This is a genomic window from Streptomyces sp. NPDC048600 (genome assembly GCF_055587025.1).
This window is the reverse complement of sequence record NZ_JBVJGZ010000007.1, coordinates 128,863-184,416: the sequence shown is the minus strand read 5'-3', so window position 1 is coordinate 184,416 and position 55,554 is coordinate 128,863. Positions and strand designations below refer to the sequence as shown.

At 70.3% G+C, this 55,554-nt stretch carries 50 protein-coding genes and 10 pseudogenes; 31 read left to right on the top strand and 29 right to left on the bottom strand.

Annotation, left to right across the window (positions count from 1 at the left end):
* Positions 1-607: 607 nt before the first annotated feature.
* Positions 608-970, top strand: coding sequence for an ArsR/SmtB family transcription factor (locus ACZ6SQ_RS12440; protein ID WP_469559992.1), 363 nt, complete (start codon positions 608-610; stop codon positions 968-970).
* The gene (locus ACZ6SQ_RS12435) at positions 967-1,467 is read left to right on the top strand and encodes a GNAT family N-acetyltransferase (RefSeq protein WP_469559989.1); all 501 of its coding nucleotides are present in this window, start codon (positions 967-969) and stop codon (positions 1,465-1,467) included. The genes ACZ6SQ_RS12440 and ACZ6SQ_RS12435 overlap by 4 nt, the downstream gene beginning before the upstream one ends.
* A 6-nt stretch (positions 1,468-1,473) precedes the next feature.
* On the opposite strand, the gene ACZ6SQ_RS12430 is transcribed toward ACZ6SQ_RS12435, so the two are convergent.
* The 4 genes and pseudogenes from ACZ6SQ_RS12430 to ACZ6SQ_RS12415 form a co-directional block, all read right to left on the bottom strand.
* Positions 1,474-2,016, bottom strand: a complete 543-nt coding sequence (locus ACZ6SQ_RS12430; protein ID WP_469559986.1) for a DinB family protein — start codon at positions 2,014-2,016, stop codon at positions 1,474-1,476.
* Positions 2,017-2,111: 95 nt separating this feature from the next.
* Positions 2,112-3,171, bottom strand: a pseudogene (locus tag ACZ6SQ_RS12425) (ArsO family NAD(P)H-dependent flavin-containing monooxygenase).
* A complete protein-coding gene (locus ACZ6SQ_RS12420) occupies positions 3,168-3,938 on the bottom strand; it encodes an aquaporin (RefSeq protein ID WP_469559984.1) in 771 nt (256 codons plus the stop codon). The pseudogene ACZ6SQ_RS12425 and the gene ACZ6SQ_RS12420 overlap by 4 nt, the downstream one beginning before the upstream one ends.
* A gap of 34 nt (positions 3,939-3,972) precedes the next feature.
* Complete coding sequence (locus ACZ6SQ_RS12415) at positions 3,973-4,281, bottom strand: ArsR/SmtB family transcription factor (protein WP_469559981.1); 309 nt, start codon at positions 4,279-4,281, stop codon at positions 3,973-3,975.
* Between the two features lie 109 nt (positions 4,282-4,390).
* On the opposite strand from ACZ6SQ_RS12415, the gene ACZ6SQ_RS12410 reads away from it, so the two are divergent.
* Complete coding sequence (locus ACZ6SQ_RS12410) at positions 4,391-4,807, top strand: arsenate reductase ArsC (RefSeq protein WP_469559979.1); 417 nt, start codon at positions 4,391-4,393, stop codon at positions 4,805-4,807.
* Positions 4,804-5,789 (top strand): annotated as a pseudogene (trxB, locus tag ACZ6SQ_RS12405) (thioredoxin-disulfide reductase). The gene ACZ6SQ_RS12410 and the pseudogene trxB overlap by 4 nt, the downstream one beginning before the upstream one ends.
* Before the next feature lie 126 nt (positions 5,790-5,915).
* Here the strand turns inward: trxB and ACZ6SQ_RS12400 are convergent.
* Positions 5,916-6,917 (bottom strand): helix-turn-helix transcriptional regulator, encoded by a 1,002-nt coding sequence (locus ACZ6SQ_RS12400; protein ID WP_469559976.1) that lies wholly within the window; start codon positions 6,915-6,917, stop codon positions 5,916-5,918.
* 197 nt (positions 6,918-7,114) lie between these two features.
* Here ACZ6SQ_RS12400 and ACZ6SQ_RS12395 point away from each other — a divergent pair, with 197 nt between their 5' ends.
* Positions 7,115-7,537, top strand: coding sequence for a VOC family protein (locus ACZ6SQ_RS12395; protein WP_469559974.1), 423 nt, complete (start codon positions 7,115-7,117; stop codon positions 7,535-7,537).
* A gap of 252 nt (positions 7,538-7,789) precedes the next feature.
* Here ACZ6SQ_RS12395 and ACZ6SQ_RS12390 read toward each other — a convergent pair whose 3' ends face one another.
* Both ACZ6SQ_RS12390 and ACZ6SQ_RS12385 read right to left on the bottom strand, forming a co-directional pair.
* Positions 7,790-7,999, bottom strand: a complete 210-nt coding sequence (locus tag ACZ6SQ_RS12390) for a helix-turn-helix domain-containing protein (protein WP_469559971.1) — start codon at positions 7,997-7,999, stop codon at positions 7,790-7,792.
* Between the two features lie 153 nt (positions 8,000-8,152).
* Positions 8,153-8,491, bottom strand: coding sequence for a multicopper oxidase domain-containing protein (locus ACZ6SQ_RS12385; RefSeq protein ID WP_469559968.1), 339 nt, complete (start codon positions 8,489-8,491; stop codon positions 8,153-8,155).
* A 153-nt stretch (positions 8,492-8,644) separates the two neighbouring features.
* Here ACZ6SQ_RS12385 and ACZ6SQ_RS12380 point away from each other — a divergent pair.
* Positions 8,645-8,869 (top strand): annotated as a pseudogene (locus ACZ6SQ_RS12380) (hypothetical protein); the annotation flags it as partial.
* Positions 8,870-9,042: 173 nt separating this feature from the next.
* Here ACZ6SQ_RS12380 and ACZ6SQ_RS12375 read toward each other — a convergent pair.
* The gene (locus ACZ6SQ_RS12375; RefSeq protein ID WP_469559965.1) at positions 9,043-9,204 is read right to left on the bottom strand and encodes a hypothetical protein; all 162 of its coding nucleotides are present in this window, start codon (positions 9,202-9,204) and stop codon (positions 9,043-9,045) included.
* A gap of 67 nt (positions 9,205-9,271) precedes the next feature.
* Between ACZ6SQ_RS12375 and ACZ6SQ_RS12370 the strand changes: the two are divergent.
* Positions 9,272-9,484 (top strand): annotated as a pseudogene (locus ACZ6SQ_RS12370) (hypothetical protein); the annotation flags it as partial.
* Between the two features lie 134 nt (positions 9,485-9,618).
* On the top strand, positions 9,619-10,404 hold the full coding sequence (locus ACZ6SQ_RS12365) for a sulfite exporter TauE/SafE family protein (protein WP_469559962.1): 786 nt from the start codon (positions 9,619-9,621) through the stop codon (positions 10,402-10,404).
* An 892-nt stretch (positions 10,405-11,296) separates the two neighbouring features.
* On the opposite strand, the gene ACZ6SQ_RS12360 is transcribed toward ACZ6SQ_RS12365, so the two are convergent.
* Positions 11,297-11,677 (bottom strand): hypothetical protein, encoded by a 381-nt coding sequence (locus tag ACZ6SQ_RS12360; RefSeq protein WP_469559959.1) that lies wholly within the window; start codon positions 11,675-11,677, stop codon positions 11,297-11,299.
* The gene (locus tag ACZ6SQ_RS12355; protein ID WP_469559956.1) at positions 11,674-12,261 is read right to left on the bottom strand and encodes a TetR/AcrR family transcriptional regulator; all 588 of its coding nucleotides are present in this window, start codon (positions 12,259-12,261) and stop codon (positions 11,674-11,676) included. The genes ACZ6SQ_RS12360 and ACZ6SQ_RS12355 overlap by 4 nt, the downstream gene beginning before the upstream one ends.
* Before the next feature lie 783 nt (positions 12,262-13,044).
* Here ACZ6SQ_RS12355 and ACZ6SQ_RS12350 point away from each other — a divergent pair.
* Positions 13,045-14,277, top strand: a complete 1,233-nt coding sequence (locus tag ACZ6SQ_RS12350) for a cytochrome P450 family protein (protein ID WP_469559954.1) — start codon at positions 13,045-13,047, stop codon at positions 14,275-14,277.
* 301 nt (positions 14,278-14,578) lie between these two features.
* Here ACZ6SQ_RS12350 and ACZ6SQ_RS12345 read toward each other — a convergent pair.
* Positions 14,579-14,811 (bottom strand): annotated as a pseudogene (locus ACZ6SQ_RS12345) (trypsin-like serine protease); the annotation flags it as partial.
* A gap of 379 nt (positions 14,812-15,190) precedes the next feature.
* Between ACZ6SQ_RS12345 and ACZ6SQ_RS12340 the strand changes: the two are divergent.
* Together ACZ6SQ_RS12340 and ACZ6SQ_RS12335 are read left to right on the top strand one after the other, a co-directional pair.
* Positions 15,191-15,637 carry a GNAT family N-acetyltransferase gene (locus tag ACZ6SQ_RS12340; RefSeq protein WP_469559952.1) on the top strand — a complete coding sequence of 149 codons (447 nt, stop codon included), beginning with the start codon at positions 15,191-15,193 and terminating at the stop codon, positions 15,635-15,637.
* Positions 15,638-15,797: 160 nt separating this feature from the next.
* Positions 15,798-17,069 (top strand): MFS transporter, encoded by a 1,272-nt coding sequence (locus ACZ6SQ_RS12335; protein WP_469559949.1) that lies wholly within the window; start codon positions 15,798-15,800, stop codon positions 17,067-17,069.
* A gap of 260 nt (positions 17,070-17,329) precedes the next feature.
* On the opposite strand, the pseudogene ACZ6SQ_RS12330 reads toward ACZ6SQ_RS12335, so the two are convergent.
* Positions 17,330-17,476, bottom strand: a pseudogene (locus ACZ6SQ_RS12330) (IS256 family transposase); the annotation flags it as partial.
* A 339-nt stretch (positions 17,477-17,815) separates the two neighbouring features.
* Entirely contained in the window at positions 17,816-18,712 is an 897-nt protein-coding gene (locus tag ACZ6SQ_RS12325) for a DUF2867 domain-containing protein (RefSeq protein ID WP_469559946.1), read from the bottom strand.
* Between the two features lie 53 nt (positions 18,713-18,765).
* Between ACZ6SQ_RS12325 and ACZ6SQ_RS12320 the strand changes: the two genes are divergently transcribed.
* Complete coding sequence (locus ACZ6SQ_RS12320) at positions 18,766-19,350, top strand: TetR/AcrR family transcriptional regulator (RefSeq protein WP_469559944.1); 585 nt, start codon at positions 18,766-18,768, stop codon at positions 19,348-19,350.
* A 455-nt stretch (positions 19,351-19,805) separates the two neighbouring features.
* On the top strand, positions 19,806-20,144 hold the full coding sequence (locus ACZ6SQ_RS12315) for a hypothetical protein (protein WP_469559941.1): 339 nt from the start codon (positions 19,806-19,808) through the stop codon (positions 20,142-20,144).
* 197 nt (positions 20,145-20,341) lie between these two features.
* Here ACZ6SQ_RS12315 and ACZ6SQ_RS12310 read toward each other — a convergent pair.
* Positions 20,342-20,677, bottom strand: a pseudogene (locus ACZ6SQ_RS12310) (Scr1 family TA system antitoxin-like transcriptional regulator); the annotation flags it as partial.
* Positions 20,650-21,381, bottom strand: coding sequence for a sensor histidine kinase (locus tag ACZ6SQ_RS12305; protein ID WP_469559939.1), 732 nt, complete (start codon positions 21,379-21,381; stop codon positions 20,650-20,652). The gene ACZ6SQ_RS12305 and the pseudogene ACZ6SQ_RS12310, both read right to left, overlap by 28 nt.
* A gap of 306 nt (positions 21,382-21,687) precedes the next feature.
* Here ACZ6SQ_RS12305 and ACZ6SQ_RS12300 point away from each other — a divergent pair.
* The 4 genes and pseudogenes from ACZ6SQ_RS12300 to ACZ6SQ_RS12285 form a co-directional block, all read left to right on the top strand.
* A pseudogene (locus ACZ6SQ_RS12300) lies at positions 21,688-21,789 on the top strand (DNA-binding response regulator); the annotation flags it as partial.
* Between the two features lie 167 nt (positions 21,790-21,956).
* Positions 21,957-22,451, top strand: a complete 495-nt coding sequence (locus ACZ6SQ_RS12295; protein WP_469559935.1) for a hypothetical protein — start codon at positions 21,957-21,959, stop codon at positions 22,449-22,451.
* 55 nt (positions 22,452-22,506) lie between these two features.
* Positions 22,507-23,940 (top strand): flotillin family protein, encoded by a 1,434-nt coding sequence (locus ACZ6SQ_RS12290; protein WP_469559932.1) that lies wholly within the window; start codon positions 22,507-22,509, stop codon positions 23,938-23,940.
* 221 nt (positions 23,941-24,161) lie between these two features.
* Complete coding sequence (locus tag ACZ6SQ_RS12285; RefSeq protein ID WP_469559929.1) at positions 24,162-24,581, top strand: bile acid:sodium symporter family protein; 420 nt, start codon at positions 24,162-24,164, stop codon at positions 24,579-24,581.
* Positions 24,582-24,638: 57 nt separating this feature from the next.
* Here the strand turns inward: ACZ6SQ_RS12285 and ACZ6SQ_RS12280 are convergent, their stop codons facing one another.
* Positions 24,639-24,860 (bottom strand): hypothetical protein, encoded by a 222-nt coding sequence (locus tag ACZ6SQ_RS12280; protein WP_469559926.1) that lies wholly within the window; start codon positions 24,858-24,860, stop codon positions 24,639-24,641.
* 221 nt (positions 24,861-25,081) lie between these two features.
* On the bottom strand, positions 25,082-25,867 hold the full coding sequence (locus ACZ6SQ_RS12275) for a hypothetical protein (RefSeq protein WP_469559923.1): 786 nt from the start codon (positions 25,865-25,867) through the stop codon (positions 25,082-25,084).
* A gap of 251 nt (positions 25,868-26,118) precedes the next feature.
* Between ACZ6SQ_RS12275 and ACZ6SQ_RS12270 the strand changes: the two genes are divergently transcribed.
* Entirely contained in the window at positions 26,119-26,841 is a 723-nt protein-coding gene (locus tag ACZ6SQ_RS12270) for a DsbA family protein (RefSeq protein ID WP_469559921.1), read from the top strand.
* A 185-nt stretch (positions 26,842-27,026) separates the two neighbouring features.
* On the opposite strand, the gene ACZ6SQ_RS12265 is transcribed toward ACZ6SQ_RS12270, so the two are convergent.
* The 3 genes from ACZ6SQ_RS12265 to ACZ6SQ_RS12255 all read right to left on the bottom strand — a co-directional run bounded on the left by ACZ6SQ_RS12265 (position 27,027) and on the right by ACZ6SQ_RS12255 (position 29,359).
* A complete protein-coding gene (locus ACZ6SQ_RS12265) occupies positions 27,027-27,665 on the bottom strand; it encodes a hypothetical protein (RefSeq protein ID WP_469559918.1) in 639 nt (212 codons plus the stop codon).
* Positions 27,666-28,178: 513 nt separating this feature from the next.
* The gene (locus ACZ6SQ_RS12260) at positions 28,179-28,970 is read right to left on the bottom strand and encodes a transcriptional regulator TrmB (protein ID WP_469559914.1); all 792 of its coding nucleotides are present in this window, start codon (positions 28,968-28,970) and stop codon (positions 28,179-28,181) included.
* Positions 28,874-29,359, bottom strand: a complete 486-nt coding sequence (locus tag ACZ6SQ_RS12255; protein WP_469559911.1) for a hypothetical protein — start codon at positions 29,357-29,359, stop codon at positions 28,874-28,876. The genes ACZ6SQ_RS12260 and ACZ6SQ_RS12255 overlap by 97 nt, the downstream gene beginning before the upstream one ends.
* 110 nt (positions 29,360-29,469) lie before the next feature.
* Between ACZ6SQ_RS12255 and ACZ6SQ_RS12250 the strand changes: the two genes are divergently transcribed.
* The 4 genes from ACZ6SQ_RS12250 to ACZ6SQ_RS12235 all read left to right on the top strand — a co-directional run bounded on the left by ACZ6SQ_RS12250 (position 29,470) and on the right by ACZ6SQ_RS12235 (position 35,792).
* Positions 29,470-29,913 (top strand): hypothetical protein, encoded by a 444-nt coding sequence (locus tag ACZ6SQ_RS12250; RefSeq protein WP_469559908.1) that lies wholly within the window; start codon positions 29,470-29,472, stop codon positions 29,911-29,913.
* Between the two features lie 891 nt (positions 29,914-30,804).
* On the top strand, positions 30,805-32,826 hold the full coding sequence (locus tag ACZ6SQ_RS12245; protein ID WP_469559905.1) for an outer membrane protein assembly factor BamB family protein: 2,022 nt from the start codon (positions 30,805-30,807) through the stop codon (positions 32,824-32,826).
* A 240-nt stretch (positions 32,827-33,066) separates the two neighbouring features.
* Entirely contained in the window at positions 33,067-34,674 is a 1,608-nt protein-coding gene (locus ACZ6SQ_RS12240) for a glycosyltransferase family 2 protein (protein WP_469559902.1), read from the top strand.
* Positions 34,671-35,792: a glycoside hydrolase family 26 protein gene (locus tag ACZ6SQ_RS12235; protein WP_469559900.1), complete on the top strand. Its 1,122-nt coding sequence runs from the start codon at positions 34,671-34,673 to the stop codon at positions 35,790-35,792. The genes ACZ6SQ_RS12240 and ACZ6SQ_RS12235 overlap by 4 nt, the downstream gene beginning before the upstream one ends.
* A gap of 104 nt (positions 35,793-35,896) precedes the next feature.
* On the opposite strand, the pseudogene ACZ6SQ_RS12230 reads toward ACZ6SQ_RS12235, so the two are convergent.
* A pseudogene (locus ACZ6SQ_RS12230) lies at positions 35,897-36,224 on the bottom strand (response regulator transcription factor); the annotation flags it as partial.
* 74 nt (positions 36,225-36,298) lie between these two features.
* On the opposite strand from ACZ6SQ_RS12230, the gene ACZ6SQ_RS12225 reads away from it, so the two are divergent.
* Together ACZ6SQ_RS12225 and ACZ6SQ_RS12220 are read left to right on the top strand one after the other, a co-directional pair.
* Positions 36,299-36,640, top strand: a complete 342-nt coding sequence (locus ACZ6SQ_RS12225) for a hypothetical protein (RefSeq protein ID WP_469559899.1) — start codon at positions 36,299-36,301, stop codon at positions 36,638-36,640.
* A gap of 260 nt (positions 36,641-36,900) precedes the next feature.
* Complete coding sequence (locus tag ACZ6SQ_RS12220; protein WP_469559897.1) at positions 36,901-38,622, top strand: lamin tail domain-containing protein; 1,722 nt, start codon at positions 36,901-36,903, stop codon at positions 38,620-38,622.
* Between the two features lie 532 nt (positions 38,623-39,154).
* Here ACZ6SQ_RS12220 and ACZ6SQ_RS12215 read toward each other — a convergent pair.
* From ACZ6SQ_RS12215 to ACZ6SQ_RS12180, 8 genes are all read right to left on the bottom strand, one after another.
* Entirely contained in the window at positions 39,155-39,550 is a 396-nt protein-coding gene (locus tag ACZ6SQ_RS12215; protein WP_469559895.1) for a hypothetical protein, read from the bottom strand.
* Between the two features lie 579 nt (positions 39,551-40,129).
* Positions 40,130-41,551 carry an aminobutyraldehyde dehydrogenase gene (locus ACZ6SQ_RS12210; RefSeq protein ID WP_469559893.1) on the bottom strand — a complete coding sequence of 474 codons (1,422 nt, stop codon included), beginning with the start codon at positions 41,549-41,551 and terminating at the stop codon, positions 40,130-40,132.
* Positions 41,544-42,863 carry a flavin monoamine oxidase family protein gene (locus ACZ6SQ_RS12205; RefSeq protein WP_469559890.1) on the bottom strand — a complete coding sequence of 440 codons (1,320 nt, stop codon included), beginning with the start codon at positions 42,861-42,863 and terminating at the stop codon, positions 41,544-41,546. The genes ACZ6SQ_RS12210 and ACZ6SQ_RS12205 overlap by 8 nt, the downstream gene beginning before the upstream one ends.
* A gap of 27 nt (positions 42,864-42,890) precedes the next feature.
* Positions 42,891-43,961 carry an ABC transporter ATP-binding protein gene (locus ACZ6SQ_RS12200; RefSeq protein ID WP_469559886.1) on the bottom strand — a complete coding sequence of 357 codons (1,071 nt, stop codon included), beginning with the start codon at positions 43,959-43,961 and terminating at the stop codon, positions 42,891-42,893.
* 5 nt (positions 43,962-43,966) lie between these two features.
* On the bottom strand, positions 43,967-44,845 hold the full coding sequence (locus tag ACZ6SQ_RS12195) for an ABC transporter permease (RefSeq protein ID WP_469559883.1): 879 nt from the start codon (positions 44,843-44,845) through the stop codon (positions 43,967-43,969).
* Positions 44,842-45,735 carry an ABC transporter permease gene (locus ACZ6SQ_RS12190; protein WP_469559880.1) on the bottom strand — a complete coding sequence of 298 codons (894 nt, stop codon included), beginning with the start codon at positions 45,733-45,735 and terminating at the stop codon, positions 44,842-44,844. Before ACZ6SQ_RS12190 ends, ACZ6SQ_RS12195 begins: the two co-directional genes overlap by 4 nt.
* Positions 45,736-45,738: 3 nt before the next feature.
* Positions 45,739-46,863, bottom strand: a complete 1,125-nt coding sequence (locus ACZ6SQ_RS12185) for a polyamine ABC transporter substrate-binding protein (RefSeq protein WP_469559877.1) — start codon at positions 46,861-46,863, stop codon at positions 45,739-45,741.
* A gap of 187 nt (positions 46,864-47,050) precedes the next feature.
* A complete protein-coding gene (locus ACZ6SQ_RS12180) occupies positions 47,051-48,232 on the bottom strand; it encodes an aromatic ring-hydroxylating oxygenase subunit alpha (protein WP_469559875.1) in 1,182 nt (393 codons plus the stop codon).
* A gap of 453 nt (positions 48,233-48,685) precedes the next feature.
* Here ACZ6SQ_RS12180 and ACZ6SQ_RS12175 point away from each other — a divergent pair, with 453 nt between their 5' ends.
* The 7 genes and pseudogenes from ACZ6SQ_RS12175 to ACZ6SQ_RS12145 form a co-directional block, all read left to right on the top strand.
* Positions 48,686-49,111, top strand: coding sequence for a hypothetical protein (locus ACZ6SQ_RS12175; protein WP_469559872.1), 426 nt, complete (start codon positions 48,686-48,688; stop codon positions 49,109-49,111).
* Positions 49,112-49,116: 5 nt separating this feature from the next.
* A complete protein-coding gene (locus ACZ6SQ_RS12170) occupies positions 49,117-50,343 on the top strand; it encodes an NADH-ubiquinone oxidoreductase-F iron-sulfur binding region domain-containing protein (RefSeq protein ID WP_469560253.1) in 1,227 nt (408 codons plus the stop codon).
* A gap of 217 nt (positions 50,344-50,560) precedes the next feature.
* A complete protein-coding gene (locus ACZ6SQ_RS12165) occupies positions 50,561-50,752 on the top strand; it encodes a ferredoxin (protein ID WP_469559870.1) in 192 nt (63 codons plus the stop codon).
* Between the two features lies 1 nt (position 50,753).
* Positions 50,754-52,808 (top strand): acetate--CoA ligase family protein, encoded by a 2,055-nt coding sequence (locus ACZ6SQ_RS12160; RefSeq protein ID WP_469559867.1) that lies wholly within the window; start codon positions 50,754-50,756, stop codon positions 52,806-52,808.
* Positions 52,809-52,948: 140 nt separating this feature from the next.
* Positions 52,949-54,121, top strand: a complete 1,173-nt coding sequence (locus tag ACZ6SQ_RS12155; protein ID WP_469559864.1) for an acyl-CoA dehydrogenase family protein — start codon at positions 52,949-52,951, stop codon at positions 54,119-54,121.
* Between the two features lie 37 nt (positions 54,122-54,158).
* Positions 54,159-55,331, top strand: a complete 1,173-nt coding sequence (locus ACZ6SQ_RS12150; protein ID WP_469559861.1) for an acyl-CoA dehydrogenase family protein — start codon at positions 54,159-54,161, stop codon at positions 55,329-55,331.
* Positions 55,332-55,367: 36 nt separating this feature from the next.
* A pseudogene (locus ACZ6SQ_RS12145) lies at positions 55,368-55,554 on the top strand (3-hydroxyacyl-CoA dehydrogenase NAD-binding domain-containing protein); the annotation flags it as partial.

Genomic DNA, 55,554 nt, shown 5'->3' with positions numbered 1-55,554 from the left:
CGGCCGGTACCCCCACCGCAACGAGGTGAATTCCGCGGCGCAGGTGGCCGCCGAGCTCGCGAACGTCGCGCGGGTGAGCCTTGCCGGCTGCGGCCCGGTGCGCTGGTTGCCGCAGAAGCCGCTCGGGCGGGATCTGCCCATCTGGCCCACCGTGACCGGCTTGGACACGGCCCCGTTCGGCCGGCTCCAGCGCCGCCCGGCCACGATGGCGGCGATCGACGACGGCCGCTGCCGAGCCGCCCTCGCCTCAGGCCGGCCGGACCATCGCCCGATATTCACTCGCATCGCCGGCCCCACGGCCACCTGGGCCGACGGCGCCAGGGAGGACATAGCCGCGATCATCCTGGCCACCGGCTACGCGCCGGACCTCGGCTGCCTCGCTCCGCTCGGCGCCCTCGACGAGAGGGGCCGGCCGAGGCACCGCGACGGTGCTTCGCTCGCCCATCCCCTGCCTCGCCCATGTCGGGCTGGAACGGCAGCGAAGCCTGTCGTCCGCATCCCTGCGCGGAGTCGGCCGCGATGCACGGCGGGCCGCCCGGCGACCGGCTCACGCCCTCGGCCGCCCGCAGCCCTAGGCGACTGATTCGACATGTGTCAACATAGACGTATGTCGAACGTGAAGGCGCTGCCACTGCTGGAGACCGCCGTCGAGCCCTGCTGCCCGCCGCTGAACGAGCGGCCGCTGACGGCGGAGGAGGCCGAGCGGACCGCGGTCATGTTCAAGGCGCTGGGCGATCCGGTCCGGCTGAGGCTCTTCTCGGCCGTCGCCTCACACGAGGGCGGCGAGGCGTGCGTCTGCGACATCTCCGACGTCGGCGTCTCGCAGCCCACGGTCTCCCACCACCTGAAGAAGCTGAAGGATGCCGGGCTGCTCTCCTCCGAGCGCCGCGGGACATGGGTGTACTACCGCGTCGAGCCGGCGGTCCTGGCAGCCATGGGGCAGCTCCTGACCAGGGCCGCTGCCGCGTGAGCGCCTCCACGCTCGTGGTGCCGCTGACCGTCGACCACGCGGACGAGGTCGTCGCGATCTACCAGGCCGGGATCGAGGAGGGCAACGCCACCTTCGAGACCACCGCCCCGACCTGGGCGGAGTTCGACGCGGCCAAGCTGCCCGAGCACCGCTTCGCCGCCGTCGACGAGACCGGGCGCGTGCTCGGCTGGGTCGCCGCCACCAAGGTCTCCGACCGCTGCGCGTACGCCGGTGTCGTCGAGCACTCTGTCTACGTGCACCCCGACGCCCGGGGCCGCGGCATCGCCTCCACGCTGCTGAAGGCCCTGATCGACTCGACCGAGGGGGCCGGCATCTGGACCCTCCAGTCCGGCGTCTTCCCTGAGAACGCCGCCAGCCTCGCCGTCCATGAACGGGCCGGCTTCCGGATCATCGGCACCCGCGAGCGCATCGGCCGCCACCACGGCCGCTGGCGCGACACCGTCCTGATCGAGCGCCGCAGCCCGCACATCGACTGACCGACCTCACCCGCTCGGACCGAGGGTGAGCTGGTCGTGGTGGAAGTCGAAGTGCCGGGTCGGGTACCGGTAGAGGTCCGCGAGGGTCATGAAGTCCTGGAAGAACGGGTCCCACCGGACCGGACAGTGCATCCCCCGCGCCAGATCACGCTCGGACTCCTTCGTGAGCCGCCGCTCCAGCGAAGCGGTGATCCGGTCGAACGCGGCCCCCGTGCTGCGGGGCCCGAACAGCTTCACCGCGCCGCACGGCCCGAGATAGTTGATCACGTCGAAGGGCCGCGTTCCCGCGTCGAGCAGCCGGGCGAACGCCTTGCTCGCGCTCCTGGGCAGGCGGCTGAAGCCACGCGCGAGCCCCAGCAGGACGCGGGTGACGAGGTAGCCGAAGAACATGTGCCACAGCAGCTGCCTGTTGGTCCATCGCGTGCCGGCGGTCGGGCGGGCAAGGGTGGCAGGCGTGGCCCCGTCCAGGAGCGCGTGGAACGTCCGGCGGGCCCTGTCGTAGTCGGCGAGGACGGCCTGCCGGTCCAGCGCTGAACGACCGTGTGCCATCACGCCGCTCCCGTCGCGAGCCACTGTGCCTGGGTCTGGATGATTCCCGCCGGGGCGCCGCGGAACCCGGGCGGGTTCTCGTACGCTGCGCGGGTTCACACCGCTGCGAGCAGTCCGGCGATCTCCCGGGCCGCTTCCCGCGCGGGGCGGCCGACGCCGATGAGGGTGGCGGAGGCGGGGCCCGTCCAGTCGCCGTAGCCGAGGAGGTGCAGGCGCGGCTCGCAGGCGGCCGTGTTCCTTGTGTGGGGACGTGGCCGTGGGTCCCGCGCAGGGCGAGCGGGGCCAGGTGGCCGAGGGCAGGGCGGAAGCCGGTGCACCAGATGATGGCGTCCGCGTCGGCACTGCCGCCGTCGGCCCAGACGACGCCGGTCGGGGCGAGGCGGGTGAACATCGTCTGGGCCTTGAGGCGGCCTGCGTCGCGGGCTTCGCGTACGGGCGGGACGGTGAAGATGCCGCCGAGCGAGGCGACACCTGCGCTGTCGGTGCGGTCTTCGTCGAGGGCGCGGCGGTGGGCGGTCGCCGCGTCGAACAGGGCCCGGCCGTCGATGTCGTCGGCCAGATGGCGCGGTTCGCGGAGGGTGACCCGGGTGAGGTCGGTGTCGTAGGCGAGGTCGGCGGCGATCTGCGCGGCGGAGTTCCCGCCGCCCATGACGATCACGCGCTGTCCGGTGAAATCGGCGGGGCTCCGGTACTCGACGGTGTGCAGCTGCCCTTCCTCGAACTGCGCGCGGCCGGGGAGGGCGGGGACGAACGGGCGCGACCAGGTTCCGGTGGCACTGACCACCGCGCGGGACCGCCACGTCCCGGCACTCGTCTCCACCCGCAGAAGGCGCCGTTCCTGTGGACCGCTGCGACGCGCACCGGCCGTACGACAGGCAGCTCGTGCCGCTGCTCGTAGTCGGTGAGGTGGTCGACGACGCGCTCCGCTCCCGGGTACGTCGCACCCGGTTGCGGCGGCATGAGCAGGCCGGGCAGCGAGGAGTACGCAGCAGGTGAGAACAGGCGCAGGGATTCCCACGTGTGCTGCCACGCACCGCCGGGGGCGGCGTCGCGGTCGAGGATCACGAAGTCCAGGCCGAGGCGGCGCAGGTGGTAACCGGCGGCGAGCCCGCTCTGGCCGCCGCCGATCGCCACCACGTCCGCAGCATGCGTTATACGGTGTCCGGCTTACCGCGCATGAAGATGACCGCGACCAGCGCCAGGCCCGCGACCGCGCCGATCAGCTGCATCGCCACGAACGCGGGCACGGAGGCCGGCGCGATGCCCGCGAACGTGTCGGTGAAGGCGCGTCCGATCGTCACCGCCGGGTTCGCGAAGGAGGTGGACGACGTGAACCAGTAGGCCGCGCCGATGTACGAGGCGACCGCGACGGGCGCGAACCGGAGCCGGTCGGTACGGGCCAGGCCGAAGATCAGCAGGATCAGGCCGGTCGTGGCCACCACCTCGCCGAGGAGCAGGTTCCCGGCGGAGCGGTCGTGCGTGGACCACTTCACCAGGGGCTCGCCGAACATCGCATCCGCCAGGACCGCACCAGCGATCGCACCGGCGATCTGCGAGGGGACGTACACCGCCAGCTCGCGCCCGGTCACGCCCGCGCCGCCGCGGCGGGCGGTCCACCACTCGGCCAGGGTGACGGCCGGGTTGAAGTGGGCTCCCGACACCGGACCGAGCAGGGCGATCAGCACACCGAGACCGAAGACCGTGGCCGTGGAGTTGGCGAGCAGTTGCAGCGCGACGTCGTCGGTGAGCTGGGTCGCCTGGATGCCGGAGCCGACGACGACGGCCACCAGAGCGGCGGTGCCGACGAGCTCGGCGGCCGCGCGGGCGACCAGGGGGGTGCGGGGCGGGGTGGCGCCGGGCGCGGGCTGCGGCGACGGGTCGGTGGCTATGGCGTCGCTCGCAGCGGGCTCGGTGGCGGTCACGGGCAGGGGCTCCTCGGGCAGGTGAGGCGAGTGGCTACGGGCAGGCTCTCTTGGAGTCGGCGCCGGCGCGGGCCGTGGCCGCCAGGGCGGCGAACTGTCCGGCGAGTGTTTCGATGACGTCCGGCTTGAGCCTGTAGTAGGTGAACCGGCCGCAGGGCTCCGTCTCCACGACACCGGCCTCGCGCAGCACCTTCAGGTGGTTGGAGAGGTTGGTCTGCTTGGCGCCGGTCTCCTCCACGAGGTGGGTGGTGCACAGCGTCTCGCGAGCGAGCAGGGTCACGATCTGGAGGCGCAGGGGGTCACCCAGAGCCCGGATCAGATCAGTATCGACTGACGTCAGCATGGACTGATACTGTCACATCACCCGGGGCTGGTACCAGCCCGGGCTGACCTCTTTTAGCGCGCGGTCGGCGGTTTTCACAGCGACTGCGCCGTCCCCCGAGGATGAACCGATGACCGCTCCGCTCGCCTCCGTGCTCTTCGTCTGCGTCCACAACGCCGGCCGCTCCCAGATGGCCGCCGGATTCCTGCGCCACCTCGCCGGGGACCGCGTCGAGGTCCGCTCCGCCGGCTCGATCCCGGGCGATCAGGTCAATCCCTCCGCGGTGGAGGCCATGGCCGAGCTCGGCATCGACATCGCCGACCAGAAGCCGAAGGTCCTCACCACCGAGGCCGTCCAGGCGTCCGACTACGTCATCACCATGGGCTGCGGCGACGCCTGCCCGATCTTCCCCGGCAAGAAGTACCTCGACTGGGCCCTGGAAGACCCGGCCGGCAAGGGCGTCGAGGCCGTCCGACCCATCCGAGACCAGATCAAGACCCGCATCGAGGCCCTGATCGCCGAGATCGCCGCGCAGCAGGAGGCGTGACCGGCCCGACCGCCGCCACCGGCGACGGCGTCCGCGACATCATCGTCACAGGCTCCGGCCCCGCCGGATACACCGCCGCCCTCTACACCACCCGCGCCCGGCTGGAGCCCTGCTCTTCGGCAGCTCGATCTTCGTCGGCGGGGCGCTGACCACGACGACCGAGGTGGAGAACTTCCCCGGCCTGCCGCAGGGGATCGACGGCCCCGACCTGATGGACAACATGCGGGCGCAGGCAGGGCGCCTCGGCGCCGAGATGATCGACGACGACATCGTCTCCATCGACCTCACGGGCGACATCAAGGAAGTCACCGACTCCGCCGGCACCGTCCACCGCGCCAAGGCCGTGATCATCGCGACCGGCTCCAGATACCGCAAGCTCGAACTGTCTCGCGAGGAGGAGCTGTCCGGCCGGGGCGTGTCGTGGTGCGCGACCTGGGACGGCTCCTTCTTCCGTGACCGCGACATCGTCGTGGTCGGCGGCGGCGACACCGCCATGGAGGAAGCCACCTTCCTCACCCGCTTCGCCCGCTCGGTGACCGTCGTCCACCACCGCTCCACCCTGCGCGCCTCCAAGGTCATGCAGAACCGTGCCTTCGCCGACGGCAAGATCACCTTCGCCTTCGTCAGCGAGATCGCCGAGATCAAGAAGGCGAACGGCATCTCGCCGGCGTCGTCCTGCGCGACACCATCACCGGCAAGACCCGCGACCTCGACGCCACCGGCCTGTTCACCGCCATCGGCCACGACCCGCGCACCGTGCTCTTCACCGGCCAGATCGACCTCGACGACGAGGGCTACATCAAGGTCGCGTCACCCTCCACGCGGACCAACATCCCCCGGGGTCTTCGCCGTCGGCGACATCGTCGACCACGCCTACCGCCAGGCCATCACCGCGCCAGGCGCCGGCGCCGCAGCGGCCCTCGACGCCGAGCGCTACCTTGCCGCGGTCCACGACGAACACGCCCTCGCCGTCTCCTCCTGAGCGCCGACGCCGCGTGCGATCCGCCGACTTCGGAGACCTGATGTCAGCGGACCGGAGGCTTCTTCGGCGCGGGTGGCCAGGTCCAGATCCACACCGGCACGAGGCAGTGGGTGTGTCTCAGACGCTTCAGCGTGTACCGGGCTCGGCAGCAGCCGCATAACGGCGAGCCAGGCGCGCGAAGGCGTCCTTGAGCTGCGTCGGTCCGACGACCTCGAAGTCGGCGTCGAATCCTCCGATGGTGGCGGCCAGGCTGGGCCAGGACCACGAGCCGAGGACGAGGCGGCAGCGGTTGGGGCCGAGTTCCTCGACGACTCCGTCCCGGGTGTACGGGAGGACGGCGGCGGCGGGAACCTCAAGGATCACCTCGCCGAGGCAGGGCCAGTCGCCGACGCCTTCGGAGCCGCGGAATCTGCCGGCGACGAAAGCGGCCACGTCGCCTCCGGGTAGCTCCCGTGGGGTGAATCGGGGCCCGGTAGGGATGCGTGGGGTGATCCGGTCCGCGCGGAAGATGCGCCAGTCGTCGCGGTCGAGGTCCCATGCGACGAGGTACCAGCGTCCGCCCCAGGTGACGAGATGGTGGGGTTGCACCCGGCGCGGAGGAGGTTCGGTCGGGTCGCTGTCGGTTCCTGGTGGTGAGGTGGGACGGCGGTAGTCGAAGCGCAGCACTTCACGGGCGTGGACGGCGGCGCCGAGGGCCGTGAGCACGTCACTGTCGGCCTGGCGGGGCGGCCGCATCGCGGGCCGCTCGATGGCGGTGACCTGCAGGATGTCAATGCGTCGGCGGAGCCGTGCGGGCATGACCTGCCGGACGGTGTTCAGCGCCCGGGCCGCGGCTTCCTCGATACCGGCACCGGCGGTGGTGGCGATACGGAGTGCGACGGCAAGGGCCACGGCCTGATCGTCGTCGAACAGCAAGGGCGGCAGTTCCGTGCCGGCGTCGAGCCGGTACCCGCCGTCAGGACCCTTGGCCGCCACGATGGGGTAGCCGAGCTCCCGTAGGCGGTCGACGTCGCGGCGCACGGTTCGAGGGCTGACGTCCAGCCGTTCGGCCAGCAGTGCTCCCGGCCAGTCGCGGCGGGCCTGAAGCAGCGAGAGCAACGAGAGCAGGCGCAATGAGGTCTTCGGCATGACTTCATGCTGCCGCAGGTAGCGGACACCACCTGGCCGCTACTCATGTGATCGTCGTCTTGGGCCCGGCAGGGAATGCGGCAATACCTCAACACTGTGACGCCATAGCCACGAGCGTGCTTCCCGTCGCTGTCCGAAGGTCCGTGTCGCGGCGCTTCACAGCGCCAGAACCATCAGGCGAAGTCTAGGAGCCAAGCATGTCCGTCAAGTCCGTAACGCATCTCAACTTCCGCGGCGAGGCCCGCGCCGCGCTCGAGTTCTACCGGTCCGTGTTCGGCGGGGACATCGTCGTCGTCACGTACGAGGACGCTGGAAACGTGCACGATCCCGACACGGCGGATCAGGTGATGTGGGGTCAGGTGGCCGGGACCAACGGCTTCCACGTCATGGCCTACGACGTGCCCTCACAGATGCCGTGGGAACGGGGGGAGAACTCCTTCTTCGTGTCTCTCCGAGGCGAGACCGTCGACGAAGTGACCGCGTACTGGGAGAAGCTCTCGGTCGGAGCCACCGTCGTGCAGCCGCTGGCGCCTGCCCAGTGGGCTCCGCTCTACGGGATGCTCAAGGACCGATTCGGCATCACCTGGGTCGTGGACGTCGCGACCGAGTACAGCGGCTGAGCAACGGCGTGGGGGGAGGGTGTCACATGAGCCCTCCCCGGCACCCGAACGACCCGGTGCCCGCTGCCCGCTGCCCGCTGCCCGCTGCCCGCTGCCCGCTGCCCGCTGCCGACTCTCCACCTTGGATAGGCACGATCATTCATGAGAACTCGGCCACGGGAACGGGCCGGTAACGGTGGCGGCCCTCGGGCCGTCCGCCGAGCCTTCGACGCTGGAGCACTACCTCGAAGGCCGTTCTCGACACCCGAGCACTCAATCGCGCGACACTTGCACGGCAGTTGCAGCTCGACTGTAGACGGCCATGTCGCGGCTTGTCATGGCCGCCGTCAGCACGCAGAGCCGGTGGGCCCGGCCTCCGTTGCGGGCGATCTCCCGGGAGACGGTCGAAGGTGACCGGCCCAGCCGCCTGGCCAACTGCCGACCAGATTCCCGGCGGCGATAACGCGGGACATCTCTTCGCACTCGCTGCCGTACAGATGCCGCTCTGGTCGCTGCTGCGGGGCAATTCGGACGCCGCCGCGCTGCCGAAGGAACCGACGAGCGTTCTGCATCGGCGCTCCGAGCGCCCGCTCGCTCAAGCCGAACGATTGCCCCTCGCGCCGACGTCCCCAGATCTCATCCTGCTGGGCCGTCGGCGTCGAAGACGACGGACAACTTCTTCTTGGGCAGCACGATGGCGGTGTCCTTGCGGGGGCCGCTACTTCCCAGCTGGTAGGTGTGGCCGTGCAGGTGCATCGGGTGCCACATCTCCGTGGTGTTGACGAAGTCGAGCCTGACCCGCTGCCCCTCCTCCACTGTGAGCGGATTCGCGGCCGGGTCGGCCATGTCGAAGGCCTTGCCGTTGAAGGCCCAGTTGTACTTGCCCATGCCGCCGGTCAGCTCGACGCGGTGCACCCCGTCCACCTCCCTGGACGGCAGACGGACGTCGCCGTCCGCGCGCAACTGGGAAGCCATCAGGATCCTGGGACCGAGGCAGGGATACCGCAGCCGATGCGCTTCGGCGCCCGCGCCCTGCTCGCTGCCCCATGAGTGTGACGCCCCGAGGCTTGCACACCGCAGGGACCATGGCCAGCAGCAGCACGACCAGAGCGACGCCAGGCAGCACAGGCCGGTGCCGTCAGGGATGACATCCGGCCCGCCGAACTCACACACTGCTGCCTCAGCGCCCTGGCGGCGGCACGAACGCTGCCGTCCGAAGCCGCCGTGCGACGGCTGGTCACGGTCACCCTGGCCGGCGTACGCCCCTCACAGCACCGGCCGCCGCCGACGCATCAACTGTCGCCTGCCGTGGACCATTTGATGCCAGCTGGAGTTGAGCACCGTTCGACCTGACCCGACCTCCGCGTTCGTTGCCGACACCGTCGTTGACGCCGCCCGCTGCCGCCACGTTCCGCTTCGTACGGCTGCGCAACGGCCTCAACCCGCACAGGCCGCCGCCCTTCACCGCTCGACCGCCCACGCGAAGGATCACCGCAGCCGCGAAGGGGACCAGGACTCCTCGGAGATCAAGACTTCTTCGCCGGGGGTTGCCGGCGGGCCCCAGCGTCGGCCTCGGGCACCGGTGTGCCCGGCGGCGTGAAAGCTGCGAGCGCCGTGGCGGTGATGTGGTGGGCGGCGTGCTCGGAGGTCAGGCGGCCGGCGCGGATCTCCTCCGCCGCGCTGTGCATGACCGCATGCAGCACGTTGACCATCCGGGCGATCGGCAGGTCCGTACGGAAGACCCCCCTCGGCGCGGCCGAGGAACGCCGGGCCCCCGTCACCGCCTACGTCTCCCTGATCGCCGACGGCCCGGCCCGCTTCCTGTACAAGAAGTTCGGCTTCACCGACACCGCCGCCCACGACTCGATCGGCATGTACCGCGTCATCGGCAGACCCGTCAGGCCAGCCGACCCCAGGCACAGCTCCAGACGAAGCCGGCCCCATGACCGCGGCTCCCACCAGGCCTGACCGTCCCGTGACAGCGACGGCCGAGCGAGGGCACCGGACCCCGCCTGGCCGATCGTGAACATCTCGTTGCAGGTCAGCTCACTGTCCACAGACGCGTTGATACTGGCCGGGCGAACAACTGGCAGGGGGCGACAGTGGACTGGACGGTGCCAGGAGGGCTGGTCGCCGGGCTACTGATCGCGACCGTGACCGCACCGGTCGGCGTGTCCGGCGCAGTGTTCCTCCTCCCCGTCCAGCTGAGCGTCTTCGGCGTACCCAATCCAGCCGTCACTCCAACCAACCTGCTGTTCAACGTCGTTGCAGGACCCGGCGCCCTGTGGCGCTACCGCCACGACGGCTCCCTGCGCGGCAGCCTCGCCCGACGCCTGGTGCTGGGCACGCTGCCCGGCGTCGTCCTGGGGGCCGCCCTCCGCGTCTTCGCCCTCCCCGGCCCCGACGTCTTCCGCCTCCTCATCGCCGCCCTGCTGCTCCCTCTCGGCCTGTGGCTGTGCCTGCGCACCCTCGCCCCGTCCCGTCACCGGCCGCTGCCGGCCGACAAGTTGACTCCCCGCGCCCTGACCGGCCTCGCCCTGGCGGTCGGCGTGGTCGGCGGCCTCTACGGCATCGGCGGCGGCTCCCTCCTCGGCCCGATCCTCGTCGGCCGCGGCCTGCCCGTCGCCCGTGTCGCCCCCGCCGCGCTCGCTGCCACCTTCACCACCTCCCTCGTCGGCGCCGCAACCTACGCCCTGCTCTCCCTCGTCAGCCCCGGAGACGTCGCCCCCGACTGGCGGCTCGGACTCGCCTGCGGCACCGGCGGCCTGATCGGCGGCTACCTCGGCGCCCGTCTCCAGCCCCGCCTGCCCGAACGCGCCCTACGCCTCCTCCTCGGCACCCTCGCCACTGCCCTCGGCACCGTGTACGCAGCCCAGACCCTGACCTGAGCGCGCGGTCACAGACCATGAACGAGCGTCCCCCCAAGGTGAGTTCGCTACGGAGAACGAACAGCGAGAAACACTGCCCAAAGCGCCGGGACCTACATGCTGCGGGGACTCCTGCTTCCCGCCGGCATTCCGTTCCAGCCCGACGACAGCATGTCCAAGGCCCAGTTCGGAGCGGGCACATGAAGGGGGCGGAGGACCTCCGCCCAGCAGTGGGATCCCGCCCCAGTCCACCGATCTCTCACAGATCAGGCGGAACCCGATGTCAAGCGACACACGCAGCGCGAAGCAGCGTCAGGGCGCTACACCGGGAAGCCGCCCCGCGCATCCGCCCCGGCCAGGACGTCGAACCTGGAACGGCGCGGCCCCCGGCCGCGAGGTGCGGCCGGGACCGGCACCCTGAAATACGGACCTGCTCGCTGGCGTGCTGTCGGGCGCGCCCCACGAACAAGCCGCGCGCGCAGTCGCAAGCACCCGACAACCGCCTCCGGCCCCCGGAACTGCGGCCCGTACGCCGGTAGCTCGACGCCGCCTGCGACCCGCGCTGAAGAAGCCGTCCAAAACCAGTCGCACCCCGCCTCCTGGCCTGTGGAGCCCGTCGTAGCCAGCGGGTCCAGTCGGTGGCCGTCCCGCGGATCGTGGCGGGGCGTTGCGGCATAGGACGCGGACGAGTTCGTGCCGCGGACACACGGCGGGGAGGGCGGGCCTCCGCTGGCCTGCCGTGGCCTGTGCTCCGACCGGTGGCTGGCCCGGTTGCCGGTCTGCGTAAGTCAACTTTTGGAGCCCACCCGAAGGCCGGACGAGTCCGCGCACGTCGGGCCGGTACGCAAGGCGCTTGAGCCGGTTACCTACGAATGCTTCGAGTCGGTCGGGGCCGTGTCTCTCCGGGTTGTCGCTACGCGGCACCCGCCGCTGTCAGCACCGCGACCGGCAGGAGCAATATCCACTGCGGCAGCCGCAGTAGTGGCTTCGGCCAGTCGACCGACAACGTGACGACCAGGAAGGCGACGGTGTACGCGGCGAAGTGCGCGGCCACGAACCACGCCATCGGGCCGGTAGCTGACGTGTCGTCCGAGAGCGCGAGGTAGACCAGGGCGGCTGCGGAGAGCACCAGGTCGACCGTGACCATGTGCCATACGGCGTGAAGGACGCGTCGGGGTTCGTCTGCGAGTGCGCAGGACAGCAGCGGGCGGACCACGTCCCGGTGTCCGGCGGCCATGTGTACCGCGGCCACTCCGGACGCGGTGATACCCGCTGCGAGAAGCCAGCCGTTCATCGGACCTCAATTCCGTTGGCTATGACAGCAGCCAGCCGGCCGGCCAGCTGAGGGTCGGGGCGTTCCCCGACCAGGCCGACGTGGAAGAACACCGCCCCGGCCAGCGTGTCCAGGACCAGATCCACGGGCGTGTCGGCCGCGATCTCTGCGCGCGTCACGGCGCGCTCGAAGACGATGAGCAGCCGCTCCTTCGACGGGGCCAGGAAGTCGCTGCGGATGCGTGCCTGCAGCACCGGATCCGCGGCGAAGTCGGCGAGCAGTCCCGGGAGCGCCGCTGCCGCGGCAGGCGCGTGGAACTCGTCGATCAGGCCCTGCAGCAGTGCGGTCAGGTCCCCGGCCAGCGCTCCGGTATCGGGGACCGGAACGTGGTCGGTGGTGGTGAACACGGCCTCGAAGACCAGCTCCGGCTTGCCCCGCCAGCGCCGGTAGACGGTGTCCTTGCCGACCCCGGCACGGGCCGCCACCGCCCCGATCGATGTCGCGGCGTAGCCGACCTCGATCACCAGCTCTGTGGCCGCGCTGAGGATCGCCTGATGCGAGCGGGGGTCCCTGGGGCGACCCCTGGAGGACGGAACGGAACTCATACAACTTACGATACGGGTCGACCCGTTTGGTAATCAACTCCCCGGGTCTGCGTGCCGGAGGACATCACCGCTGCAATGTATGCACACACGCCCTGCGGCGCGTCGCAGACTGCCTGCGGCGGCCGGAGGGCAACCGACCGGTCCGGCAGCGCGGGCGATCCCCGTCCGAGACTGCCGCCCGATGCCGTGGCCAGCGTGCAAGGGCACCCCAACGCCGCACAGGATTGGGACCGTTGCCGGGTCGGTCCCCGTGCCGGAAGGACAGCCTCACATCTCCGCACTGGTCGTCCGCCACAGTCCACAACAACCGGCCCTGTGCGTTCTTCACGGACGACAACGGCATCCGCTGGTCGCTGGACAGGTACGGGAAGCCGGAGAAGGCGCCCACCGACGGCTTGTCATGACGTGTCGACGACATGTCATGCTGGGCAGCTCATCCTTGAGGCGGCGCGAATGCCGATACGCGGACGCCGAGCGGATGCCACCCGCCGCGTCGGAGCCAAAAGCCCAGGGCCCTGTCTCGACTCGCTCAGCGTCGTCCGGGCCGGAGTGCCGCCTGGACAACTCCACGCCCTGGGACGCGCGGCAGCACAGGTGGCATACGACAGGTGCCTCGCTTCCCACGCGTTTCTCGACAGCCGCTTGCGCAGGCGCGGTTGCCCCGAAAGCATGGCAGACCCCTGGCCCACCAAGCCGTCGCCCACGACACCGTCCCCGGCTCCTGCCACCCCTCCATGGCCGCCCCACCCGTCACCTTCCCCACCAGCCGAAAGGCACCTCAACATGCCCGAACAGCACATTCTCGTCCTCGATCCGGCCAGCTCCGCCCCGGACGACGAACACCAGGCCTTACGCGAGCGCGGCCCCGCGACGCCGGTCGACATCCTCGGCGTGCGCGCCTGGTCCGTCTCCCACCCAGCCCTCCTCAAGCAGCTCCTGACCAGCAAGGACGTCTCCAAGGACGGCCGGGCCCACTGGCCGGCCTTCACCGAGACCGTCGCCACCTGGCCGCTGGCCCTGTGGATCGCGGTGGAGAACATGTTCACCGCCTACGGCAAGGACCACAGCCGCCTGCGCCGCATGGTGGCCCCGGCCCTATCAGCCCGCCGCACCGAAGCCCTTCAAGCGGACATCGAGGCTCTCGTCAGCGCCCTCCTCGACGAACTCGACGCCCGTCCTGCTGGCGACACGGTCGACCTGCGCGAGCATTTCGCCTACCCGCTACCGATCGCCGTCATCGGCAAACTCATGGGCGTCCCCGCCGACCGACGCACCGAGTTGCGCACTGTGGTGGACAACGTGTTCGCCACCCACCTCACCGCTGATGAACAAGCCGCCAACACCGCCGCCCTCTACGGCCTGCTGGACGCCCTGATCCAGATCAAGCGGGCCGAGCCTGGCGAGGACATGACCTCGACACTGATCGCCGCCCGCGACGACGAAGGAGACGGCTCCGCCCTCAGCGACGCCGAACTGCGCGACACGCTGCTGCTGATGATCAGCGCCGGTTACGAGACCACTGTCAACATCATCGACCAGGCCATCACCACGCTGCTGTCCGACCCGCAGCAGCTCGCACACGTCCGGGACGGCCGATGCACCTGGCAGGATGTGGTCGAGGAGACCCTGCGCCACGAGCCCGCAATCAAGCACCTTCCCCTGCGCTACGCCCGAGCTGACATCCCGCTCCCCGACGGGCAGACCATCCGGGCCGGAGACGCCATCCTCGTCTCCTACGCCGCCGCCAACCGCCACCCCGACTGGCACGATGACGCCGGCCACTTCGACGCCACCCGCCCCAGCAAGGAACACCTCGCCTTCGGCCACGGCGTCCATTACTGCCTCGGCGCCCCGCTCGCCCGACTCGAAGTCGCCACCGCCCTGCGCCTGCTCTTCGAGCGCTTTCCCGGCATCGAACTCGCCACCAGCCAAGACGAGTTGAGGAAGCTGCCGAGTCTGATCAGCAACGGGCACACGACCGTCCCCGTGCGCCTGCGCCCGGCTCCGGTCCACTGACCGAACCCTACGAGAGACTCCATCATGAACGCCCCGCCGCAAGACCACGCCCCACACCTCCCGCACAGCGCCTCGCCCACCACGTCGTAGACGGCCTGAGCCTGCGAGAACGCAACCGCCAGGCGGTCGGGACAACCAACAACTTTCGCTCCACCCTGCGCAGCCACGGCAGGACATCCCCGACACAATCGGACTGGCAGGGGCCAGCCTTTCAGGGGCCGACGATCGAAAACGAGCCCGGCGCGGTGCGGCGCCGGGCCGTTGAGTGCCGTGACGGCGTACGGCGTGCTGGCACGGAATGTCAGAGCAAGACGGCCGCGCAGGCGATCGCCGAGGCGAACGCCGACACCTCGGAGCAGACGCCCGGGGCGTTGGGCCGGGCGCATCAATGCCCCAGCTCGCGATGACGACCTGGATCCACGCGTTGCTCGCATCGCGCCCGAACATCGGACCGCCAGAGACACCCTGGCAGGTGTCGACACCGCCAGCGGCGTACCCGGCACAGATCTCGTCGCCGGCGACAAGTCCGCTGTAGTAATCAACCCCCGGTCGGCGGGCCGAAGGACATCCTCGCTGCAGCGCATGCACACGCTCCACGAGGCGCGTCGCAGACTGCCTGCGGCAGCCAGAGGCAACCTACCCGCCCCGGCAAGACGGGCGATCCCGCCCGGAACTGCCGCGCGATGCTGTGACCATCCTGCACAGGAACCTCAACGCCGCACAGGACTCGAACCGTTGCCGGGTCGGACCCTCGACCGGAAGGACGACCAGTGGCCTGCGCCCGGCGGGTATGCCGCCGCCCCGCGCATCGCAAGGAGGGCACCACGCCCCGTCGACCAAATTGGCAAGCACCAACCGCCCCTGCGCTGCCAGGATGCGCCTCATGGACGGTGCGAACCTCAGCATGCTTCACATGGACCGCGCGAACCCGTCGGACTGGGCCGCACTGGCGGAGATCGATTCCGTCGCGGCAGCAGGCGACAGCGCACGACGGGACAGCATCCAGCGCTGGTGCGAACAGGGCACGGTCCTCATGGTCCGGGACCCGACCGGACCGCTGGGTTACAGCGTGCTGGAGTACACCTTCTTCGAACAGGGCTTCGTCACCATGCTGATGGTCGCCCCCGGCGCCCGCCGACGAGGGGTGGGCACCCATCTCCTCACAGCGGCCGAGACCGCATGCACCACCCAGAAGCTGTTCACCTCGACGAACGTCTCCAACCACCCGATGCAGCTGCTGCTGCAACGCGTCGGCTGGCGCCCGGTCGGCCTGCTCCACGGCCTTGACGAGGCAGACCCCGAACTCTTTCATCTCTGCCCAGGCACCCGGCTCCGCAACGTCACGAACCCCGGAGGCTGAACAACCGGCCCCGAGCGACCCGGCCGCACACTCGACCCGGATTGTCTTCGCCAACCGCGCCAGGCATGGCCGAGGACGCGGTGCCCGCGCCGGGCCCAGGCCGATCGACGGCGAAGTCCCGACACCAGGACCACCGAAGTCTCCAGGGGGAGCCCGCAGTATGACCGGCACGACGGAGGCCCTTGGCGGGCCGGCAGCAGTCGACGATGCAGCGCGAAGTGTCACGCGCCCGTTCTACGTGTACGCCGTGCTCGCCAACTCGCTGTTCCAGCGTGGCGTGTTCGTCCTCTTCCTTCTGCAGCAAGGCTTCTCCGCCGGGCAGGTGGCCCTCCTTCAGACACTGCTCTACCTGGTCAGCGGCCTCGCGGAGTTGCCGACGGGAGTCATCGCCGACCGGATCGGCAGGCGCGCGAGCATCGTGATGGGCCAGGTGCTGATCGCCGGTTGCCTGCTCGGTCAGGTGATGTCCTCCCACTACTGGGCGTTCCTGGCGCTGTTCATCGGCCAGGGCGTGGGCATGGCATGTGTGTCCGGTTCGGACACCGCCCTGCTGTACGACCTGCTCGTGCGCCGTGGCGCAACGGCCGGCTACGTCAGGATCAAGTCCCGGTTCACCATGCTCGGGACGCTCACCTCGGGAGTCGCCATCGTCGTCGGTGGCCAACTCCAGCAGTTCTCCTGGCCGATCGCCTACGCCGGTTCGGCATCTTGCCTCCTCCTGGCCGTGGTGGTGCTGATCTCACGGGTGCCCGAGATCCGCGGCGCGGACGCGGTGGACGAACAGGACGCAGCCGTGAAGGAGCACGGCGACGCAACAGCATGGCGGGCGATGCTCCGCCTCGCCACGCCGGCGCTCGTGACGCTCGTCGTGGTGTCCGCGCTGATGCACGCGACGTTGACGCCGTACATCATTTTCACGCAGAAGACCCTCTCCGATCAGGGAGCGGGCACCGCACTGGTCGGCGCGGTCATATCGGCGGGATTCTTCGCCGGCGGCCTCACAGCGCTGCTGTCGGACCGCGCGGACCGGCGCATCGGGTACCGGATCGTCGTCCCCGTGTCCCTCCTGACGCTCGCCGCGGCGCTCGGCCTCAGCGGCCTCGGCCTTGTCTGGGTCACCATCGCCGCGTTCCTGGCCCTGGTCGGAATTCCCGAGATCACCGCCGTGCTCGTGGACAACGTGTTCAACGAAGCCGTTCCATCACGCCACCGGGCGAGCCTGCTGTCGATGATCGCCTTCGTGGAATCGGCACTCATCGGCACCGGCTACCTCGTCCTCGGCACGCTCATGGACAACCTGGGCTCCAGTACGGGCATGGCCGCGTACGCCGCAGTCCCCTTGCTCGCATGCCTGCTGTGGCTCCCGGTGCTCCTTCGGGGGGCACGGGTGACGACCGAGACCGAGCAGCCCGCCAGCCAGAGGGCATCCTGAAACAGAGCATCCCGGGCAACACCCCTGCCCGGCGGCGGGGCGTTGCCCGTGCCATCGAGCGGGACCGCGACGACGCGGCCCGAGCCACCACCGCGTCGGATCCGTCATCCGAAGCGAAGATCAACGCCCTCGGTCTATGCACACACGCACGGCTGAAAGCCGCTGGGGCGTCTAGCAGTTGTCAAGTCCTGTGGATCGGTGGTGCGCTTCAGCCTTCCTCGGGCTTCTGATCGTCTGCTTCGAGGAGGCGGCGGATCGCCATCCCGTTCAACGGCCAACTCGGCTATGGGGCTGTTGACTTCGGCTTGCAGCAGGGTGGCAAGCATCCGCCGGGCGCCCTCGTGGGGGATCTCGTCGATCAGGAAGCCGTTTGGCGTGGAGCCGTCAGCATTGACCAGCGTGAGCACGGGCCTGCCTTCCCTGCTGACGCGCCAACGTCGGCCTCCTCGATGACCAGCACAGAATCATTTGGCAAGGCATGCCCTTCACGTTGCGGCCGGTTCGTCGAAGCGGTGTCCGTCGGTGCTCTCGTTGTGAGGCTGTGCCGTGAGTTCGGCGGGCAGGAGGGCGGGCTCGTCGGGTTCCTGACCCGATCGGGTCACGGCGGGCCTCGGCCGGCCGGCGCCAGGGCGGGGGGGTCGTGGTTCTCATCCGCACAGCGCTTTCCGCAGGCCCACCGTCCGGTGGGGACACGACGGCCACCGGGGCGACGCCGTCTCGCCCCAGCGTCTGGTCGGGCAGGTGCGTCAGCCCGTGGCACGCGCATTGCGCTCCCCGGCGGGCGGGGCCGCGAACGCGATGCGGCGGTGGGCCCGGCGCAGCGCCCGGCGGGCCAGGTACGGGTGGAAGGTACGTGCCAAGGCGAAGTAGAGCCTGCCGCCTGTGTGGTGCAGCCGTACGGCGGTAGCCAGAGTCACGGAGTCTTCGTCGACGAGGACCGAGGCTCGGAAGTCCAGGTGGGAGGCGTCCTCTCCGAGCATGAGCTCGTGGTCCCCGGCGCCCCGCTCGGTGAAGGGCAGGACGTGCCGCCAGGCCTGCGGGTCGCGGGGCATGCCGGGGGTGAGCGGCATGCGCCAGGCGTCGGTGAAGTCGGGCCGTTCGACGGCGGCGCGGAGCAGCCGCGCGTTCGCCGGTACGGGCACCCCGGTCGGCCGGAGCCACAGGAGCCGGTTGACCAGCAGGGCGCGTCGTGGGCGGCGGGCCGGCGGGTGAGGCAGTGAGCCGAGAGCGACCCTCTCGGCGTTGTCGAACATCTCCTCGACCATTGTGTCGTGCACCAGTTCGATCGCCAGTTTGAAGATGGTGAACTTGGCCGCGCTCGTGGTGACTTCGAGGATGTGGGATATCCGGCAGCGGTCGGGGCCGAGGGGTTCGATGTCGAAGCGGTGGTATCCGGTGCCGAGGCCGTCCCCGGTCGTGTCGAAGCGGACGGACCGTCCGGGCTCGTAGCGGGTGACCTTGTAGCGGATCCGGCCGTGGCCGCCGTCGGCGCCGACACCGAGGGGGCGGTCGAGGACCATGGCGGGCCAGACAGGGGTGGGGAACAGGGGGTCGTCCGACGTGGCGAGCCGGTCGAGGAGGGCTCCGACGGTCTCGGCCGGGGCCTCGATGATCCGCTCGTGAACGTTGCGCAGCGTGCGCATACCGCACCTCCATACGGGAGCGTATGTTCTACCGTACGGTAGCGTATGGAGCCATGCGCGATCAGCCGGACCCCTCGAAGCGCCCCGCCCGTAAGCGCCTCACCGCCGACGACTGGGCGGACGCCGCCCTCGCCGCACTCTCCGAACGCGGCCTCGGGGCGGTCGCCGTGGAAACACTGGCGGCCCGTCTGGGCACCACCAAGGGCAGCTTCTACTGGCACTTCACCAACCGGGACGCACTCGTCGCGGCCTCCCTCGCCCGCTGGGAGGAACTCTCCACCGAGCGGATCATCCAGGCCATGGAGGCGACCGAGCCGGATCCCGCCGACCGGCTCCGGGCGCTTCTGAGCGGAGCCATCGCCACGGCCACCACGGACGCCCTGGAAGTGCGGCTGCTCGCCGCCGCCGACCACGCCGACGTCGCGGCAGCCCTCGCCCGCGTGACCGAACGCCGGGTCGGCTACCTCGCCCGCCTCTTCGAACTGCTCGGCTTCTCGCCGCCCGAGGCCCGTCGGCGCGGCCTCCTCGCCTACACCAGCTACGTGGGCCACGCCCAGCTCGCTCATGCCGTCCCGGGTTCCGTACCGGCGGACACCGGGTACCTGGCAACCGTGATGAGCGCTCTCCTCAGACGCTGACCGGCGGCAACCGTCCTTCGGAAGCAGGTGACGACTGCCGTCCTACACACCGCGCGGCCGACGGCGGGGCAATCCCGGGTCCTTGCAGATCAGGTTGACGTCCTGGAATCGGAGCCGCCGCTGCCGCGGGTTCCCCGGTCAGAGATCAAGGACGGCCCGGAGTGCGTTGTCGACGAGTTCTTGCTGGTCGGAGCCGATGCTGCCGAGCCGTGTCCCCGCCTCGAACCGGGATGCCGAAAGTCCGGCACATCCGCTCCCTAGCCCTCGCTCGGGCCAGCGGGCCGTGTTCCGCCCTCGTCTCACACAGGTCCTAGGCGCGGCGTACGGCTCCCCCCTCCCCTCCCCCATCAGAAATTGTGACGTGCGACACACGGGGGGGAGGGAGCTGTGGCACCTAGACCAGCAACGAGCGGCCACCGCACCAGCAGTGACCGAACGTCAGAGGAAGGAACACCATGAACAACAGCCCCGCCCCCGGCCAGGACCACCGCCACACCACCCCCTCCCCCGCCGCCACCGGCACGGGCAGCCCGCACGCGCCCCACACCGGCCACGCCCCGCAGGCCATACCCCACCCCCAGAGCCCGACAGGCCCTCACCCACCCCAAACCCCCGCCACCACCGCACTGCTCGGCCTGCGCAGCGCCATCATCCTCATGCTCGGCACCCTGGTCGGCACCGGAGCAGGCATCCTCACCCACCTCGCCCAGCCCGGCGCCCCCACCGCAGTCCTCACCGGCGGCGCCGCCTTCGCCGGCGCGGTGCTGTTCTTCCACACCATCATCGCCACCTGAACCACAACCCGGCCGCGGCACCCCCACCGGGCGCCGCGGCCGGGCGTCGACTGCGCTCCCATCGCATCGCCGCCGCCGTGAACAGGCGGCCAGGTGCACGCCCATGAGGAAGCCAGCCGCAAGAGCCCGGGCCTGGCGTCGGCCGATGCCGACCCACTTGGGCCGTCTCATACGACCCGAGACGTCCCGGCCGGTACTCACCCCTGCGGGCGAACGCCCCGCCGGGCGCAGCTGATCAGATTCTGGGCGTCGGCGCCGTACACCGCCGACTCGCTCAGCGTCCGCCACACCCGCTGGCAGTGGTGATGGAGTCGGCTTCGTCGAGCCGTACCTCCGTGCCAGTCGTCCGCCACGACGAGCCGCTCGTCCAGGATCCAGAACCCGTTTACGGCTGGGATCTTCAGCGATGCACCAAGGGGAGCGATGCCGCCGAGCTCGACTGTGTCCACGCCGATGGTGTCGGCGAGGCGGTCGAGCCGGGCCGCGAGCACGGTCGGGGAACAGATCAGCGCGTGCAGCGCCGCTTCCCAGACGTGTCACGCAAACCGCGTCCGTCGTCCTGGGTCTGCGGTTCCACCACGCCGGGGTTCATAGTTCGCAGTTCAACGTCCACGTGGTCGGCCTGCGCGTGGCGGGCTGCGTCGGACAAGGCTTCCTGAGCCACCCGATAGATGGCCAGCCCGGCCTCTCGAGTGAGTACCTCGGCCTCTCGAGTGAGTACGGGGTGGGCGTGGTCGATGTGGTCGCGACGGTGAAGCCTGCACCGGTGAAGTCGGACGCGATCGCGCGGAGTGCGCTGGAAAGGCCGAGGTCTTCGAGGACTCCTGGACGCAGCCGGTGAGCGATGCGCCGTAGTTCGTCCCAGGCTCTCCCGGGTCGTCCCCTGCGCGCCGCGCAGATCGCCCAGCAGTTGCGGGGGCGCATGGTCGGCCAACCAGTTCGGTTGGAGGAGGACGGCTGTCAGCGCTTGGTCGACCTCGTCATGCGGCGGCTCCCGGGCGAGATTCCGGCGCTCGGCCTCCTGCGCCGCAACCACCCGCGTACTGCTGGTGGCGCGCTCGTTCTCCAGGCGATCGAGCATCGCGTTGAACGTACCTACGAGCTGCACCATTTCGCCCGGGCCGACCGCCTCGGCCCGAAGACCAGGCGCAAGGAGGTCCGCCTGCGCCACCGTGTGCAACAGACGGGTCGGCGGGGCGAGCGCGTAGCGCAGGACGAGCACGTTGGCCAGCAACATGGCCAGAACTCCGACCGCCACCACGCAGGCTTCCTTGAGCCTCGACGCCCTCCGCCTCGCCGCCTGGCTGGGCGACGTCTTGAGGCATGTGGTCGCCCCGGACAGCGGCTGAACCTTCCGGCCGTCAGGGCAGGATGCCCCTCGGCAACGTGCGAGAAGGATGGATGCCAGCGGGTATGGAAAGGTCCACTGTGGATGATCCCAACTCGCTCTGATCACAGCGCAGTTCCACCACTGCCTCGACCGTATGCGGGAAGGGCAGCACCTGCCGCCAGGTCATCACCCACCGCGAGGCAGAGCCCGTAAACTCGTCAACGCCGCCGCGCCCACCTGCTCCGGAATCTCAGTCTCAAGGACCGTCTGGAGCTCACCTGCTACGCCATCCGCATCGGACTCATCGAACCCTGAAACCACACGGCCAGCCCCCGGTCCACAGACATGAGCAGCGGATCCGCTTGCCAGGACGGCATTGAACGGGCGTGAACATTGCCGAAGTCCGGCAGTGAACTGGTGTGCGGTTCGGTGCGAGGATGCCGCGGACGACGAAGGCAACACGGTGTCCGAGGGGCGGGGACATGATCTGGTTTCTGGGTCTCGGCATCGTCGGCCTGGTGCTGCTGCTCCTGTCCTTGGTCCTCGACGGGCTGCTGGAGGGGACTCTTGACGGACTGGACGGGTTTCTGTCGTTGCCGGTGGTGGCGGGGTTCGTTTCGGCTCTCGGCTTCACTGGGGCGATCGTGCTCAACAGCACCCGTACGGGGGCGGGGGTCGCCACCGGTGCGGGCGCGGTCGCGGGAGGCGTCGTGGGATGGGTGACCTGGCGGTTCAGCCGAGTGCTCATGCTTGACGCCGCCGTGCCCGCCCCGCGGGGCTCGGACCTGACCGGGACGTCTGGATCGGTGGTCACGGCGATTCCTGACGGTGGCTACGGCGAAGTGCTGCTGCACCTTGCCGGGCAGCCCGTGAAGTACGCGGCGAAGTCGGACTCGCCCGTCGCTCGCGGCACCGAGGTGTGGGTGGAGTCCGTGCTCTCGCCGACGTCCGTCGTGGTGCGTCCGGTCGAGCGCTGACCCGCACGTCGCCAGTTCTTGTCTTTCCTCGGTTTCCATCGAAGGGGGTCTCGTCATGAGCCCTGTCCTCGCCGCAGTTGCGGGCATCGTCGTTCTTCTCGTGCTGCTGGGCCTCGTCGTCGTCACCCGTTACAAGGTCGCCGGTCCCAGCGAGGCATTCATCATCACCGGTCGGCGCGGCAAGAAGACGACCGACCCGGCGACCGGCCGGGAATACACCGACAACAGCGGCCAGAAGGTCGTGGTCGGCGGCGGCGTCTTCGTCGTGCCGTTCGTGGAGCAGAAGTTCACTCTCGACCTGTCCAGCCGGCACATCCCCGTCGCAGTCCGGGGAGCGGTCACGCTGCGCGGGGTCAAGGCCAACCTCGAAGGGGTCGCGATCGTCAAGGTCGGCGGCACCGAGGACTCCATCCGGGCCGCGGCCCAGCGGTTCCTGATGCAGCAGAACGGCATCGTCGGCTTCACGCAGGAAGTGCTGTCCGGCGCCCTGCGGTCGATCGTCGGCCGGATGTCGGTGGAGGACATCATCCGCGACAGGGCCGCGTTCGCCGGCCAGGTCGCCGAAGAAGCGGAGGCGAGCCTGTCCGGGCAGGGCCTGGTGCTCGACGCCTTCCAGATCCAGGACATCACCACCGAAGGCTCCTATCTGGAGGACCTGGGCCGGCCCGAGGCCGCGCGGGCCAAGCAGGAGGCCGACATCGCCGAAGCCGTCGCCCGGCGCGCCGCCGAGCAGGCCCGGCTCAAGGCGGAGGAGGAGATCGCGGTCGCGCAGCGGACGCTGTATCTGAAGCAGGCCGAGATCAAGGCACAGACCGACGAGGCGGCGGCGCAGGCGAACGCCGCGGGTCCGCTCGCCGAGGCCGCCCGCCAGCAGGACATCCTCACCGAGCAGGAGAAGGTCGCCGCCCGCCAGGCCGCCCTGACCGACCGCCAGCTCGACACTCAGGTCCGCAAGCCCGCCGACGCCGCCCGCTACCAGGCCGAGCAAGAGGCAGAGGCTCGCCGCATCGCCCTGGTCAAGGAGGCCGAGGCCGCCGCCGAGCGGGCCCGGTTGACCGGTGAGGGTGAGAAGGCGCAGCGCGCAGCGCTCGCCGAGGCCGTCCGTATCGAGGGCGAGGCGCAGGCCGCCGCCATCGGTGCCAAGGGTGCGGCGGAGGCCGAGGCCATGCTGAAGAAGGCCGACGCGTTCGGACAGTACGGCGATGCCGCAGTCCTCCAGATGCTCGTCGAGGTACTCCCGCAGGTCGTCGGCAAGGCCGCCGAACCGCTCGCCGCGGTCGACAAGATGACGGTCATCTCCACCGACGGCGCGAGCCAACTCACCCGAACCGTGACCGACAACGTCACCCAGGGCATGGAGCTGCTCACCTCCGCCACCGGCGTGGACCTCTCCCAGCTTCTCCGCGGCATCACGCAGAGGAAGCCGACAGAGCCCCAGACCGGCCCGGCTCCGACAGCGCCGAGCACACCGGTCGAGATCACCGGCTGAGAGGCCGTCCGACGGGGAACTGCTGTGGCCCACTCGGCGCCGAAACCAGACAGTGTGTCCTGACGGGCGGGTGTGAGGCGGTAGAAGCGGAACTGGTCCCGTTCAGTGCGGGCCCTTGCACTCGACGACCACGGTGAGGGATCCGTCTGCGGGTGAGACCCGTAATCGGCCTCGCCGTTCGCCGTCGTTCGGAGGCGTTCGCGCGGCGCATGGACCGTCCGGTGCGACAGCTGTCGATCGTCGTCCTCGTCGCCGTCATCATTGGCGCGCTGGTGGCCGAACGGAACAACATCGTCGACTACCTCCTGGACGTCGGGCCGGCAGCGCTCGCCTTCTGCATATCGAGTCTCACCATCGGGTATCTCGCGCCCCGCCTGGTCAGGCTCGACAAGCGGCAGTCCATCGCCTGCTCGATGGAGATCGGCATACACAACAGTGCCGTCGCCATGACCCTGGCAATCAGTGTGCTCGGCAGCGTCGGCCTGGCGGTGCCCGCCGCCGTCTATGGTGTGCTCATGTACCCCGTCGCGGCACTCGCAGGGGTGTTGATGACCCGGGGGACCCGGGCCGTCGAGGAACCACTCCGGTGGCCTGAACTGGGCGTAGCAGGTGGAGGGGGATCTTGCAGTCGTGGTCGCTGAGGACCCGGCAGATCGGCTCGACGCCGCCGAAGCGGCCCTTGTACTCGTCCAAGAACGCTACGAGCGTGTGTGTGGCGGGTCGAGCTCGGCCGCGAAGAAGGACGCCGCAGCCTTCAGGATCTCGTTGGCCCGCCTGAGCTCGGCGTTCTCCTTCTTCAGCGCCTTCATCGCCGCGGACTCCTCCGTGGTCGGCCCCGGACTCTGCCTGGAGTCGATCTCGTCCCGCCCGACCCAGTTCCACAGCTTCTCAGCCGAACCGATGCCTAGCTTCTGCGCCACCGGCCTTGTACGTCGCCGACTCGGTCGGGTGCTCAGCGCGGACCTCGGCGACCAAACGGATCGCTCGTTTGCGCACCTCATCTGTGAACGAGGAAGGTCGTGCCATGACTCGATACCTTTCATGGAATCGAGTCTCCACCGAATCCGGAACGGTTCAGTCCTGAGGGCGTCGGTGACGATCAACGCTTCCAGGCAGTCACGGCCGTGCCGACGCCCGGTGCTCACCGTGCCTGGCGCGCGGCGGAGCGCTCCAGGGCCCACAGCCGTCGTGCCAGGCTGCCGAGCGGGGCTCGGCGTGCCTCGGCGAGTTCGGGCGGGCTGACAATGCCGGCGTCCTCCAGCCGGTCCAGGGCGGTGCTGAGGTCGGCATGTATCGCCGCGCGGTCGTGTTCGTCGAGGTCGGCCACGCGGGCGGTGAACTCCTCGAAGGGCGGCCGCGCCACGGTGGGGACGCCGCGTCCGGCCGCCTTTCGGGCTGTGCGCACGCTCACCACGCAGGAGACGGTCACGGCGATCTGGACCGCGCACAGGCTCCACAGCCACCAGGACTGCTCGGCCAAGGACGCGGCCGCGAAGATGCCGGCCGAGATCATGGCGAAGCATGCCTCGAAGCCGGCGAGCAGCGTCTCCCGCGCCGTGACCCTCGGCCCGCCGGTCCGGGTCCGCTGCCGCTCGAGGACGCGCAGCAGCACGTGGGCGACCGAGATCAGCCCGATGACGCCGTACAGGCCGGCGGCATCGTCCGCGTCCTTCACCGCGAAGACCGTCAGCACCGGCAGAGCCAGCGGCGCAAAGAGGACTGCGAGCCACGCCGCGTCCCGCGTATGGTCCCACCCGGTCCCGACCCGGTCGAGATCGGCGCCCGCCGCCACCGCCGCCTCGTACACCTCGGGCACGCGGCCGAACGCACTCGCCTCCAGATCACTCCACCGAAGAGGAACGATCACACCGTTCACCACCGCCTCGGCATACGCGGCAGCCGTGGACGAAGATCCTGTGGTGGACATCAGCCGGTGTTCTCCCTGGTCACTCACCCGCCACATCGACGGCCTGCGGAACATAACAGCAGCCCCACCCGCCGACAACACCCACCACCCCGGCACCGAACGCAGTGCTTCTGCTCGGCCGTCCGATGTTTTCGCCGTGAGGGTGCTGTCGTGCGGGGGCGAGGTTGGTGAAACACGTTTCCGCGGTACGGCACGTGTGTTCTAGTCTCTCGCTGACTCAGGGGAGGCATGGGGTGGGGAACAGACGTGGGGTGGCTGCCGTCGCAGCGATTGCGCTCGTGCTGGGAGTGTCGCTCACGGGCTGCGGCGAACGGAGAGTGCCCTACGCCGGCCCGGAGGAGATACCGGAGAAGCTGGCGGCCGACGGCACGACCATCGTGGTCGGGGACGAGTCGGCCCCCGTGACGGTCCATCTGTACGAGGATCCCCGCTGCCCCTACTGCGAGGACTTCGAAACCACCGGTGGCGCAGCGCAGTTGCGGGAGGCGACCCTGCGGAAGCACGCGGTGGCCGAGTACACGCTGGCTTCCTTCCTCGACGACCGAGTGGGCGGCAGCGGCTCCAAGAGAGCGGTCAACGCGCTGCGGGCCGCGCTGGCGGCGGGCAAGTTCGCTGAGTACCACGAGGTGCTGTACGCCCACCAGCCCGAGGAGGATATCGACGGCTTCACCGACGCCTACCTGCTCGAACTGGCCGGCAAGGTCGACGGACTGCGCAGCCCGGCCTTCGACTCCGCGGTCAAGAGCACGAAGTACCGTGCCTTCGTGACCGCCTCCCAGAGGGCCTACCAGCGCGCCGGAGGCACGAAGGAGCCCGAGGGACCGGGCACGCCCACCGCGGTCATCAACGACGTTCGTCTTCCGCTCGAGTTCACGGCCCTGATATACGACGGTGACGCCTTCGGCCGCCTGCTGGAAGGGATCCGGGACGAGCCCGACGACTGGCAGGACTACGAGTGGCCCGAAGTCGCCTGAGAAGCACGGGGGCACCTCGAAGGGTTGACTGCCGACCGTCCGCGGAAGCTGCTGTACGCGTCGAGACGGCTCACAGGGCCTGGAACGGCTTCGCGTCGGCCCATTCCCAGTACCGATCCCCCTGGAGCTGCACACCCGCCCGGATCACCTGCTCGACGTCCTCGAGCGTGCCGCCGGGTAGCCGATCAGTTCGAGAACATCCGCAGAACCGCTGCCGTCTCACTGCTGTAGTCGTCGCATGCATTCAGCACTTCACGCCATGCCTCAGGAACCGGCAAACTCTCCCCCAGAGACCGAACCAGCACGACTTCATGACACCAACCTTCGACTTCAAGGTTCCTGGTGGCGAAGAATCCTAGGTCGTAGGCGCGGAGGCGATCTCCAACATTCTCGAGGTAGTGATCACGAAGCGGTTCCCCTTGTATCTCCAAGAGCGTTCCGTCAACGCATTGGTCGAGATAGTCAGCCTGCTCACGTGCCAGGATGATGATTCGGTCCGTCTGAACCTCATTCATCTCGCCCAGGGCTTCGGCCAGCAGAGTCCATCCGCCTATTGCCTCCAGCTGGAAGCTCTCCGCCACTCCGGGCTCAAGCTCCGACTCGAACAACGGCGCACGTCTCACTTCATCCAAGGCTTGCTGGAGTACGACGTCGGATTCACCGTCCAGCCGCTCTGCGGCACTGCGTAGCAGGGCGTCGAGAGTCGTCCGGTCGATTCCCCAGTCCTGGGGCATAGAAATCGTCAACAGGGGCGCTTGAAGCCGATGCAGGGCCAGATAGGCCGCCTGGTGCCGCTGAGCACGACCCATTCGTTGGATCTGCACTGTCAATGCGTCGTCAGAACGCCAGTCCAATGAACTACCCCGCAATCCCTACCGATACCCCATAGATGCCAGCCCCTGCGAGTCGCGGGCCCCCGGGGGGACGTCATGGCAGATCCCCCGCAGCAGGCGAGACCTTCGCCCTCCAAGCCTGCCAGTGGTGCGTGTTCAGCTCGAACAGATCCACTCCACGATGAGTGAGCAAGCCGTCACGCGCCCGCACCGCCTCGCGCCTTCACCCGGTGGCTCACCAGCGCACACCAAGAGACCCTCGTCGACAGGCACCGATCCGCATATCTCCGAATATCTCCGACAGAGACAAGCTGAGATTTACACTCCCCGACCGGGGTGGTTGGGGTTACTGACGGACTGCTGGGAAGCAGTCGCCGAAGGTGAGTGATCGATCGGAATGCCGATGCGACCGATTCACCCCGGGCCGAGATCGCCATCAGTGTTCACACCCTGTCCGCCCATTCTCGGACTGCGGGTCGCCCATTCGGTCCGCCCCGGTCGTGTTCACAGGGGCTCCACCCAACCGTTTCGAACGGCGTGGGCGCCCAACTGTATGCGGGTCCAGACTCCGGCCATGTCCATCAGGTGACGCAGACGCCGGTGCAGCGTCCGCGGTGACAGACCGAGTTGGGTCGCCGCCGTGAGGTCCGTGAGGCCGGCCAGGAGCAGCCCGAGGATCTGCCGGTCGAGCTCGGTCGGGCCTTGCGGACCGACCTCGACGGCGGCTCTGGCTTCACCACAAGTGCCCGACAGCTCGAGCGGGTGAGCTGAGCGCCAGACCGTCTCGAACAGCGCGTCCAGCGCGTCCAGAAGGCCACTGCTGTGCAGCAGCACGGCACCGGGCTCTCCCGCCGCTGTGACCGCGAGCGGGACCAGGCCTAGGTCGGCGTCGGCCAGCACGAGCTTCATCGGCAGGTGGTCGGCCACACGCAGCTGCACCCCGTTGCGCAGGGAGTCGATCGCGTCGTGGACGATCCCCGGCTCTGCCAGCACAGCGCGGTCCAGTACGGCCCGGAACTGCACTCCGCGCCCGATCGCCTTGGGTTCGGCCGTGTTCTCGTCGGGGGGCAGGGCCACGAACGGGGCGGTGATGAACGAGCGGACCTGTGTCCTTGCCGCATGCTGCACCTGGAGAAAGCGATGACGGATGGCGTCGACGCCCGTGACGACCTCGATCAGATCGGTGATGCTACTGCCGGTCATCGCGGCCCGGTGTTCCTCGGCGAAGGACACCAGCGCCTGCTCGGCCGTACGCAGTTGGTCCCGGCGCTGGCAGATGAGAGCGCCGAGTGCCATGGCCGGCGGCGCGGCGGTGAACCGCGCATCCGCCGTTTTGCTCGCCAGCCCCCGTTCTTGACGCTGTATCCGCTGTCCGTCTGCGCGCTCGCGCGGACCGAGAGGAAGCCACCGCGCTTCCTGGCCGTCCTGAACGCACCCGTCCAGGCGCCTTGGGCGCCCTTGGTCAGGGCTACCTTCTGCCAGGTGATGCCGTCGTCGTAGGAGACGTCCAGCGTCACAGTGGTGACGGTGCCCGGCACCGTACCGAGGTCCGTCGACACCGGCTTGAGGACGATCTGCCCGGCCGCGCCGGCCCTCAGGTCGCCGTGCAGATCCGTCTCCAGCTTGTAGTCGAGGTTCAGCACCGAGAACGGCTCGAAGAAGTCCGAGTCGACGGTGCCGGACATGAAGGTCCACTCGGTGTGGAAGGGTCGACAGCCGGAAGAGGTCGGCGGGCCGCTCCACGTCGAGGACGGCGCGGTAGGGCAGGTCGCCCTCGGGCACCTCCGCCCACTGCATGTCTCCGCTCACCGGGTTGTCGTGGATCAGCCTGTCGCCCTGGAACCGCTGGAGGTGGGACGGTGTCTCGCCCCACGGCAGATATCCGCCCAGCCGCATGGTGTCGCTGGAGGAGGCCCACACCTGCACGTTCCAGGTCATGTGGTTCTGCCAGCGGGAGTTGAACACGCCGAAGGATTCGCTCTGGCCCGGCCGGGTCACCGGCGCGAACCAGTCGAGGCGGGTGGCGCTGCCCTTGGTGTACGTGTTGTCGCCCGACACCATCACCCACGGCAGCCGTCCGTCGATGCCCTGCGCGTGGAACTCCCTCCAGACCTGGCCGGGAGTCACCCACTCGGTGCGGGTGCTCGGGTGCCACTCGCGCTCGGGGAAGTTGAACGACGGGCTGAGCGTGAAGTCGGAGCGGTATCCCTCCGACAGCCGGCCGCCCGTGGCCGAGTAGTAGCGGGCGTCGATCCAGGTGCACGGGTCTATCGACCCGTGACTGCCGCCGTGAAGGTCTCACGACGGCAAGTCCTCGCCATGGCAGATGCTTGCCAGCCGTGAACCCGGCCCTTCAGGCGCAAAGGCACCGCGAGCACATCAAGTTCAGTGGTCCTGCCCGGACTTGCGTGAAATACCGGCGCACCCGGCCAACACGGTGGAGGCCTCAGCCTCTACCGAATCGTCCGCGCGCTGCAGTCACTCCTCGCCACACGTACGGGCGCCTGTCCCACCTGCCCAGCGGCATACCCACGCCCTTACCAACCCGACCAAGCACTACTGGCGGCAGGCGGGTTCACGCGACGGCCGCTCAGAAGACGCACGTGGGGCCAGCGTTGCGTGGCCCCGTGGGTGACCGTGAACGGACGACGCCCGGGACGCCTGTCCGTGGCTGGGGTGATCGCCGTCCAGCCCGGCTCTCCTACCCGGTTGTGTCGCCGCCTGGGCACCCACCCGCGGGCAGCGGCGCACGCTGGAGCATGGCGAGCGTGACCTCATCGCGCTGATCAACGGAACCCCGCACCGTTCTCGGGTGGGACCTTCCCGCCCCGGCCCACCAGTCCCAAGGCCCCACAGGCCGCAGGCCCGCAGCCACACGTGACCACCGTTCCTGGCTCACCCCAGCCGTCGCCCTCGAACGGTCGCGACGGGGCATGAGCGGATGAGGGCCCACCCCCGGGCTCCACCAGGCCCTGACCGACGCGTCACCGCCAGAGACGGCAATGACGTCTGTTGCCGAGATTGACGAACTGCCGGTCGATATCTTTTGTCCTTGAATACCCGATACACTGCCGCCGCAACTGACACGGCCGTTTGTCCAGGATGTGACCCGGGGGGCATTTTGGAGCCATTGGGACCTGAAGACCCCGCCGTCGTGGGGCCGTACCGGTTGGTCGCCCAATTGGGCAGTGGCGGGATGGGCCGGGTCTACCTCGGGTACTCCCCCAGCGGCCGGCGGGTCGCGATCAAGGTCATCCGTCCGGACTACGTACAAGAGCCCGCCTTTCGCCAGCGCTTCGCACGGGAGGTGGTCGCCTCGCGCGCCGTGAGCGGGTTCTTCACGGCCGGCGTGGTCGATGCGGACCCCGAAGGAAGCCTTCCGTGGCTCGCGACGGCGTACATTCCCGGCCCGTCGCTGCAACAAGCGGTGCAGAAATCCGGCCCTTTCCCGGAGCAGTCCGTACGGGCGCTGGGTGCGGCGCTGGCGGAAGCGCTCACCGCGATCCATGGTGCGGGTCTTATCCACCGGGATCTCAAGCCCGCCAATGTGCTTCTGGCCGAGGACGGGCCACGCGTGATCGACTTCGGGATCTCCCGGCTTGTCGAGAAGAGCGGACTGACGCTCACCGGCACCACGATCGGCTCTCCCGGCTACATGTCACCCGAGCAGATCCAGGGACTGCCGATCGAGACCTCGTCCGATGTGTTCTCCCTCGGCTCGGTCCTGGCCTTCGCCGCGACGGGTGCCGGACCCTTCGGTGAATCATCCGTACCGGCTCTGTTGTTTCGCGTGGTGCACGAGGCACCCGAACTCCAGGCGATCCCGCCGGGGTTGCGCGAGCTGATCGGCTGGTGCCTGGCCAAACGGCCTGCCGACCGCCCGACCCTCTCCGAGCTCATGCCCGCTCTGACGGGCGGCCGCTCCCCGGTGGAACTGCTCGGCGAGGGGTGGCTTCCCAAGTCCTGGCAGGGCTACGAGACTTCCGGCACGCTCGCCCTGGCGGAGATGCCGACCTCGACGTCTGCGGGCCACACCCGGGTGCCCGAGCAGCGCAGCCTGCCGGAGCCGTCGCCGGAGCATCCCCCAGCGCCGTCGCCGGAGCGACCGGTCAGCCGTCGCCGACTTCTGTACGCCGCGGCCGGCGCCGTGGGGGCCGGCGGGCTGGCAGCGGCCGCCTGGGGCATCGCACGGGACCGCGAGCCGAAGGGCGCGGGATCGCTGCGCTGGCGGTTCACCACCACCGGCACGGTGCTGTCCTACCCGAGGGTGGCCGGGGATCTGGTCTATGCGGCCAGCAACGACGGCACGCTGTACGCAGTGACCACCGGCGACGGGCGGCGTCAATGGCAGCACACCACCGCCGCGGCCATCGGCTCCGCACCCACCGTGCTGGGCGGCAGCGTGTACCTCGGCAGCGACGACCGCATCCTGTACGCCTTCGACGCCCGTTCGGGCAAGGTCCGTTGGCGGTTCACCACCGGGGGCATCGTCCACACCCCGGTCGTGACCGGGGGCATCGCCTACGTCGGCAGCGCGGACCATCGGCTGTACGCCATCGATGCGGCCAGCGGAAAACGCAGGTGGGCCTTCACCACGGACAACGACACCCACTCCCCCGCCATGTCCGGCGAGACGGTCTACGTGGGCAGCAGCGACACCAGTCTCTACGCGGTGAACGCGTACACCGGCGAGAAGCGCTGGGCCTTCACCACACGCGGTGCCGTGTCCGGCATCCCGACCGTCGCCGGCGGCCTCGTCTACTTCGGCAGCACCGACGGCACTCTCTACGCGGTCGACGCGGTCACGGGCAAGAGCGCCTGGCGGTTCGAGGGCGCCTCCGTCGGATCGAACCCGGCGGTCGCCAAAGGGATCGTCTACGTGGGAGGCGGCAGGACACTGCACGCACTGCACGCCAGCACCGGGCAACCCCTGTGGGAGTTCACGGCCGCCGGTGACGTCCATGCGCCGGCCGCGGCAGGCGCGGTCGTCTACGTGGGCAGCGACGACGCCAAGCTCTACGCCGTGAACGTCGCCGCAGGAGAGCAGCTGTGGGCCTACTCCGCATCCGCCCCGGTACACGCGCCGGCCGTCACGCAGGACGCGGTGTATTTCGGCAGCGACGACAACACGCTCTACTCCGTTCGCGTCTGAGGCGGGCCGGGAACCGGCCGAGTACCGCGAGCAGTCCTACTCAGCACACCTAGCGGCTTATTCACCTCTGAGTGATGCTGTTGGTTACCAAGGGGGGAAATGTCCAGATACTCAAGCCGCTTGGACCGGCGGGCCGAGAAGAGGAGCGGCCGCAACGCCTCAGCCGTCGCCGCCTACGCGCGTGCCGCCCGGTATTGCGGCCCTCTCGCCAACCCGGGCCGGCAGGTACGGTATTGCCCGTTGCTGCGACCGGGCCACCGGGTCTCGCTCACCGCTCTCACCCTTGCCACGGCCCTGGCCGACATCGCCTTCATGGGCTGGCTGCTGCTGCCCGAACATGTGCCGGGCCCTGGGGTGACGGGCATCGGCAACGGCTGGCTGTTCCTGGCCCGGACCGGGTTCTGCCTGGTCATCGCGGTCGAGACGATCAAAATCGTGCAAGCGGTGGCGATCTGGGTGTTCGCCTTCCGGGCGAAGGACCCCATCCCCATGGTGCCACCGCAGGGCCTGCGAGTCGCCATGCTGACCACCATCGTCCCGTCCAAGGAGCCGATGGCCGTCGTACAGCGGACGCTGCGGGCCATGCTGGAGGTGGCGCGCTGGGGCTGCACCGTGGACGTCTGGATCCTGGACGAGGGCAACGATCCGACCGTACGTCAGATGGCGGCGCGCCTGGGGGTCCACCACTTCAGCCGCAAGGAACGGCCGGAATACAACCAGCAGTCCGGCCCCTTCCGCGCACGTACCAAGGCCGGAAACCACAACGCCTGGCGCGCAGAGCACGAGAACGGCTACGACGTGGTCGCCCAGATGGACCCGGACCATGTGCCGCTGCCGTGCTTCTTCGAGCGGACTCTGGGCTACTTCCACGACCCCGACACAGCGTTCGTGGTCGCACCCCAGGTGTACGGCAACGCCTATGACAACTGGGTCGCCCACGGCGCGTCGGTACAGCAGTACCTGTTCAGCAGCATCGTCGAGCGGGGCGGCAACGGTCTGGACGCTCCCCTGCTGATCGGCACCAACCACCTCTACCGGGTCACCGCATGGCGGCAGATCGGCGGCTACCAGGACTCGATCATCGAGGACCATCTGACCAGCATGAGGGTCCACGGCACGCTCAATCCCGCCACCGGCAACGGCTGGAAGGGCGTCTACACCCCCGACGTCGTGGCCGTGGGCGAGGGCCCGACCACCTGGACCGACTACTTCAACCAGCAGAAGCGCTGGGCCTACGGCATCTGGGAGATCAAACTCAACCCCCGGCTGAGGCAGGGCATCCGGCTCCGCCCCCGACAGCGACTGCTGTACGACCTGGTTCAGTTCTACTACCCGAGCGTCGCCGTGAGCCTGACTCTCGGCACACTGGCCACCGCCCTGTACATGCTGCTCGGCGTCTCCTCGATCCAACTCCCCGGGCTCCCCTGGTTCCTGCTGTGGTCGGCAGGCATGGGGGGCTCGTTCGCCCTCTGGCTCTGGCTGCGCCGGTTCAACCTGGCCGAGCACGAGAGGCGGGAGATCGGTATGGCAGGCATCCTACTGGCGCTCTTCGCCGGACCTGTCTACATCGCCGCCGCGGCGAACGCGCTGCTTCGCAGGCCGCTGGCGTACGTGGTCACGGCCAAGGGCGAGCTGCGCAGCCGAGAGTCTCTGCGTACCTTCCGGCTGCACCTGATGTGGGCTCTGCTGGCCGGGTGTCTGCTCACCGTCAGCTTCCTCAACCAGCATGACTACACGGCCCTGTGGATCTGGACGCTGCTGGCTCTCACGGCCGGCTCCGCCCCGCCGCTGCTCGCCCTGTCGGTCGAAATCTCCACCCGCCTGCGCACCGCGAGGCCAGAGCGGTGAGGATCACCGCGCCACGTGTGCTCGCGGTGCTGGGTGCGGTCCTGCTGTCCTGGTACACCTTCCAGGTGGCACCGGGCCTGGCAGACCGCGAACGCCGAGCGGCAGCCGCACGCGCCGACGCCGTGCTGCCCCCGACGACCGTCCTGCCGGACGAGGAACCCGCGCCGCACCGCCCTTCCCCGCGGTCCACTGTCCCCTTTCCCGGCATCGGAAAGGCGTTCATCGGTGTCTTCACGTCGGCGGGCATTCATGACTTCACCGAAGGTGCCGACTTCGTCCGGCAGACCGGGCACCGCCCGCAGGTCTACGAGTTCTCGGCCGACTGGGAGAGCGATCGGTTCGACGCCGAGGCGATCAACAGTGTCGCCAGGCGGGGCATGCTTCCCCTCGTCGCCTGGGAGCCCTGGGACCACACAGCCGAGGCCGACGAACCCAGCCTGCGCGGCGAGCAATCCGAGTACCGGCTGTCGAGAATCATTCACGGCTCTTTCGACCGGTACATCAAGTCCTGGGCCCAGGGCATCAAGTCGCTCCGCTACCCGGTGGCCATCCGCCTCGCCCACGAGATGAACGGCTACTGGTACCCCTGGTGCGAGCAGGCCAACGGCAACCGCCGCGGGGAGTACGTCCGGGCGTGGCGTCACGTCCACAAGATCTTCGACTCGGTGGGAGCCCGCAACGCCGTGTGGGTGTGGAGCCCCAACGTCAGCTACACCAACTCCACGCCCCTCAAACGGCTCTACCCGGGCGACGCGTATGTGGACTGGGTGGGCCTGTCCGGCTACTACGGGACGGTGGGCAAGGAGAACTACCAGTCGTTCGACCGCCTCTTCACTCCGACGAAGACCGAGATACGACGCTTCACCCGCAGACCGCTCGTCATCACCGAGCTCGGCGCCACGAACGCCGCCGGACGCAAAGCGGAGTGGATCACCGAGATGTTCCGCTCCCTGCCGCGCCACGACGACATCATCGGCATCATCTGGTACCAGGCGGTCAAGGAAATCGATTGGCGCGTGGGCACGAACCGCGCCTCCTCGGCCGCCTTCACCGCCGGGGCGTCGGCGAGCCGGTACCAGCAGCCGTGGAAACCGGATATGACACCACGCGTAAGGTAAATGATCTCCAGACTGCCGGCTATCGGCAGGGCTGGCGGTGTCAGCGGATCCGCCCGGCGAGACGAGTCCTGTCTCATAGGCGAGGACGACGGCCTGGGCCCGCGTCCTGTCTCATAGGCGAGGACGACGGCCTGGGCCCGGTCGCGCAGGGTCAGCTTGGCGACGATCCGGGCCACCTGGGTCTTCACCGTCGCCTCACTGAGTGCCAGTATCCGCGCCAGTTCGGCATGGGAAAGGCTTCGGCCCATGAGCGTCAGCACCTCGCGCTCGCGCGGCGTCAGTGCGGCCAGGTCTCGGTGGACGGCCGGGGTTGAGAGGCCCGAACCGGTTCTGGTGGCGCTGGAAGGCGAAGCGCTCCACCGGGCGGCGGGTGATCGAGGGTGCGAGCAGGGCGTCACCAGTGTCGACCAGGCGTACGGCGGCGGCCAGATGCCAGAGCCTACGCCGCACAGCGCGGTGCCCATACGGTAACGACCTTCGACACCACGAAGGTCTCGCAGGAGCAGTTGGCGCGGACCGCCCGGCAGCCCGGCGTGGAGACCGCGGCCGGACCGTTCGGACAGGCCGTCGTCGACATCCCCGAGGACCGGCTCTGGATGGCGGGCGGCACCCTCACGGTGGTGGGCCGGGCCGATCCGGCGGGCCCCGTGGACCGGATCGAACTCCTTGAGGGCCACCGGGCCACCGCACCCGGCGAGATCGTCGTCAACTGGTCCGCACAGGGCTCCCCCGGCACCGCGCTCCTCGGCACCAAGCTGGAGACCCCCGGCGGACCGACGCCGGCCGTCGTCGGATTCGCCACCAGCATGAGCAAGTCGGCTAACGCCTGGTCTCGACGCATTCCGTGAATCGGCAGGTGTTCGGGGAGGCAGGAGGGAGGATGCGGGGGACGCAGCTCAGCAGATTGGGCCCGTGCGAGGTATGGCGCAGCGCCCGGTACCCGGTGCACACTGCGCAACGCGCGTAGAAGTGACATGCGGCCGAAACCTTCCGGTCTCCCGCGTGCAACCCGGCCCGCCTAGAACTGCCCTGCCGCCATGGCGTGTCCCCCACACACCCGGTGCGATGCTCCGCGAACCGTCCCCAACCGCTCGCGAAAGGCACCCTCATGTCACCTCGTCACATACCCGCCAGACGCCCCCGCCGCACCGCCGTGCTCGGCGCCGCCTTCCTGGCCGCCGCCCTGGCGCTGGCAACGCTCACCACCGCCCCCGCGGCGAACGCCGCCGCCTCGGTTCCGTCGCAGGGATCGCCCACACAGCTCGACGTAGGCAACTGGAACGTCGAGTGGCTCGGTGCGCCGGACTTCGGCCCGACCGACGAGGCGCTCCAGCAGCAGAACGTCCGTGACGTCATGGCGGGCGCCGACATGGACGTGTGGGGCCTCTCCGAGGTCGTCAGCAGATCGGCGTTCGACACACTCGTGGCCGGCATGCCCGGGTACACCGGGGTCGTGGCCAACGACCCGATCGTGACGAACGGTGCGCAGTACTACACGGACTTCGGTGACACCGAGCAGAAGGTCGCCCTCGTCTGGCGCTCCAGCATGGCCACCCTGGTGAGCGCGAAGGTCATCCTGACCGGCCAGAACAGCAACTTCGCCGGGCGCCCGCCGGTGGAGTTCACGCTGCGCGGCACGTTCGACGGTGTCACCCGTGACCTCGTCTTCATCGTCCTGCACGCGAAGGCCGGGTCCACCCAGGACGCGTGGAACCTGCGCAACCCCGCGTCGCAGGCCCTCAAGTCCTACCTCGACACGACCTACCCCACGCAGAACGTCTTCGTCGTCGGTGACTGGAACGACGACGTCGACACCTCCATCACACCCCAGAAGGCTTCGCCCTACGCCAACTTCGTGAACGACCCGGCGCGCTACACGTTCCCGACGCGGGCCCTGTCACTGGCGGGCGTGGCGTCGACGACGAGCTACCCGGACTTCATCGACCACCAGCTCACCACCAACGAGGTGCAGGCGAAGTACGTCGCCGGCTCGGCAACCGCCTTCCAGCCCCAGGCCTACGTCCCGAACTACGCGACGACGACCAGCGACCACTATCCGGTCCTGGCCCGCTACAACTTCACCATCGGCGGTGGCGGCGCGAACCAGCAGCCCACGGCGTCGTACACGCACTCCTGCACCGCTCTCAACTGCACCTTCACCGACGGCAGCACCGACGCCGACGGCACCGTCGTGAGCCGTGGCTGGGACTTCGGCAACGGCCAGACCTCGACGGCGACGAACCCGACCGTGACCTACGCGTCGGCCGGAACCTACCCGGTCTCGCTGACCGTGACGGACAACGGCGGGGCCACCCACACCACGACCCAGAACGTCACCGTCACCACCGGCGGTGGCGGAGGACCCGCCAACGTCGTCATCAACGAGGTACTGGCCAACGAACCGGGCAGCAGCACAGACGGCGAGGCCGTCGAAATCGTGAACGCCGGCGGCACGGCGATCAGCATCGCCGGCTGGACCGTCCGGGACGCCTCGGCAGTGCGGCACACGTTCGCGGCCGGTACGACACTGCAGCCCGGCAAGGCGATCACCGTGTTCGGCGCGGGCTCCGCGATCCCCGGCGGCATCGCGGCGGTGGCGGCCGGCACCGGCGGCCTCAACCTGTCCAACAGCGGTGACCAGGTCATCCTGCGGGATTCGGCCGGAGCGACGGTCCAGTCGATGAACTACACCTCGAGCCAGGCGAACTCCGACGGGGTGTCCGTCAACCGAAGCCCCGACGGCTCGGCGACCGGCGGCTGGGTCAAGCACAACACCATCAGCTCGCTGTCCCGCTCGCCCGGCCAGCGCGCCGACGGAACGGTGTACTGAGTCTGTGGCAGGCGGAGCGTCAGCCGACGGGCTCCCCGCGATCCGGGCGCGGCGGGTGACGAGCTGGGCACAGATCATGGCGATGCCGGCCTTCGCCTGGAATTCGCCTTCCTTGAGCGCGGGGAGCAGAGCCGGGTCGCGTCCGTGACGTCGAGCTGGTGGGCTCCTCCCCGCGTGTGCGGGGACGAGCCCTCGACTTCGTGGCCGGTGATGCTGGTGGGTCCATCCCGAGGTTGCAGGGACCAGTTCATGGAGAGCGGGGACCGCGAGATGGCACCGGGTCCATTCCTGCGGCACCCGTCCCTCCACGCTGCCGGCCGCGCGACCACGCAGCCGGGGTGCAGGCGCGGCCACCACTTCGCCGGGACGCCCCGCCGGGGCCGATCGGCGGCGGTCCAGCTGAAACGGTCACCGCCCGGCGGATGGCCTCCTCGCTCGGCTACCACGCCCCCGGAAGCCGACCTGCCTCGAGCCGGGACGCCTGCTCGACCGACGGGCCGGCCCGCGAACGGGCGATTGCCCGCACGCCTGGTCAGGCTGAGGCGAAAGCCTCCTCCGGGGCGGCGTCGAGGACGAATCCGTTGTCGAGCCGGACGCGGACCGTGACACGGAGCATCTGGCGTTGGTAGGCCAGCCAGTGCTCTTCCAAGGCCCCCACCTGCTCTTCCAGCTGTCTTCTGCTCGCGGGCGGCATCTGGTGGCCGAAGTCGTCGACGAGGGATTTGAGGCGCAGGTACTCACGGACGTCGTGGCTCTGCTGCCGGTGATGCTCGTCCACCTGCTCCACGGTGCCTTCGACGCCCGCTCCCAGGGCCAGGGAGGCGGCGAAGGCACCCGTCTCCTCCGGGGGCTCCCCGGCCGGGGTCGCCGATCCGGCCAGTCGCAGATCCACCGTCAGCCGCACCCGTTGGCCCACGTTCAGCGTCATCGATCCTTCGTCCTCCTCATCGGTCACCGGGATCCGGTACACGTGGCGCCGCCAGGCATACCGAGGGGAAAGGATCATCCCACCCTCGCCTCCGGTCCCGACACGTTCGACGCCCCCACCGGATAGGAGCAACTCTGCGAGCCCGTACACGGCTGGGGCCGGCCACGGTTTCGGAGGCGCGCTCGAAGGCCTTCTCGGAGGCGTTCTCACCCAGAAGGCTTCTGCCATCCGCGGGGACGGTTACGGCGCCGGGTCACGCGCGGCCGGCGGTGGCGAAGCTGCCGGTGCCGGAGCGGAGGACGGCAACCCGGCATGCGCAGGTCGCGATCCTGCTCTCCGGCGGACGTCGGCGGCGTGGGCGGCGTGGGCGGCTCACTCCCCGGCGGATGCCTCCTTGCCGGCCCCACCTCGGTGACCTGATCAGGCACCCGCTTCCCGCCCGGTGCCGCTTGCTCCGCACTTCCGGCCCCATGCCGCTTGCTCCGCCTCTGGAACCGCGAGATCCCGGCTGACGCGAGGACATGGCGAGCGCTCTGTCCGGCACGTCCGCCGTCCAGAGCGCTCGGCACGGTTCAGCCGTCACAGCATGACGTGCTTGACCTGGGTGTAGTCGAGCAGGCCGGTGAGGGAGAGGTCACTGCCGTACCCGGAGTGACCGACCCCGCCGTGCGGCATCTCCGACACCGTCGTGCCGTGGGTGTTGACCCAGACGATGCCGGTCCGCAGGGCCCGGGACGCGCGCATGGCACGGTCGTGGTCGCGCGTCCACACGCTCGCGGCGAGCCCCTGCGGGACGCCGTTGGCCATCCGGACGGCCTCGGCCTCGTCGGTGAAGGACTGGACGGTGACGACCGGGCCGAACACCTCGCGCTGCACGATCTCGTCCTCCTGCCGCACTCCGGCGACCACCGTGGCCTGGTGGAAGTAGCCGGGCCGGTCCACAGCGGCCCCGCCCGCGACGATCTCGGCATGCCCCGCAAGCCGCTCCAGCAGACCACTGACGGAACCGAGTTGACCGGCGTTGGCCAGGGGGCCGAAGTCGGCGTGCTCGTCGTCCGGTGACCCGGGCCGTCGGCGCGCCGCCCGTTCGGCGAAGCGGGACAGGAAGGAGTCGTGGACCTGCCGGTCGACCAGGATCCTGGTCGCGGCCGTGCAGTCCTGGCCGGCGTTGTAGAACGACAGTGACGACAACTGCTCGACCGCGTCGTCCAGATCGGCGTCCGCGTGGATCAACACGGGTGCGTTCCCGCCGAGTTCGAGGTGCAGCCGCTTGAGGTCGGCGGCCGCCGCCGCGGCGATCTCCTGCCCCGCGCGGACACTTCCGGTGACGGCCACCAGCCGGACGTCGGGGTGGGCGACCAGGGCGCGCCCGGTGTCGCGGTCGCCGCACACGACGTTGAGCACGCCCGGCGGCAGGTGCTCGGCGGCCAGCCGGGCCAGGAGCACGGCCGAGGACGGCGTCGTGTCGGACGGTTTCAGGACGACCGTGTTGCCGGCCGCGAGCGCGGGGGCGATCTTCCAGACGGCCATCATCAGCGGGTAGTTCCACGGCGTGATCTGCGCGCAGACGCCGACCGGTTCCCGCCGCAGCACGGAGGTGCGGCCCGGCGTGTACTCGGCGGCGGCGGCGCCGGGCAGATTGCGGGCGGCCCCGGCGAAGTACCGCAGCACATCCACGATCGCGGGCAGTTCGTCGTCGAGGAACAGGGTGCGCGGCTTGCCCGTGTCCGTCACCTCGGCGTCCGCGACCGGCCCGGCGGCCCGCTCCAGGGCGTCGGCGATCCGCAGAAGTGCCCTCTGCCGGTGTCCCGGAGTCGTCGACGACCAGCTCTCGAAGGCCTCTTCGGCGGCCCCGCAGGCCGCGTCCACGTCCTCGGGGCCGGACAGCGGAGCGGTCGCGTGGGAGAGGCCGGTGGTCGGGTCGATCAGCGGCAGGGTGGCGCCGCACGCGGCAGGCACCTCCTTGCCGCCGATGTGGTTGAGTCGGTCGGTGTCAGCCACGGCGCAGTGCCTCCTCGGCGGCCGCCCGGCCGGTGCGGACGGCGCCCTCCATGTATCCGGCGACCCACTGGTCGGAGCCGCAGACGTAGAACGGCGGTTCGTGCGTGCCGTGCAGCGGGCCGACGGCCGTCACCTCGCCCGGCGGCCACTGGGTGACGTAGCCCTGGGTCCACGGGTCGGTGCCCCACAGCCGCAGATGGCAGGCGGTCGGCCGCAGGGCCTCGTCGCCGAACATCGCGGCCGTCTCGGCGAGCAGTTCGGGTGTGCGCAGGTGGGGCGGGGTGCCGAGCAGGACGCCGTACCGCTCGGGCGGGACCAGCGCCGAGAGGATGCCGTCGTTCTGCGGCCAGGTGCTTCCCAGCACGCCTTCCGCCTCGGACAGGCCGCTCAGTCCGGCGTCCCGCCAGAAGGGACGGTCGTAGACGGCGGCGAACTTCGCGGCCGTGGCGTGGCGTTGCCGGTGCAGTGAGGCGAGCCGCTCGTCGCTGACCCCGCTGACGGCGACATCCCGCAGCGGGCCGACAGGCAGCGCGCTCACCACGGCTTCGGCGGTGAGGACCTCGCCGGAGGCCAGGCGCACGGTGCTGCGCCCTGGGCGAATGTCCAGCGCGGCGACGGGCGAGCCGAGCCGGACGCGCGGGCCCAGCACGCGGCCCAGGACCTCGGCGAGTGTCGCCGAGCCCTCCGCGAGCCGCAGTCCCTCCCAGTCGTCGTAGTCGTAGTCACCGGTGCCCGAACCGGGGACCGCCGCGCTCTTGCGCAGCGCGGCCAGCAGGGAGATCCGCTCGTACGAGCCGCCGGCGAGGGCGAGTTGGCCGATGTCCCACAGCCGTACGACCGCGGGGCCGGCCTCGCGCGAGCGCAGCCAGTCGGCGACGGAGAGCCGGTCCAGGGCGGCGGCGTCCGGATGCGACCAGGGGTCGTCCGGGTCGACGGTGGCGGCGAGGGCGGAGAACTCCTTGCCGAGGCGGGTGTGCAGGGCCGCGTCACCGGGGCCGAACCAGTGCGGCGGTTCACCGGTCGAGAGCCCTTCCGGGGTTGCGCGGGTCATGCGGCCCGGCTCTTCGACATAGCTGGGAACCAGCTTCAGGCCCAGTTCTGCGGCCAGCCGGAGATAGGCGGTGTGCGCGTGGCCGACGACTTCACCGCCCAGCTGGACGGTGCGGCCGTCGGGTGTGCGGGTCTGCTCGACCCGGCCGCCGACGCGGTCCCGGGCCTCCAGGACGAGTACGTCGGTGCCGGCCGAGGCCAGGTCCCGGGCGGCGGCGAGACCGGCGAGACCGGCGCCGAGCACGATCACGTCGTGATGCATGGGTTCGCTCTCTTCCGTCGGGGGCCCTCAGGCCAGGACCAGGCAGTGCTCGGGCCGCCACCCGAACTCCACGGTCTCGCCGCCGCTCCAGCGGTCCTCCATCCGGGCGCGGGCGGTGTTCTGCTCCAGCACCGACAGCGTCACGCCCGGGGCGAGTTCGATCAGATAGGTCGTGGTCGGGCCGCTGTAGACGGTTTCGCGGATCACTCCGCTCAGCTTCGCCATTCCCGGTTCGAAGTCCGACAGCCAGATCTTCTCGGGGCGCACCGAGACGCTGACGGCGGTGCCGTCCGCGATGCCCGAGCGCGCGCCGACGGGCAGGGCGGGGCCCTTGTCGAGGGTCACCTCGCCGTCCCGGTAGGTGCCGTTCATCAGGTTGGAGGTGCCCATGAAGGAGGCCACGAAGCCGGTCGCGGGGTGTTCGTAGATGTCCTCGGGGGTGCCGCACTGCTCGACGCGCCCCGCGTTCATCACGGCGATCCGGTCGGACATGGTCAGCGCCTCGTCCTGGTCGTGGGTGACGAAGACGAAGGTGATGCCGACCTCGCGCTGGATCTGCTTCAGCTCCACCTGCATCTGCCGGCGCAGCTTCAGGTCGAGGGCGGCCAGCGGCTCGTCGAGCAGCAGCACGGCCGGACGGTTGACGAGTGCGCGGGCCAGCGCCACGCGCTGACGCTGGCCGCCGGAGAGGGTGCGGGGCCGGCGGTCGGCGAGACCGGCGAGTTGCACCAGTTCCAGCGTCTCGCCGACGCGCCGGCGTATCTCGTTCCTGGGGACGCCCTTGCGCTTGAGGCCGAAGCCGACGTTGTCGGCGACGCTCAGATGGTCGAACAGGGCGTAGCTCTGGAAGACGGTGTTCACGTTGCGCTTGTCGGGCGGCAGCGCGGTGACGTCCTCCCCGGCCAGCAGCACCGCGCCCTCGCTGGGGTCGCTGAAGCCGCCGATCATGCGCAGCGTGGTGGTCTTGCCGCAGCCCGAGGGGCCGAGCAGGGAGAAGAAGTGGCCTGACTCGATGTCGAGGTCCAGGCGGTGGACGGCGTAGGAGTCCGCGTACTGCTTGGAGACACCGTCGAGCCGGACTGCGGGAGTCGCGTCCATGGGGATCACTCTCCGGAGAGGATGTCGAGGCCGCCGCGGCGGCCGAAGAGGCGCGGGATGAACAGGGCCAGGGCGATCAGGGCGATGGATCCCGCGAGCATGAGCGTGCCGACCGCGTTGATGGTGGGCTGCACGCCGAAGCGGATCGCCGAGTAGATCCGCACGGACAGCGGCTGGGGGTCGACGCCGGTGGTGAAGTAGGCGAGGACGAAGTCGTCGAAGACCAGCGCGAAGATCAGTACGGCGCTCGCCAGCACCGCGGGCAGCAGCGCCGGCAGGGTCACCAGCCGGACCGCCTGCCAGCGGGTGGCGCCGAGGTCCATGGCGGCCTCCTCCACCTCCGGGTTCAGCGCGGCGACCCGGGAGCGGAGGATGACGGTGACGTACGAGATCGAGAAGGTGATCTCGGCGAGCATCACCGTGCCGGTGGAAAGCGGTACGCCCAGGCCCTTGAACAGCAGCATCGAGGCGACGCCGGTGACGATCTCGGGTGTGATCAGCGGAACCAGCATGACCAGGCCGGCCAGGGAGCCCAGACGGGTCCGGCAGCGGACCAGACCGAGAGCGAGCGCCACGCCGAGGAGCACCGAGCCGGCCGTCGCCACAAGGGAGATGCGCAGGCTGGTCCCCAGGGAGGCGATCAGTACGTCGTCGTGGACGAAGGCGCGGTACCAGCGCAGGCTGAACCCGTCGAACACGGTCAGGGACTTCTGGGAGTTGAAGGAGAACAGCGCGACGACGGCGATGGGCAGGTAGAGCAGCGCGAAGAACAGCCCGGTGATCGCGATGAGGACGCGGGGCCTGCGGTGGGTGCGCCGGCGCTTCCCGGTCCGGGCGGTGTCACGGCCCGGGGCCTTGGTGGAGGCGGTGCTGAGCAGGGTCATCGCAGGGCCTCCGCCTCGTCCTTGCGGGTGCGCCGCAGATAGCCGAGCATCCCGATCAGCAGGACCAGCATCAGCAGCATGGTGAGCGCCGAGCCGAGCGGCCAGTTCTGGCCCTGGAAGAACTTGTCCTGGATGAGGTTGCCGATCATGATCTGGTCCGGGCCTCCCATGAGCTGTGCGCTGACGAAGTCGCCCATGGCGGGCAGGAAGACCAGGACGAGCCCGGCCGCGGCGCCCTGCCGGGTGGCGGGCAGGGTGACGAAGAAGAACGTGCGGACCGGGCCGCCGTACAGGTCGCGGCCGGCCTCGATGAGGGAGACGTCGAGGCGTTCCAGTGCCGCGTACAGCGGGATGATCATGAAGACGACGAACCCGTAGACGAGTCCGGCGACCACGCCGAAGCCGGTGTTGAGGATCTTCGTGCCCTCGTCGGCCAGGCCCACCGCCCGCAGGGCGCGCAGCACCGGCCCGTCGTCGGAGAGGACCACCGACCAGCCGTACATCCGCACCAGGTAGTTGGCGAAGAACGGCACCACGATCGCGGCGATCAGCGCGTGCTTGAACCGGCCTCCGTACAGGGCGATGGTGTACGCCACCGGATAGGCGATCAGCAGACAGATCACGCAGGTCAGCAGGGCGTAGCCCAGGGAGCGGGCCAGGACCTCGCTGTAGGCGGGGTCGGCGAGGGCGCGTACGGCGGACAGGTCGAAGCCGAAGCGCGGGTTGCCGAGTTCGTCGGTGGTGCCGACCGCGAGGACGGCGACGAGGACCAGCGAGGCGATCAGGAAGCCGGTCATCCACAGGGTGCCCGGCAGCATGAACCAGACCCACATCCGGTTGCCGGAGGTGTCCCGGCGGCGGGCGCGGGACGAGGGGCGCGGCAGTGCCATGTCTCAGCCCGCCTTCACGTGGGTCCAGGCGGTGTCGCGCGCTTCCTCCGCCGCGCGTCCGGCGTTGCGGAAGAACGCGTCGGCCTTGAGGTCGTCCTGGGTGACCAGGCACTCGGGGAAGGGCTCGACGAGGTCGGCGTAGATCTTCTCGGTGCCCGCGACCGGCATCGGGTAGCCGATGTACTCGATGTTCTTCTTCACGTTCTCCGGCCGCAGCATGTAGTCGATGAACAGCGTCGCCGTGCCGGGGTGGGCCGCGTTCCAGGGGATGGCGTAGCAGTCGGAGTTGATCGGCGTGCCCTCCTTGGGGGCCTGGAACCCGAACACGGAGGGGTCGTCGGCCTGGTTGAGCATGGCGGCCATGTCGCCGCTCCACGCCTGCTGGATGAGCGCGTTGCCGTTGAGGAGGTTGTTGTAGCTGTCGCTGGAGAAGCCGCGCAGCCGCGGGCGCAGGGTGCCCAGCAGGGAGGTGATGCGGTCGAGGTCGCCGGGGTCGCCGGTGCTGACGTCGAGGCCGAGCGTGAGGGCGGCCATGCCGAGGACCTCGTCGCGGTCGTCCAGGAGGAAGACCTTGCCCCGGGCCCGGTCGTTCCACAGGTCCCGCCAGGAGTCGGTGAGCTCACCGATCTTGTCGCGCCGCCAGCCGATGCCGGTCTTGTACGCGGTGAAGGGGACGGTGTGCGCGGAGCCGGGGTCGTACCAGGGGTCGGTGAAGTACGTGTACGTGCCGAACACGGACTGCGCGTTGGCCAGCCGGGAGTGGTCGATACGGCGCAGCCGGCCCCCGCGGGCCAGACGCTGCGCCCACTTGGCCGTGGGGAAGATGATGTCGTAGCGGTTGCCGGCGTTGAGCTTGGCGACCATGCCTTCCATCGAGTCGAAGTTCGACTGGATGACCTTGACGCCGTATTCCTTCTCGAAGCCCTTGAAGACGGCCGGGTCGACGAAGTCGGCCCAGTTGAAGTAGACGAGATCGCCGTCGACGCGGGCCTCGGCCGGGGCGAGCTGGTCGGCGTCGGGTTTCTTCGCGGGCATGAACCCGCAGCCGCCGGCCGCTGCGCCCAGCAGGCCGAAGGCGCCTGCCCGCAGCACTCCGCGTCGGGACGGGGGTGGTACCTCGGGGGACATGGAACGTCCTCTCCGTCGAGGAACGACACAAGTCCAGGGCTGGACCGGCTGGTCGGTTCGCTTCAGGCCCTGATTCCGAAGGAAGACCGGTCTGGGGAGGGTGCGTGAGCGGCTCAGAGGGCGCGGGATAAGGCCATGGCCGAGGGCAGGCGTACGGGGCGGGGCACGGCCGGGGTGTGCGCGGGTGTCACTGCGCGTCCCCCTCCAGGTCCTTTCGGACCCGGCCGGCGAACCAGCCGACGGCGGCCTCGCGCTGCGACAGCGGTCCGGGCTCGAACCCCGGCATGCGCATTCCGGCCTGTACACGCTCCACCAGATCGGCGTCCTCGTCGTTGGTGACCCAGCCGATGTGGATGTTCAGCCGTCTGGCCAGCCGGGTGCGGACGTCCTCGCCGGGCTTGGTGTAGAAGGCGCCGGGGATCGCTGCCCGGTCCTGGGCGGCGGGCAGGGCGGTCCACGCGAGCACGTGGTCAGGGTAGAAGTCGATGAGCGTGTTCGGGTAGATCACGGCGTACCGCCATACCCGCCGGTCGTCCTCGGTGAGGCCCGGCATCGGGGTCGCCAGGCGCTGGTAGAGCCGTTCGGTCCAGTTCGAGGAGGGCTTGTCCCGCAGGGGCGACTCGAACAGGACGTAGTTCTCCTGGACGTCCACCGTGTACGCGGCGTAGTCGAGCAGACGCATCAGCGCGGGGTGGGCCACAGGGACGTGGTAGCCCTCCAGGTAGTTGTCGACGATCACCTTCCAGTTGGCGTTCTGCTCCTCGCCGCCCTCCAGGTCGTGGATGCGGTGCTTGCCGACCGGCACGAGACCGGGCCCGGCGTAGCGTCCGACGGCTTCGGCGAGCCCGGCGCAGCTCTCGGCGAGCGGCGTCGCCTCCAGGTCCAGGTTGACGAAGACGAAGCCGAGGAACGACTCCACGTTGACCGGGTGCAGTCCGAGCCTGGGCTTGTCCAGGCACGGGATGCGGCGGGCCTCGGGGGCGCCGATCAGGCGTCCGTCCAGCTTGTAGGTCCAGCCGTGGTACGGGCAGCGGATCGCCTTGCCCGAGGGCTCCGGGTCGGTGACCAGACGGGTTCCGCGGTGCCGGCACACGTTGAGGTGAGCGGCGAGGCCGCCGTCCTCGGTGCGGACGACCAGTACTTCCCGGCCGGCTGCCGTGGCGGCCAGCCGGGCGCCGGGGCCGGGGAGGTCGGACTCGTGGCAGACGAGCTGCCAGGACTTGGCGAAGATGAGGTCGGTCTCGGCCTTCGCGATGGCCGGATCGGTGTAGTAGCGGGCCGCCAGGGCCTCCCCGGGGTGCTCGGCAGGCGGTACCTGCGGAGTCGGCGAGGCGTCGACGTCGGCTGCCCGGGTCGTCGAGGGGTTCATGGGGTCCTCCTCCGCGCCGCGTGCGCGGCGACGGTCGGTGAGGGCGCCGCCGGGAGAGGCGGCAGGAGCGCGCTGCGGACCTGCCTCGATCTGGCAGGTTCAGGCTTCCGGACTGCCGGATCCGGCTGACTAATTGGTTAGTCAGATTGGGACCGCCGACGGGGCAAGTCAAGACTTGTGGCCTGACTAATTAGTTAGTTAGGCTCGTGGCAGGCGACGGCCCGGGGCCCGCAGACGGATGCCCAGGCGCCCTCCGCAAAGCCCGCGGACCCCGGTCCGCGCCACAGCGGGAGCGCTGTCCGGGCGCCCCGCACGGCTCCCGCCCCACGTCGCACCTCGTACGTCCTACCCCGTTCGCCGTACGTCCTACGGCGCCCGAGCAGCCCCTTCCCCGTCATCGCCGCGCCGCCCCCTTGCCGGACCCCCGGGAACGGAGCGATCCCGGAGGCACGCATGAGCGCTCGCCGAAGTCTCGTCTGGCTCGGCCTCACCCCCGAGCCCGAACAGGAACTGCCCGCAGCGGTGGCCGCCCTGCGCTCCCCCCGGGACCACCGCCCGCCCTCGGCCCTCGTCGCGGCGGAACGCCAACGCGTCGAGCGGCTGGTGCTGCGCGGCACACAGCGGGGCTGGCTGCGCTACCTGCACGAGGTCACCGAGCTGGTCGTCGAGGCGGCCCGGTCCCGCACCGCGGACCCGGACGCGGCGCTGCTGGCCGGCGAAGTCGTCCTCGACCACCACCGCATGCTGATCGGCCTGCCCGGAGGGGGCTACGACCGCACCGCCGCCCAGCGGCGGGAGCTGGAGCGGGCGCTGGCCCGCCTGAGATCCCGCGCCGCCCTCGCGCCCACCAGCCGCACCGACTCCAGGAGGACCCCTTGACCAGCGTGTACTCCCTCCTCCCCGAAGGACGGTCCGGCCTCCTCTCCCCCACCCCGGCCGCCGGCGAGGACATCGCCGGGTACCTCACCGCGGGCGGCTACGCGCCCCTTGTCGCGCCCGGCCGGCTGCTCGACCGTATCGCCGCGTCGGGACTGCGCGGCCGGGGCGGTGCCGGGTTCCCGGCCGCCGCCAAACTCCGGGCCGTCCGCGACGCGCCGGGCCCCGGCGTCGTCGTCGCCAACGGCGAGGAGGGCGAGCCGGGAAGCGTGAAGGACCGCTGGCTGCTGCGCCACCGCCCGCACACCGTCCTGGACGGGCTGCGGCTGGCAGCGGCCCTGACCGGCGCCGAGCGCGGCCATGTGTACCTCTCCGACCCCGCGGCCGAGCGGGCCGTGCGCCGGGCGCTCACCGAATGCGCCCTCGACCTGCGCATCGACGTCGTCCGCACCGAGCACACCTACGTCGCGGGCGAGGAGAGCGCCGTCGTACGGCGCCTCGACGGCGGCCCCGCGCTGCCGACGGCCAAACCCCCGCGGCCGTACGAGAGCGGTGTCGGCGGCGCGCCCACGCTCGTCGCCAACGTGGAGACGCTCGGCCGCCTCGCGCGGATGAACACGCACCCCGGCGAGGCGGACGCCGTCGCCGCGGCCCACCTGGTCACCCTCGCCGGAGGCGGCGGTGACGCAGCGCTCGTGGAGGTGCCCGCCGGCACGCATCTGAAGGTCCTCGCCGACCTGTGCGGGCACGGCCGGTCCGAGGCGGTCCTGCTCGGCGGGATGTTCGGCGGCCTGTACGGCGAGGGCTGGCGGGACCTGCCGCTCGACCACGACGGCCTGCGCGCGGCCGGGGCGGCCCTCGGCTGCGGAGCCCTGCACTTCCTCGGTCCCGAGGACTGCCCCGTCGCCGTCGCCGTGGAGGCCGCCTCCTACCTCGGGGCCCAGAGCGCCCGGCAGTGCGGCGTGTGCGTCTCGGGCACCGGTGCGATGGCCAGGGCCCTGACGGCCGTCGCCCGCGGACAGGGGAACCCCGACACGCTCACCCAGCTGCACCGCTGGTCGCGCCAACTGCCCGGCCGCGGAGCCTGCGCACTGCTCGACGCCGCCGCCCGCGTCGTCGCCACCCTCCTCGACCGCTTCCCCGACGCGCTCGGCGCCCACCGCAGCCCCGGCTGCCCCGCCTGCGCGGGCCCGGCACCCGAGGACGGGCGCCGCTTCACCGTCCCGGTGCCCTGAGCCCCTCCCCCGCACCGCCGCACCGGTTCGACCCGAGTGTCCGAACCGCACCCGAGCCTTCGCTCACCCAGTACCGCCGCGCCGAACGGACCGGGGTTCCCCCGACGACACCCGATTCCCACACGCACCAGCCCCACCGCGCCGAACGGCCCCGCATGCCCCCCGACCACACCCGATCCCTGCGCACACCAACACCGCCGCGCCGAAAGGACCCGTCATGAAACTGCTGCTGGACTCCACCCGCTGCCAGGGCTACGGCCTCTGTCAGGAACCCGCACCCGAGCAGATCGACCTCGACGAGTGGGGCTACGCGTCGGTGCGCGCCACCGAGGTGCCGCCCGACGGCGAGGCGGACGCCGAAGCCGCCGTCACCGCCTGCCCCAACTCCGCGCTGAAGCTGGTGAAGTGACATGGGACGTGATCTCTCGGCCCTCTTCGACCCGGTATCCGTCGCCGTCGTGGGAGCCAGCGACGACCCCGCCAAGTACGGGCACGCCATCGCCGCCCAGGCGATCCGCGCGAACGGCCGCCGCCCCGTCCATCTCGTCAACCGGCGCGGCGGCACCGTCCTCGGCCGCACCGCGGCTCCCAGCCTGAGCGCACTCGGGGAACCCGTCGACCTCGCCGTCGTCTCCGTGCCCGCCGCCGGCTTCGAGGACGCCGTCGACGAGGCGCTGCGGTGCGGGGCCCGCGCGATCGTCGCGATCACCGCCGGGTTCGCCGAGACCGGTGACGCCGGACGCGCCCGGCAGGAGGCCGTCGCCGGGCGGGTGCGCGCCGCCGGTGCCGTGATGGTCGGGCCGAACTGCCTGGGCCTGGCCGACAACACCACCGACCTCTTCCTCGCCTCCGACACCTTCACCCCCGGCGGCGTGGCCCTGCTGAGCCAGAGCGGCAACCTCGCCCTCGAACTCCAGCTCCGCTTCCGCCCGCACGGCCTCGGCTTCTCCCGCTTCGTCTCGCTCGGCAACCAGGCCGACGTCACCCTTGTCGACCTGCTCGCCGACTGCGCCAGGCACGACGGAACTCGGGCCATCGCCGTGTACGCCGAGGACTTCGGCGACGGACGCGCCTTCGCAGAGGCGGCCGCCGGCGCCGGGAAGCCGGTCGTGCTGCTCACCGCCGGACGCGGCAACGCCTCCGCGCGCAGCGCCCAGTCGCACACCGGGGCGCTGACCACTTCGGCCGACGTGGTGACCGCCGCGTGCCGGGACGCCGGGGTGGATCTGGTCGCCACCCCGCGCGAACTCACCGTCGTCCTCGCCGCCAGACACGGCGGACGGCGGGCCGACGGCCGCAGAGTCGCCGTGCTCACCGACGGCGGTGGCCACGGCGTCATCGCGGCCGACGCCGTCGAGGCCGCCGGGCTGACCGTGCCCGAACTGGACGAGCCGACGCGAAAGCGGCTGCGCGAGGCCCTGTGGGAACAGTCGGCCGTCGCCAACCCGGTGGACCTCGCCGGCATGGGCGAGCAGGACCCGGACTCCTACGCGCAGACGGTCACCGCGCTGCTGGCGGCCGAGGAGGTCGACGCCGTCCTGATGACCGGGTACTTCGGCGGCTACGCGGCCGCCGAGGGCGGACTCGGCGGAGGCGGCACGGCCCTCGCGGACGGGGAGCAGGCGGCGGCACGCCTCATCGCCGCCCGGCATCGCGCCACCGCCACCCCCCTGGTCGTGCAGTCGATGTATCCCCAGTCGCCCAGCTGCCGCACCCTCGCCGACGCCGGGATCCCCGTCTTCTCCGCCACCGAGGACGCCGCCCGCGCACTCGCCGCCGCCGCACCGGGCGCACCCCTCACCGGTGTCACCCCCCTGCCCAGCCCGGCGACCCCGCTGCGGGAGACCGGCTATCTGCAGACCCGCGGAGCCCTCGAGGCGGCCGGACTCGCCTTCCCCGCCGCGCGCGAGGTCCACGACGAGACCGAACTGCTGGCAGCGGCCGGGGAGTTCGGCGGCCCGTACGTCCTGAAGGCACTGCACCTGCTCCACAAGTCCGACGCCGGAGGAGTGGTCCTCGGCCTCGCCGGCCCCGACGAACTGCTCGCCGCCTTCCGGGAGATGCACGCCCGGCTCGGCGCCCCCTCCTACTCCGTGGAGGCCATGGCCGACCTCAGCGACGGAATCGAACTGATCGTCGGTGTCAACCGCGACCCGCGCTTCGGCCCGGTCGCCATGGTGGGACTGGGCGGAGTGCTCGCCGAGGCACTGCACGACGTCGCCTTCAGCCTCGCCCCCGTGCCCGCCGACCGCGCCCTGCACCTGCTGCGCGGACTGCGCACCGCGGTCCTGCTCGACGGCGTGCGCGGCCGGCCGCGCGTCGACGTCGACGCCGCCGCCGCGGCCATCGAGGCGATCACCGCGTTCGCCGCGGCCCACCCCGAGATCGCCGAGATCGAGGTCAACCCCCTTCTCGTACGGCCGGACGGCGCCCTCGCCCTCGACTCCCGCGCCGTGCTCGCCTGACCGCGCCGTACACGCCCGGCCAAGCCGTACTCCGCCCGTCCGAGCCGTACGCGCCGGAGCCAAGCCGTACGCCGCCCGCACCAAGCCGTACTCCGCCCGAGCCGATCCGTACTCGCCCGACCGACCCGGAAGAGGTCTCCATGGACATGCGCTACACCCCCGAGCAGGCCGACCTGAAGCGTCGCGCCGCCGAGTACGCCCGCCTGCTGATGCGCTACGAGGGCCAGTCCGAGCAGGCCGGCGGGCCCCTGCCGCAGGAGCTCGTCACCGAACTGACCCGCGCCGCGATGGACGCCGGGGTCTACGCCATCAACATGCCCGCCGAGTGGGGCGGCGCGGGCCTGAGCCTGCTCGACCAGGTCATCGTGGAAGAGGAGTTCGGCAAGGTCACCAACTGCCTCTGGGACATCCCCTGGCGGCCCGCCAACGTCCTCGCCCACGGCGACGAGCGGCAGCGCGAGAAGTACCTGCTGCCGGTGATCCGCGCCGAGAAGTTCGACGCGTTCGCCGTCACCGAGCCCGGCGCGGGCTCCGACCCGTCCGCCGGCACCTCCACGGCCGCCCGCACCGACGGCGGCTGGCTGCTCAACGGCGAGAAGTGGTTCGTCACCTGCGGCGACATCGCAGACTTCCTGCTGGTGCAGGCGGACGCCGGTCCCGAGAAGCTGCCCACGCTGTTCTTCGTCGACAAGGCCGCGCCCGGCGTTGAGATGACCCGCGTGCCGCACTTCATGCACTCCGCGGTCAACGGGCACCCCGAGTTCACCTTCACCGACGTCTTCGTCGCCGACGAGGACGTGCTCGGCGGCGTCGGCAACGGCTACGAGCTGACCAAGGAGTGGTTCACCGACGAACGCCTGATGATCGCCGCCCGCACCGTCGGCGCCGCCGAACGCGCCCTCCAGCTCGCCCGGGACTGGGCCGTGGAGCGCGAGCAGTTCGGTGCACCCATCGCCTCGTACCAGCTGATCCAGGGCATGCTCGCCGACTGCGCCGTCGACATCGCCGTCAACCGCGCCTACACCCACCAGGTCGCCTGGGAGGCCGACCGGCCAGGCACCGACCGCAAGACCCTGCACGCCAAGGCCTCCACCGCCAAGCTCGCCGCCAGCGAGGCCGCCGGCCGGGTCGCCGACCGCTGTCTGCAGATCTTCGGCGGCCGCGGCTACGACCGCACCTACCCCGTCGAGCGCATGTACCGCGAGCTGCGCGTCGACCGGATCTGGGAGGGCACCTCCGAGATCCAGCGGCTGATCATCGCCAACGAGCTCATCAAGCGCGGCTCGGGCGTCCTGGCCCTGCCCACGCACTGACACCCCCCTCTTTCCGCATCACACAGCGAGGACTTCCATGGACTTCCGCCTCACCCCGCGCCAGGTTCAGCTCAAGAGCGACGCACGGGCCCTCACCGACTTCATCGCCGGCTACGAGACCCGGTGCGAGGAGGACAACGGCCTGCCCGCCGACGCGCACACCAAGATCCGCGACGCCGTGCTGGACGCCGGACTCCAGGCCGTCAACATGCCCGCCGAATGGGGCGGCGCCGGCCTCACCATCGCCGAGCAGGTCACCGTGCAGGAGGAGCTGGGCCGGCTGACCGGCGCCCTGTGGGACATGGTGTGGCGGCCGGCGAACGCGCTGCGGTTCTGCACCCCCGAGCAGCGCGAGCGCTTCCTCGTCCCGGTGATCAAGGGCGAGCGGCGCGACTGCTACGCCGTCACCGAGCCCGGCGCGGGCTCCGACCCACAGAACCTCGCCACCACCGCTTCGAAGAACGACCTGGGCTGGGTGCTCAACGGCGAGAAGTGGTTCGTCACCGTCGGCGACCACGCCGACTTCATGATCGTGCTCGCCGCGGCAGGACCGGAGCGCGCACCGACCCTGTTCCTCGTCGACAAGGACACCCCCGGCATCGAGATGACCCGGGTCCCGCGCTTCATGCACACCTTCGTGTACGAGCACCCCGAGTTCACCTTCACCGACGTCCAGGTGGGCGAGGACGCCGTCCTCGGCGGCATCGGCGAGGGCTACGACATCACCCGCTCCTGGTTCACCGAGGAGCGCCTGATGATCGCCGCCCGCACCACGGGCGCCGCCGAGCGGGCCCTGGAGCTGTCCCGGGACTGGGCCGTGGAACGCGAGCAGTTCGGTGCACCCATCGCCTCCTATCAGCTGATCCAGGGCATGCTCGCCGACTGCGCCGTCGACATCGCCGTCAACCGTGCCTACACCCACCAGGTCGCCTGGGAGGTCGACAATTCCCCGGCCGAGGACCGCAAGACCCTGCACGCCAAGGCGGCCATCGCCAAGCTCGCCGCGAGCGAGGCGTCCGGCCGGGTGATCGACCGCTGTCTGCAGATCCACGGCGGCCGCGGCTACGACCGTGCCTACGCCGTCGAGCGGCTCTACCGGGAACTACGCGTAGACCGGATCTGGGAGGGCACCTCCGAGATCCAGCGGCTGATCATCGCCAACGAGCTGATCAAGCGCGGCTCGGGGGTTCTGGACCTGCCCACCGCCTGACGTGCGCCGACGCAGACCTCAAGGAAAGGGAGACGGATGACCGACATCAAGCGCGTGGGAGTCGTCGGCTGCGGGCTGATGGGCGCCGGAATCGCCGAGGTCTGCGCACGGGCCGACGTACCGGTCACCGTCGTGGAGCGGGGGGGGGGGGGGGGGGGGGGGGGGGGGATCTTTCCCGTCTCCTCCCCCCCCCCAGACGCCTCAACCCGGCAGGGCGCGTTGG

Coding starts and splice junctions, on each gene's coding strand:
- ACZ6SQ_RS12255 (WP_469559911.1), bottom strand. CDS start 29,359: ATGTCCGGCACCGTCGACTCGGACTTCTTCGAGCCGTTCTCGGTGCTG.
- ACZ6SQ_RS12150 (WP_469559861.1), top strand. CDS start 54,159: ATGGACTTCCGCCTCACCCCGCGCCAGGTTCAGCTCAAGAGCGACGCA.
- ACZ6SQ_RS12295 (WP_469559935.1), top strand. CDS start 21,957: ATGATCTGGTTTCTGGGTCTCGGCATCGTCGGCCTGGTGCTGCTGCTC.
- ACZ6SQ_RS12440 (WP_469559992.1), top strand. CDS start 608: ATGTCGAACGTGAAGGCGCTGCCACTGCTGGAGACCGCCGTCGAGCCC.
- ACZ6SQ_RS12430 (WP_469559986.1), bottom strand. CDS start 2,016: ATGGCACACGGTCGTTCAGCGCTGGACCGGCAGGCCGTCCTCGCCGAC.
- ACZ6SQ_RS12395 (WP_469559974.1), top strand. CDS start 7,115: ATGTCCGTCAAGTCCGTAACGCATCTCAACTTCCGCGGCGAGGCCCGC.
- ACZ6SQ_RS12200 (WP_469559886.1), bottom strand. CDS start 43,961: ATGGACGCGACTCCCGCAGTCCGGCTCGACGGTGTCTCCAAGCAGTAC.
- ACZ6SQ_RS12160 (WP_469559867.1), top strand. CDS start 50,754: ATGGGACGTGATCTCTCGGCCCTCTTCGACCCGGTATCCGTCGCCGTC.
- ACZ6SQ_RS12355 (WP_469559956.1), bottom strand. CDS start 12,261: ATGAGTTCCGTTCCGTCCTCCAGGGGTCGCCCCAGGGACCCCCGCTCG.
- ACZ6SQ_RS12220 (WP_469559897.1), top strand. CDS start 36,901: ATGTCACCTCGTCACATACCCGCCAGACGCCCCCGCCGCACCGCCGTG.
- ACZ6SQ_RS12165 (WP_469559870.1), top strand. CDS start 50,561: ATGAAACTGCTGCTGGACTCCACCCGCTGCCAGGGCTACGGCCTCTGT.
- ACZ6SQ_RS12195 (WP_469559883.1), bottom strand. CDS start 44,845: ATGACCCTGCTCAGCACCGCCTCCACCAAGGCCCCGGGCCGTGACACC.
- ACZ6SQ_RS12400 (WP_469559976.1), bottom strand. CDS start 6,917: ATGCCGAAGACCTCATTGCGCCTGCTCTCGTTGCTCTCGCTGCTTCAG.
- ACZ6SQ_RS12415 (WP_469559981.1), bottom strand. CDS start 4,281: ATGCTGACGTCAGTCGATACTGATCTGATCCGGGCTCTGGGTGACCCC.
- ACZ6SQ_RS12325 (WP_469559946.1), bottom strand. CDS start 18,712: ATGCGCACGCTGCGCAACGTTCACGAGCGGATCATCGAGGCCCCGGCC.
- ACZ6SQ_RS12290 (WP_469559932.1), top strand. CDS start 22,507: ATGAGCCCTGTCCTCGCCGCAGTTGCGGGCATCGTCGTTCTTCTCGTG.
- ACZ6SQ_RS12205 (WP_469559890.1), bottom strand. CDS start 42,863: ATGCATCACGACGTGATCGTGCTCGGCGCCGGTCTCGCCGGTCTCGCC.
- ACZ6SQ_RS12305 (WP_469559939.1), bottom strand. CDS start 21,381: ATGTTGCTGGCCAACGTGCTCGTCCTGCGCTACGCGCTCGCCCCGCCG.
- ACZ6SQ_RS12275 (WP_469559923.1), bottom strand. CDS start 25,867: ATGTCCACCACAGGATCTTCGTCCACGGCTGCCGCGTATGCCGAGGCG.
- ACZ6SQ_RS12180 (WP_469559875.1), bottom strand. CDS start 48,232: ATGAACCCCTCGACGACCCGGGCAGCCGACGTCGACGCCTCGCCGACT.
- ACZ6SQ_RS12215 (WP_469559895.1), bottom strand. CDS start 39,550: ATGACGCTGAACGTGGGCCAACGGGTGCGGCTGACGGTGGATCTGCGA.
- ACZ6SQ_RS12410 (WP_469559979.1), top strand. CDS start 4,391: ATGACCGCTCCGCTCGCCTCCGTGCTCTTCGTCTGCGTCCACAACGCC.
- ACZ6SQ_RS12385 (WP_469559968.1), bottom strand. CDS start 8,491: ATGGCTTCCCAGTTGCGCGCGGACGGCGACGTCCGTCTGCCGTCCAGG.
- ACZ6SQ_RS12190 (WP_469559880.1), bottom strand. CDS start 45,735: ATGGCACTGCCGCGCCCCTCGTCCCGCGCCCGCCGCCGGGACACCTCC.
- ACZ6SQ_RS12155 (WP_469559864.1), top strand. CDS start 52,949: ATGGACATGCGCTACACCCCCGAGCAGGCCGACCTGAAGCGTCGCGCC.
- ACZ6SQ_RS12335 (WP_469559949.1), top strand. CDS start 15,798: ATGACCGGCACGACGGAGGCCCTTGGCGGGCCGGCAGCAGTCGACGAT.
- ACZ6SQ_RS12360 (WP_469559959.1), bottom strand. CDS start 11,677: ATGAACGGCTGGCTTCTCGCAGCGGGTATCACCGCGTCCGGAGTGGCC.
- ACZ6SQ_RS12250 (WP_469559908.1), top strand. CDS start 29,470: ATGTCTCCGCTCACCGGGTTGTCGTGGATCAGCCTGTCGCCCTGGAAC.
- ACZ6SQ_RS12315 (WP_469559941.1), top strand. CDS start 19,806: ATGAACAACAGCCCCGCCCCCGGCCAGGACCACCGCCACACCACCCCC.
- ACZ6SQ_RS12320 (WP_469559944.1), top strand. CDS start 18,766: ATGCGCGATCAGCCGGACCCCTCGAAGCGCCCCGCCCGTAAGCGCCTC.
- ACZ6SQ_RS12375 (WP_469559965.1), bottom strand. CDS start 9,204: ATGCACAGCGCGGCGGAGGAGATCCGCGCCGGCCGCCTGACCTCCGAG.
- ACZ6SQ_RS12175 (WP_469559872.1), top strand. CDS start 48,686: ATGAGCGCTCGCCGAAGTCTCGTCTGGCTCGGCCTCACCCCCGAGCCC.
- ACZ6SQ_RS12260 (WP_469559914.1), bottom strand. CDS start 28,970: ATGGCACTCGGCGCTCTCATCTGCCAGCGCCGGGACCAACTGCGTACG.
- ACZ6SQ_RS12185 (WP_469559877.1), bottom strand. CDS start 46,863: ATGTCCCCCGAGGTACCACCCCCGTCCCGACGCGGAGTGCTGCGGGCA.
- ACZ6SQ_RS12340 (WP_469559952.1), top strand. CDS start 15,191: ATGGACCGCGCGAACCCGTCGGACTGGGCCGCACTGGCGGAGATCGAT.
- ACZ6SQ_RS12350 (WP_469559954.1), top strand. CDS start 13,045: ATGCCCGAACAGCACATTCTCGTCCTCGATCCGGCCAGCTCCGCCCCG.